Origin of the sequence: Sphingobacterium sp. 1.A.4, from assembly GCF_002734245.1 — a bacterium.
GTDB lineage: Bacteria > Bacteroidota > Bacteroidia > Sphingobacteriales > Sphingobacteriaceae > Sphingobacterium > Sphingobacterium tenebrionis.
This window is the reverse complement of sequence record NZ_PEAZ01000044.1, coordinates 1-50139: the sequence shown is the minus strand read 5'-3', so window position 1 is coordinate 50139 and position 50139 is coordinate 1. Positions and strand designations below refer to the sequence as shown.

35 protein-coding genes and 2 tRNA genes are annotated in these 50139 nt (G+C 41.9%); 16 read left to right on the top strand and 21 right to left on the bottom strand.

All coding sequences use genetic code 11. The features are described 5' to 3' along the window. Positions 1 to 335 precede the first annotated feature (335 nt). From CRJ00_RS06755 to purL, 13 genes are all read right to left on the bottom strand, one after another. Entirely contained in the window at positions 336 to 1385 is a 1050-nt protein-coding gene (locus CRJ00_RS06755) for a PKD domain-containing protein (RefSeq protein ID WP_099366109.1), read from the bottom strand. Between the two features lie 21 nt (positions 1386 to 1406). Continuing rightward, positions 1407 to 2792: a discoidin domain-containing protein gene (locus CRJ00_RS06750; RefSeq protein ID WP_144038114.1), complete on the bottom strand. Its 1386-nt coding sequence runs from the start codon at positions 2790 to 2792 to the stop codon at positions 1407 to 1409. A 10-nt stretch (positions 2793 to 2802) separates the two neighbouring features. Beyond that, on the bottom strand, positions 2803 to 4521 hold the full coding sequence (locus tag CRJ00_RS06745; RefSeq protein WP_134776911.1) for a LamG-like jellyroll fold domain-containing protein: 1719 nt from the start codon (positions 4519 to 4521) through the stop codon (positions 2803 to 2805). Positions 4522 to 4531: 10 nt separating this feature from the next. Next, on the bottom strand, positions 4532 to 6136 hold the full coding sequence (locus CRJ00_RS06740) for a DUF5008 domain-containing protein (RefSeq protein ID WP_099366106.1): 1605 nt from the start codon (positions 6134 to 6136) through the stop codon (positions 4532 to 4534). Positions 6137 to 6139: 3 nt separating this feature from the next. Further along, positions 6140 to 6880 (bottom strand): fasciclin domain-containing protein, encoded by a 741-nt coding sequence (locus tag CRJ00_RS06735; RefSeq protein WP_099366105.1) that lies wholly within the window; start codon positions 6878 to 6880, stop codon positions 6140 to 6142. Continuing rightward, a complete protein-coding gene (locus CRJ00_RS06730) occupies positions 6880 to 8418 on the bottom strand; it encodes a RagB/SusD family nutrient uptake outer membrane protein (protein WP_099366104.1) in 1539 nt (512 codons plus the stop codon). Before CRJ00_RS06730 ends, CRJ00_RS06735 begins: the two co-directional genes overlap by 1 nt. Positions 8419 to 8430: 12 nt before the next feature. Next, positions 8431 to 11562 (bottom strand): SusC/RagA family TonB-linked outer membrane protein, encoded by a 3132-nt coding sequence (locus CRJ00_RS06725; protein WP_257213702.1) that lies wholly within the window; start codon positions 11560 to 11562, stop codon positions 8431 to 8433. Positions 11563 to 11573: 11 nt separating this feature from the next. Beyond that, a complete protein-coding gene (locus CRJ00_RS06720; protein ID WP_257213701.1) occupies positions 11574 to 12665 on the bottom strand; it encodes a DUF5007 domain-containing protein in 1092 nt (363 codons plus the stop codon). A gap of 19 nt (positions 12666 to 12684) precedes the next feature. Then, complete coding sequence (locus tag CRJ00_RS06715) at positions 12685 to 13785, bottom strand: discoidin domain-containing protein (RefSeq protein ID WP_099366102.1); 1101 nt, start codon at positions 13783 to 13785, stop codon at positions 12685 to 12687. Between the two features lie 11 nt (positions 13786 to 13796). Beyond that, positions 13797 to 15302, bottom strand: a complete 1506-nt coding sequence (locus CRJ00_RS06710; RefSeq protein ID WP_180268438.1) for a RagB/SusD family nutrient uptake outer membrane protein — start codon at positions 15300 to 15302, stop codon at positions 13797 to 13799. Positions 15303 to 15308: 6 nt separating this feature from the next. Further along, the gene (locus CRJ00_RS06705) at positions 15309 to 18203 is read right to left on the bottom strand and encodes a SusC/RagA family TonB-linked outer membrane protein (RefSeq protein ID WP_180268437.1); all 2895 of its coding nucleotides are present in this window, start codon (positions 18201 to 18203) and stop codon (positions 15309 to 15311) included. A 549-nt stretch (positions 18204 to 18752) separates the two neighbouring features. Beyond that, complete coding sequence (gene rlmF / locus CRJ00_RS06700; protein ID WP_099366100.1) at positions 18753 to 19643, bottom strand: 23S rRNA (adenine(1618)-N(6))-methyltransferase RlmF; 891 nt, start codon at positions 19641 to 19643, stop codon at positions 18753 to 18755. A 187-nt stretch (positions 19644 to 19830) separates the two neighbouring features. Then, complete coding sequence (gene purL / locus CRJ00_RS06695; protein WP_099366099.1) at positions 19831 to 23511, bottom strand: phosphoribosylformylglycinamidine synthase; 3681 nt, start codon at positions 23509 to 23511, stop codon at positions 19831 to 19833. A gap of 177 nt (positions 23512 to 23688) precedes the next feature. Between purL and CRJ00_RS06690 the strand changes: the two genes are divergently transcribed. From CRJ00_RS06690 to CRJ00_RS06665, 6 genes are all read left to right on the top strand, one after another. After that, positions 23689 to 24549, top strand: a complete 861-nt coding sequence (locus CRJ00_RS06690; protein ID WP_257213700.1) for a hypothetical protein — start codon at positions 23689 to 23691, stop codon at positions 24547 to 24549. A gap of 31 nt (positions 24550 to 24580) precedes the next feature. Further along, positions 24581 to 25168, top strand: a complete 588-nt coding sequence (coaE, locus tag CRJ00_RS06685) for a dephospho-CoA kinase (RefSeq protein ID WP_099366097.1) — start codon at positions 24581 to 24583, stop codon at positions 25166 to 25168. Next, positions 25165 to 26133 (top strand): MBL fold metallo-hydrolase RNA specificity domain-containing protein, encoded by a 969-nt coding sequence (locus CRJ00_RS06680; protein WP_099366096.1) that lies wholly within the window; start codon positions 25165 to 25167, stop codon positions 26131 to 26133. Before coaE ends, CRJ00_RS06680 begins: the two co-directional genes overlap by 4 nt. A 348-nt stretch (positions 26134 to 26481) precedes the next feature. After that, complete coding sequence (locus CRJ00_RS06675) at positions 26482 to 28095, top strand: tetratricopeptide repeat protein (RefSeq protein ID WP_099366095.1); 1614 nt, start codon at positions 26482 to 26484, stop codon at positions 28093 to 28095. Positions 28096 to 28435: 340 nt separating this feature from the next. Beyond that, positions 28436 to 28789 (top strand): ISAon1 family transposase N-terminal region protein, encoded by a 354-nt coding sequence (locus CRJ00_RS06670; protein ID WP_099366094.1) that lies wholly within the window; start codon positions 28436 to 28438, stop codon positions 28787 to 28789. Beyond that, a complete protein-coding gene (locus tag CRJ00_RS06665) occupies positions 28782 to 29765 on the top strand; it encodes an ISAon1 family transposase (protein ID WP_257213699.1) in 984 nt (327 codons plus the stop codon). The genes CRJ00_RS06670 and CRJ00_RS06665 overlap by 8 nt, the downstream gene beginning before the upstream one ends. 152 nt (positions 29766 to 29917) lie before the next feature. Here CRJ00_RS06665 and CRJ00_RS06660 read toward each other — a convergent pair. Both CRJ00_RS06660 and CRJ00_RS06655 read right to left on the bottom strand, forming a co-directional pair. Next, positions 29918 to 29990: transfer RNA gene (locus CRJ00_RS06660), tRNA-Phe, on the bottom strand. 468 nt (positions 29991 to 30458) lie between these two features. Further along, positions 30459 to 30531: transfer RNA gene (locus CRJ00_RS06655), tRNA-Phe, on the bottom strand. Between the two features lie 186 nt (positions 30532 to 30717). Between CRJ00_RS06655 and mnmA the strand changes: the two genes are divergently transcribed. Next, on the top strand, positions 30718 to 31818 hold the full coding sequence (gene mnmA, locus CRJ00_RS06650; RefSeq protein WP_099366093.1) for a tRNA 2-thiouridine(34) synthase MnmA: 1101 nt from the start codon (positions 30718 to 30720) through the stop codon (positions 31816 to 31818). A 361-nt stretch (positions 31819 to 32179) separates the two neighbouring features. On the opposite strand, the gene gap is transcribed toward mnmA, so the two are convergent. Genes gap through pfkA form a run of 3 tightly spaced genes read right to left on the bottom strand, consistent with a single transcriptional unit; the run spans position 32180 to position 35020 of the window. Continuing rightward, positions 32180 to 33178: a type I glyceraldehyde-3-phosphate dehydrogenase gene (gene gap / locus CRJ00_RS06645; RefSeq protein WP_099366092.1), complete on the bottom strand. Its 999-nt coding sequence runs from the start codon at positions 33176 to 33178 to the stop codon at positions 32180 to 32182. Positions 33179 to 33184: 6 nt separating this feature from the next. After that, positions 33185 to 34033: a hypothetical protein gene (locus CRJ00_RS06640; protein WP_099366091.1), complete on the bottom strand. Its 849-nt coding sequence runs from the start codon at positions 34031 to 34033 to the stop codon at positions 33185 to 33187. 3 nt (positions 34034 to 34036) lie between these two features. Further along, positions 34037 to 35020 (bottom strand): 6-phosphofructokinase, encoded by a 984-nt coding sequence (pfkA, locus tag CRJ00_RS06635; protein WP_099366090.1) that lies wholly within the window; start codon positions 35018 to 35020, stop codon positions 34037 to 34039. Between the two features lie 139 nt (positions 35021 to 35159). Between pfkA and CRJ00_RS06630 the strand changes: the two genes are divergently transcribed. The 7 genes from CRJ00_RS06630 to CRJ00_RS06600 all read left to right on the top strand — a co-directional run bounded on the left by CRJ00_RS06630 (position 35160) and on the right by CRJ00_RS06600 (position 44146). Next, on the top strand, positions 35160 to 35822 hold the full coding sequence (locus CRJ00_RS06630; protein WP_099366089.1) for an NUDIX hydrolase: 663 nt from the start codon (positions 35160 to 35162) through the stop codon (positions 35820 to 35822). A 140-nt stretch (positions 35823 to 35962) separates the two neighbouring features. After that, a complete protein-coding gene (locus tag CRJ00_RS06625) occupies positions 35963 to 36565 on the top strand; it encodes a TetR/AcrR family transcriptional regulator (protein ID WP_099366088.1) in 603 nt (200 codons plus the stop codon). A 4-nt stretch (positions 36566 to 36569) separates the two neighbouring features. Next, positions 36570 to 37907 (top strand): TolC family protein, encoded by a 1338-nt coding sequence (locus CRJ00_RS06620; protein WP_099366087.1) that lies wholly within the window; start codon positions 36570 to 36572, stop codon positions 37905 to 37907. Between the two features lie 13 nt (positions 37908 to 37920). Continuing rightward, complete coding sequence (locus CRJ00_RS06615) at positions 37921 to 38979, top strand: efflux RND transporter periplasmic adaptor subunit (RefSeq protein ID WP_099366086.1); 1059 nt, start codon at positions 37921 to 37923, stop codon at positions 38977 to 38979. A 26-nt stretch (positions 38980 to 39005) separates the two neighbouring features. Further along, on the top strand, positions 39006 to 42176 hold the full coding sequence (locus tag CRJ00_RS06610; RefSeq protein WP_099366085.1) for an efflux RND transporter permease subunit: 3171 nt from the start codon (positions 39006 to 39008) through the stop codon (positions 42174 to 42176). Positions 42177 to 42347: 171 nt separating this feature from the next. Further along, entirely contained in the window at positions 42348 to 42944 is a 597-nt protein-coding gene (locus CRJ00_RS06605; protein WP_099366084.1) for a hypothetical protein, read from the top strand. Positions 42945 to 43156: 212 nt separating this feature from the next. Continuing rightward, complete coding sequence (locus tag CRJ00_RS06600; protein WP_099366083.1) at positions 43157 to 44146, top strand: YihY/virulence factor BrkB family protein; 990 nt, start codon at positions 43157 to 43159, stop codon at positions 44144 to 44146. Here CRJ00_RS06600 and CRJ00_RS06595 read toward each other — a convergent pair. Genes CRJ00_RS06595 through CRJ00_RS06585 form a run of 3 tightly spaced genes read right to left on the bottom strand, consistent with a single transcriptional unit; the run spans position 44118 to position 47785 of the window. Then, positions 44118 to 45149: a glutathione synthetase gene (locus tag CRJ00_RS06595; RefSeq protein ID WP_099366082.1), complete on the bottom strand. Its 1032-nt coding sequence runs from the start codon at positions 45147 to 45149 to the stop codon at positions 44118 to 44120. The genes CRJ00_RS06600 and CRJ00_RS06595 overlap by 29 nt on opposite strands. 31 nt (positions 45150 to 45180) lie before the next feature. Then, complete coding sequence (locus CRJ00_RS06590) at positions 45181 to 47010, bottom strand: flavohemoglobin expression-modulating QEGLA motif protein (protein WP_099366081.1); 1830 nt, start codon at positions 47008 to 47010, stop codon at positions 45181 to 45183. Beyond that, on the bottom strand, positions 46997 to 47785 hold the full coding sequence (locus CRJ00_RS06585) for an N-formylglutamate amidohydrolase (RefSeq protein ID WP_099366080.1): 789 nt from the start codon (positions 47783 to 47785) through the stop codon (positions 46997 to 46999). The genes CRJ00_RS06590 and CRJ00_RS06585 overlap by 14 nt, the downstream gene beginning before the upstream one ends. A 94-nt stretch (positions 47786 to 47879) precedes the next feature. Here CRJ00_RS06585 and CRJ00_RS06580 point away from each other — a divergent pair, with 94 nt between their 5' ends. Further along, positions 47880 to 49286, top strand: a complete 1407-nt coding sequence (locus CRJ00_RS06580; protein ID WP_099366079.1) for an alpha-L-fucosidase — start codon at positions 47880 to 47882, stop codon at positions 49284 to 49286. An 86-nt stretch (positions 49287 to 49372) separates the two neighbouring features. Continuing rightward, complete coding sequence (locus CRJ00_RS06575) at positions 49373 to 49819, top strand: DoxX family protein (protein WP_099366078.1); 447 nt, start codon at positions 49373 to 49375, stop codon at positions 49817 to 49819. Positions 49820 to 50139 lie beyond the last annotated feature (320 nt).

Sequence of the window (50139 nt, the reverse complement as noted above, 5' to 3'; positions counted from 1 at the left end):
AAGAGCAGATTCCTATGGCATCCAAAATATGGAAATGCAGGGTGCAATGGCCATCTTCACGGTAAACTTGAAAAGAATCCTGAAATTGATCTAAAAAGGAGGAATATTACCTCAAAATCAATGGATTTGAGATTCTGAAAGCCTAAATAGCCACTCATGGTCGATTAAACCTTCAATAAAACCATTAAAAAACAAATTTTCAGAAATCCTTAGAACAAAAATGACCGAGTAAGATAAATCTTGTACTCAGTCATTTCTTTAAATCTCATTAAAAAGTTGAGACTTTTTCAGTGCCCTCATGAATTTTACATGGCTTTTTTATTTGGATGAAATCCTTATTGAGGAATCTGTAGGAGTCTTACCTCACACATCTGGAAGTTTGTACCACTCCGTAATTGCAGTATAGAGAACTTATAGTACTTATACGCTGTGCTATTATTGAAGGTAAATGTTCTAGATAGGTATCGCGAAGGGAATTCTTCATTGCTCCGGTGATCAATCTCTGTCCAGGTAGTACCATCGTTTGATCCTTCGACTTTCCATTCTTTAGGATCCCTTTCTTGGGCATCATTACCCGAGGTCATCCGGTATCCATTAATGATCTGCGGAACATAGTACTCAAATTGCCAGGTCAGGCTGTTCCCAACCCCACCAATGAATACCTTAGTGTTGGTATTGTTGTCGATCATTTTCTTGGAACCTTCATTGGCATCCGGTCCGCCACTGTTATCATGCGAAATGGTAAAGATGTTGTCGAAATTCGTCAAGTCTTTGATCTGCCCAGTTTCCGATAAAAGAAACTCGATCGTGGCTTTGGATTTTTTCGGAGTAATAACCGTTAGGAATATCCGTTTGAATTCCCCCGGGGCAAATGATAGGGTTGCTGTTTTCTCCGTGGAGAAGATAACAAATACGGAGGAAGAAACAGCGTGTGTCCAAGAGGCGGATTCAATCTCCATCGCAGTTTCAAAAGAAAGTTCCATTTTTCGATCCGGTAGAATTTTCGTAGCTACCTGTATATAGGATGAAGGATTGATTTTAATGGTTTCCTCCCGTTGGGCCCAATAACCTTCCCCATTCAATACGACCATCTTTACCTTATAGGTTCCTGTATTCAGAAACGTATGGGTAGGAGAAAGTTCGGATGATGTGCTATCATCAGCGAAATCCCAACGGACCTCTTTAAAATTACTTGATTTATTATCAAATTTATAGGTAAAGGGATCCTTTGGATCTGCTACAGTGAAATTAAAGGCCGCTGCAGGTTTTTCCTCCAATCCATCTACTGGAGAATTGTCGATTATATCCTCTCGGGTGCAGCCCATGCTGATGGTAATAAGCATCAGCAGAAGGGCATATGTCGATTTTAATAGTTTCGTTTTCATAATATGGAATCTTTTAGGTGGCTATGGAATTCTGATCATTCTCCACTCGGAAGCTTGGAACAAACTGGAACCCACATTGGACGTAATATTCAAACGGTAATGGGTATATGCTTTTGGTAGATCAATATCAAACCTTCTTGTCAGGTTCCGTGAGGTGAATACCTCAGCGGATCTCGAATCGATGGTTGTCCAGGTAATTCCGTCATTGGAAGCTTCCAGATGCCATACATTCGGATCCCTGTCCGATGCATCATTTCCAGATGTCAAAGTATAAGAACCGATCTTTTGTGGTGTGCTAAAAACAAGTTTCGCTTGAAGATCTCCAACAAACCTACCCACAAGCCATTTGGAATTATAATTACCATCAATGAATTTTAAAGATCCTTCACCGGCATTTGGTCCACCTGAGTTGTCCTTATTCACGCTGAAAACCCCTTGGTTGGTCACATCGACCTCAATTACATTCTCCGAATCAATCAGCAAAATTGTATAGCTTTTTGCCGGATTGATCACATGAAGGGATGAACTGGTCATTTCCACCATGATCGCCAATTGTTTATTCACGTTTGCTGAGATAACAGACCAAGGAACATCTACATTAAAATTAGCGGTTCTTGCGTTACTTGCAACCTGTACCCTTGATGGCATGGTGAACTGACCAGCCTGTAGGGCAACCGTATTAGCCGGCAATACACCCGATTGTATCAATTGGGCAATGGTATCTGTGGAGGTTGCTAAGTTCACAGTAAAGGTAGGGCCAGGAAAACTAGCCAGTGTGATACCGATCGGGATGGACATCCCCGAAGAGGCACTTTCATAATTCGTTTGGTTTTTCGCAACCAGAACCTCACCAGCACCGTTGGTAAAGGAAATATAATGGATATCATCCAAAACCAACAGATCCTCTGTATTCAAAATGATCACCCCATCGGTTTTTGTAGGATCGATGTTATTACCCTTTCCAGCTTCTGTGATCTTATAGCCGATCACAATATTTTTTCCGAAATATTTTTCCACCTCTGTACGGGTAATCTTGATTTCGAATTTGCTAGAATCAGCCCCAAAGTTAACCTTGATGGCATTGGGCAACATGATCGATTCTGCCGCCACCGCCACATGGTCGGAACCAAGATTCCCATCGGCGATATGCTCAAGAGCGGCTTCCTGATTGACACCAAGGGCGACTTCGAAAGCTTTGGCGGCGGGTTTGGATAACTTTATGCTTACCGGAACAACCACCTGTTCGTTTGTTTTTATTACCTGACCGGCTATACTACCCGTTCCAACCGTTGTCGGATTATTCTGGGTAGATTCAAACTCCTTTAGGTCTTCTCGTGAACAGGCAGAAAATGCTATAGCTGCAACGAAAAGATAGGAGAGATAGAGAAGATTATTTTTCTTTTTCATACGGCATTTCTTATTTATCAATCCATACACGGCCGTCCAATTGCCAACCTGATTGTCTTGGAACTTTTAGCCAACTAATGATCTGTGTTGCTATATCGATGGTCCTTGGAACCTGTGCGCCTAAATTCTGGGAAGATGGGGCACAGAGGTAATCGTTGAAGTTCAGGATCTGATAATTGCTATTTCCAGTTTTCAGATGTAGACCAAAACTTCCTTCATCCTTAATGATACCTGCCTCAGATCGCATCATCGGATAATGAGCAACCAGATACTGCATGTAAGGATGGTTAGGATCAACACCTATCTCACAGCTATATTGTTTGATCACATCCTTCCCCAAATCTGCTTTCCAGAATTTGATATCTGCCAGATAAGCATCGGAACGCCAATTTTCACGCGTTGGGATAAAACCAATCCTAAATTTCGCATCGGAGGATATTTTTCCCCAGCCTGTTATTTCTCCTTCCTTTGATAGTTCCCCATTGGTGTATAATTTCACCATGCGTTTACCATCCACGATACTTCCGGTCACAGCAATGGAATTCCAAGTGCCACGGTTCATGTTTTTATCGGCCTTGATCTCTCCGGTCCCCTTATCACCACGAGCATTAAAAATCCAAGACTCACCAGCAAGGTGGATCACCCATCCAATCCCATCCGTTTCGCGATCCCAGGCGCCTTGCCAATGCTTTCGCTTACCAATAATGGATGGATAACTGAAACTGTAATTATTATTGGAACCTTTATTCTTCTTGATCTTCAGCTCGATGGTGAAATCGGTGGTATCCAGATCGAATAAAGGATTATCCCCTTCATCCAATTGAGCATAATTTTCTGCATTGAATCGCATGAACGATCCAATGAATTTATTTCCGATATAAGGTTTCCCAATGAACTTAGTGACAAATTTAGGGGAGTGCATGATGGTGAAGGTGTTTACCTCTGGATTACTGAAAATGGTATTGTCGTTCTGTGCTTCGGGAATTTCAAATGGTCCACCTTGGCTAGACGTAACGATCACCAGCCAGTTTTCTCTCGCATAATTAGGCCTGGCCTTCAATGCCGTCATGATCTCTGCCAATTGCCCATCAAATTTTTCGATGGATGCCTTATAGGTAGGGTAGGAATTATCATAGCCCGAAGCCTCACCAGCTTTATCAATATCACTAAAATGTCCTGTGATAAAAGATAGATCCGATTGCCCTAAGGCAGCAATCACTTTGGACTTTACATCCTCATCATTGCTGGCCAGTTGGGAAGTAATTCCTGTAGCATAATGATCGATAAAGGTCTGCTTGGTGCTGATGACATTCATCTTGATGCTATCTGCATAGTCCATTACCCGTTTGTAAACTACCGGAAAAGAAGCCAATTTATTGGTGCTGAAATCGTCAGATCTTACGCCATGCTTCACATAATTCACGCCAGTAAGGACATCCGTCCAATTGGATGCAACATCCAAAGCATTCTCCTCACTCAAGGAAACCCAGGAATGGATCGCATTGGGAAGCATGCCCATCATGGTAGGAATCTGTGCTGTTCGGACAGATTCTCCTCGTGCACCATCCACCAATAATAACAAAACCTTAGGTGTTCCGTAGATAACATCCACTTCTTCTTCCTCTTTTTCAGGAATGATCTTGCTGAATTCTTCTTGACAGGCACTCAAAAACAGTCCCATCAGGACAAAAAGCACAGCATATAATGGTTTACAAATTCTCTTTCTCATAGCGTTCAAATTATTCAAGGATTAAACGTGTTATGTTATTCGCCACAAAATCATCAATCCGAGTAAAGGAGCCCAGTAGTAAGATGGCTCGTTTTCCATCCTCCGAAGTGGTCTCTATTATCCGATTCAGACTTCCATTCATTTGACCAATATTATTATAGCCTTCAGCTAAGGATCCATCAGGTTTCAGGAACATAAACCTATTCTTGGCCACACCTCCATATTCAATGAATCCACCACTTACCACGATCAATCCATCGTTCAATTGCTTGGCATACCAAGGGTAACCATTGCCAAAGGATTTCGCTTTAAAGGTATTATCAATGCTTCCATCTTCGTTCAAGAGGACCATTCTAGCGGTTTCCACCCCATTGAAGGATTTGAACTCGCCCACGACTACATATTTTTTGGTAATAGGGTTGTAGGTTACTTTATTCACTTTGAAATTAGCTCCAGAGCCGGTGTTAAAGGAGGCGTCTACTGTTCCATCGGCGTTCAAACGAACGATATTTCCTACGGTAGTCTCATCAAAACGATTGAACCTGCCAAATACAACGATCTTCCCTTTTAAAGGTCCCTCGTCGTGGAAAAAGGTCTCGATCGATCCATTGGCGCCAGCAAATGCCTTGTCGCCCGTAAATCGATAGGTCTTATCAAGCGTTCCATCTGTATTCAATCTGGCTACATGGCGGATCTCCGTAGAATCCAAGATCACGGAGTCTTTGGTTTCCATAAAATTAGGCTCCCCATAGATCCGGTTTATATGGTATCTGAAATTTCCAGAGGCGATGATCTTTCCATTATGTTCATAGATATTTGCTACAAACTGGTCAAATCCACCATTGAAGGTAGGGTAGTACTTCGTGGTATCATTCTGCTCCGGACGTCTGAACGGTTTGATGCCCATGGTATCAATACGACCACTCAGATGAATACGGGTGATGTTCGAAATATTGTCCTTACGTTGGTCATATCCTGAAAAACCCCCAGAGATATAGTAATGGTCCTGGTATTGAAGGATGGAATTGATGTTTCCATTGGATCCATCCCCAGTTCTCCAACTGATGTCGTAAGTTCCGTTTCTAAAGGTCCGCACCAATTTGTTGATCGGTTTTACAGAACCCTTCTCTTCGTAATTGCTAAAATTCCCTACAAAGATGTACTTCTCATCAATCGTCCATAAATTGGCGTTGATCGAACCGTTGGATCCTTTCGTTGCTCCCCAGGTAGGGTCGATATTCACTTTACCTGATACGGTGAACTTTGGCCCAAAAACAATCATATCATCAATATAGATAGAGGTCACTCCTGTACTGGCAAATGTGGGCACTTTTACCACGATCTGTTCATCATTGATGCTGACGATTTCCGCCTTTTCCCCATTGAAATTGAAAATCGCTTTATCCTTATAAGCTTCAAGACCGGTTACCTTGATGGTCACTTCGGTGCCTGGTGCCCCAAATTCAGGCGAAGTTTTAAGGGTTCGATCCATTTTGACAAGTAGGTTTTCCTTGCCTTCCGGATAAGGTTCTGAGAAGAATTCCACTTCCTTATTACAGGAAGAAAGCGCCAAGGCGACAAGAATTCCTAAGGTATATATAAAATTTCTTTTCATGACTTAGCGTTTACTTTCAATAATATCGTTCATAACTTGGTTCTGGTCAAATCCAAAGGATACCCTGGTATAATCCAATACGTGGATCACCCCATTGGTAGGTTGGATATCCGAAGTAGAAACAGGCACCGGATCAAAATTGTCTGGCCTGGAAGGATCTCCGATCAGACCTACATGCAATTGGCGGTATCCCATATACTTGAGGTTACTTCCACTTCCTACAGCATCATTGAATACCACGCCGATCTTGAAGATATCTCCCGCCATGGATCGGTAGTTCTGACCTCCAAATAGCGACAATAAACCAAAATCAATCTGTGGATAATCCGCCAACTTGTTTTTACCACGGAACATGTAGCGGTAAAGATATCGTTGCCATATGGATGGATCCACATCGGTAAAAGTTTTGATGGTATCCTGTTTATTATCATACAAGCGCCTATTTAAGCCGCCTTTATCTTTTGAACCGATCAGGTCTTTGATATCCCGGTCTGAAGGAGCGAAGAAGGTGAATTCCTCCGTGTTGAAGAATTCCTCCATCTCTGCTGCTCGGATAATTGCTGCCACGGAATCAAATAGTACAGGTTTGGAATCTAAATATTCCAGTATGGTACCATCAAATTCAGCTTTTGCTAGTCCGCCATCTTTGTAGTAATCATCTTTTGCACATCCGGATATGCCCAGGAAACCCAGTATCCCCAGCATACCCCATATTGATAAATTCTTTGTTAACTTCTTCATCATTAGCGTCCAATAGTTGTCCAATAATCATTTAATCGCATATTCGGGTTATAGCGCAAAGCTTCTCGATCGATTGGCCAAGTCCATCCTCCACGGTTGAACTGGTCTAAACTCAATGGGCTCATGGTCCATGTCGGATTCAGGATACGACGGGTTCTGATCAAATCGAAATAATGATGGCTCTCGCCGAACAACTCCCGACTTCGCTCCATGAATATAAAATCCTTTAGCTCAGCACCACCAGACCCGGTATAAGGGGTAGCTTCTGCGCGGGTTCGGATCAGGTTTACTGCCCGAATCGCTTCATCATCATTCGAACCTGTTTCTGCACAAGCTTCTGCATACAATAAGATCGCATCCGCATAACGGAAGATCAAGAAGCTATTGTCCGGGTTCTTATCCTCGTTTCCGGATGCATACACATTGGTACCATATTTTCGAAGTACAAAATTCCCATTACCGGAGTAGATATCCTCAAACCACATCTCCCTGCGTTTATCCGCCACATCCTCTGGAAATAATCTCATCATATAGGAGGGTAGGTAATAACAGTGACTGATCTGGTTGGTAAAACGTGGGAACTTATATGGCCAACGTAAGAAGTGATCCCAAAATGGCGTCAATGGATTGACATTGTCACCATAGTTGATACTTTTATAGAACTCAAATAGAGATTCCTCACTACGACCTTTGGTCACGATTGCCCAGTTCTGATCCGTAAATGGGGCAATCAGTTTATGTTGGTTGCTGGCAAGCAATTCCTTTCCTAAAGCTATAGTGGCCTCATAATACTTCTGTTTATTGGTATGGTCAAAACCTGAGTTCCACATATTCATATGCATCAATAGGGCAATAATTGCTCCTTTGGCAGGTCTTGCGCCGCGAAGGGATGGGTCGTTCAATGACCAAGGCATCAGGTCCTTTTGAGGCATCAGGTCCTCGATGCATTTATTGATTACCGAGACCATGGCCTCCCGAGGTAGGGCAGCAGCTTCATAGGGTTGGGTATAATACACCACATCACCATATAACCTGCACATCCAGAAATAAGTGAAATTGCGCATGAACTTTGCTTCAGCAATATACCTGTTCTTTTCACTGTCGCTCACACCAGGGATTCCCTCTTCCAATTTCTGGATCAGGATATTCGTATTCTGGATGACCTCGTAATAGGTTTTCCAATTGGTGATCAGGTCAATATTGTACCAGTCAAATAAAGGATTGCTGATGGCCTGGTTCAGGTCGTTCTGACCCATGACCTCGATCACCTTCCGGCTATTCTCATTATTGGCCAAAGGCGAGATGAAGATCTCACCGGAACGGGCTTCACCAATGGCTCCCATTACCCAGGATTCATTGATCTTATCGAAGAAACGGCTGTAGATAAAGGCAAAATTGGCCTCTACATCTTCCGCAGATTTATAATAGTTATTTCCAGTTAAACGGTCTATAGGTTCTACATTCAGATAATTGTTACATGAACCCAATCCGAGCATTAAACCCAATCCTACGGAAGCTAATTTTAAATTAAATCTTTTCATTGTTTTCATGATTTAGAAGGATAAGTTTAAACCAAGTGCATAACCTCTAGGAACCGGGTAGCCATTGGAAAGGTCACGGCCTAAACTGGTCACACCCTCAGGGTTAGGTCCAGAATATTTTGAAAAGGTGTAAACATTGTCCATGGTGGCATAGACCCGGAAACGTTGTAACCTGTATCTTCTTAAAAATTCCCGATCAAAATTATAGGCTAGGGATACCTGATTGATTTTGAGGTAAGATCCGTTTTCTTCCCATAAAGTTTGATCATTCCGCAGTGGATTGATATTGCCCGCGCGGGAGAAATCATAAGCATTCGGATACTTGGCGATATCACCATCCTGACGCCACATATCCAGATCATCCAATGGAACTACCGATTGTAAACCGTAAGGATTTGCCAACAGCCGCATACGTTCCGCTAATGCATTATTGAAAATCGTTCTTCCGGCTGTATAAGAAGCGGCGATCGTCAAGGAGATGCCTTTGTAGGACATTTCATTCTGAATTCCGCCGATGAAATTCGGTTGAGCACTGCCTGAACGGGTGTAATCCCTATCATCGAGAATATAATCACCATTTTGATCAACCCAGATCGGATCTCCAGCTTGGAAGAAGGTACCATCCGGTGTCCTATAACGAAGGCCGGTTCTCGGATCTACCGGAACATCCGCATCTGTCGCATATACACCCCGGTTCACCAATACATAATTGGAGAAGGCATGCGTACCTACGCGGTTCAGGATGTGTTGTTTGGCCGCAGAACCATCCCAACGAATCAATTGACCATTGAAGATACTTGGCAATTGCAAAAGGACATCCCGGTTATAGGCGCCATTGACCGACAGCATCCAAAAGAACTTATCGCCTTTCAATGGTCGTAATCGCAAGGAAACCTCATGACCATAGTTTACCAAACCCCCTTCGTTTGAGGACAGCGTGGAGAAACCGGTCGTATTGTTCAAATAGGATTCCTGATACAGGTTTTCTGTACGTTTATAATAGGTATCATAGATGATATCGATCTTGTTGTTCAGAATGATCAGGTCAAAACCTAAGTTGTACTGCATGGAAGTCGTCGGTTTCAAATCAGGATTTGGAATCAGATAGGAGTCGATACCGATCCCTGTTTGCTGATTGTAGTTCCCGTAGATATTGTATTTACCATAGATCCGGTCTAAGGTTGCCGTAGGCATCACGTTTACTCCCCAGGTACCGCGAAGTGCTGCGGTATTGATCCAAGGCAATCCCTTGATCCAATCTTCCCGGTGGATGTTCCATTTTAATCCTATGGATGGATTCTTGGTATAAAGGTTTTCAAATCCATTCAAGGAAGATCCATCCAAACGATAAGTCAGGTCTAGTACATACCGGGATTTATAGCTGTAGTTTCCTGCGAAAGCAAAAGATAGTGCTTTCTCATTTTTAAAGCTCAGAATACCACCTCCACTGGAGAAGAAACCATCAAAACCCAATGGACCTTCAAACTGATCGTTCGGCGTACGACGTTGCGTAATGACCGAATTCTGGTTGGTCACGTGGATGATCTCATTGAAAATACTGAAGAATAAATCATGATCCTCATTCAATGTCTTCGAGTAGTTCAGGTTATTCCTACTATAGAATTGTGAGTAACGATTGTTGAAGGCATATACTTCAGAGAATTGGCCCGAAGAGGCTGCCGGCGAGAATTTCTCCTCTGTACCAGAAGATAGTTCATAGCTTAGTGTCGTACGGAATCGGAGGTTATCGATGATCTCCACTCCAGCTTCAATAAAGGGTTTTATTAATTTGGTTTTATTGTCGTTCCGTGTTCTGATCGCGGCAACATAGTCCGATGAAGCGGTAAAGAATCCTGGAGGTGGCAATAGGGTGGAAGACTGACCTCCACTGGCTACCCCAGTCTGTAGAATACCTGTTCCATCCCCTTTGTTCATCTTTCCCAGTTGGGCAAACACCTGACCTACAAACTCAAAGCGTCTGGAAGGACGGTAATCCATCCTTAAGTTCGACGAATAACGGGTAAATCCTGTATTCTTGATGACCCCGGTTTCATCGTAGAAATTGAGGTTGGCTTTATAGGATAATTGCTGATTTCCACCATCCATACTGAAGTTGTGGTTCTGGTTAAACGTGTTCTGATAGAATAAGCCCTGCCAGTTGGTGGAATTGTTGAAGTAGGAGTTCAAACTATCCGCAAGGGAAGGCGTCTGCATAATTTTATCCAATTCCCCTTGCGTACGAGCATTGGTATAGATCTGAAGCAATTTTAGGTTTCTTTCCATATTACCGCCCAAGGTCTCCCGTAGTTTAGGGATCGACCTCATAAAGGAGGAATGCGTATAATTGATCCTTGGCACCTCTGAATTACCTCGTTTGGTATTGATGATGATTACACCATATGCCCCTCTAGATCCGTATAAGGATGTTGCTTGGGCATCTTTAAGAATCTCGATGCTCTCTACATCTTCCGGTGGAATCAAGGAAAGTGGGCTGATACCGGGACCTTGTTGTTGAAGACCAAACTCTGAGGCTCTGTCCGCATCCATCGGGACCCCATCAATTACATACAAAGGAGAGGTCGGCATCAGGATCGATTCATTACCAGTTCCTTGTGTGGAAAGGGTGGATAGACCCCGGATCTGTGTGGATCCACGGAAACCCGGCGCACCGGTATTCACCTGAATGTTCAATCCAGGAACTTTTCCTTGCATCAAGGACTCAATATTGATGGCAGGATTATCTTTGATATCCTTCTCACCTAAGGAATAGGATGAACCGGTGGTTTTTTCCTTGGAACGGGCTACATAACCACGTACCACGACTTCTTCCACTTGGTTATCGGTTGCACTCAAGCGAACCGTCAAAGAAGTTTGGTTCACATTGATCTTGATCCTTCTTTCTGTAAATCCAATACCTCGGAAAATCAAGGTCGTATTGGCAGGAACCGTAACGGTAAATTCGCCATTATCTTTGGTAGCTGTCAAAGCGCGGTTGTTCGAGGCGTTTAATATTGTAACCCCACTTACCGGCTTGTTGGATTCATCCAATACCTTTCCTTGAATCTGCTGGTTCTGGGCCATGGCAAATGAAATGGAAAGGACAGCCATCACCATATATAAAATGATATTTTTCTGTAGTTTCATAAGGTTAATATTTATTCATCCTCAAATTTTGGACTCTCTCTACGGAACATAAACACGATCTCCCAATCACCAGGCTTGAAAATCCTGAAATCCAATCCCATCTCGCCATAGGTCAATGTTCCTCCCATTCCGGTTCGGGAATATTTGAAGACGACCCGGGCATTGCTACCGGAATTGTAATCGGTTCGGATACTGGTCAATGGAATCGGATAAGCAACATCATATTGTACATATTCACTGGTCATCTGTTTGTTGAACCCATGTACCAATAAGTCCCATTTTGTTTCATTGAACTTTGCGGGGTTGATGGCACTACTATCTGGATTCAAAAACCTAAACCGCAGGCTCTTACCGTTTCCACCTTCAAACCTTCGAATAAATACCACCAAGTCTGTCTGCTTATCATCATTCTTCAGGTTGGTATTCGAGTTAACCCCGATGATGTTGCTGAACCAAGAAGGCTTCAGGTATTCTCTTTTCGAGGGATCCTTCGGGTTTCTAGGATCTGGCGCCACTCCGCCCGTATAGGGATTCATATCATAATCTGGCGAATAATCCCGTTGCCGCCAAGGGATCAACTGTAGGTCTTTGATGATCTGAAAGCCTCCAGAATTGGATACCTTAAGGTCAAAGAACCGAACATCCTGAGTCTTCACCACCGTATCGGCAGGTCTAGGAGCGACTGTCTCGTTCGTGGAAGATCCGTACATAATGAACCTTCCATAATCGTCCACTTCGAAATATGGTTTTTCGACCAGATGTCTTTTGGCTTCGATTTCCGCTAAGGATTTCTCCTTACCATCGTATTCGGCGATCCATTCATAGGTCGGTGCCTTTTGGAAAACATCCGTATAAGGTGTTCCATCACCGTACCGCGGATTGATGATCTCAAACTTCAGGGGCAAGGTGGAGTTATCCAAGAGTAAACCTGTATGTATATTATCCCGACCTATGATAGGTTGGATAACTTTGTTCTCGTAAGTAATGTTTTCACTGATGAAGTCGCGGTCTGCAGGAAGTTCAAAGGTTTCCTTACAAGCAGCGAAAAGTGAACAACTGCCTAACAAGACGCTCATTAATCGTATGGAATTTGATAATTTCATTTTTAGCTATTCAGTTAGGTTAATCATGTTTGTTTACACTCCAATCGGCTAATTGCATGTCCACTCCAGACCGAACGCGGATCAAGCGTAGTCGGTAGAATTTATAGGCAACGGTATTATTGATAAAGAATACCCGTTGTTGGAATCGGGATGTAAATTCCTCCGAATTTCTGGAGTCCAGGGTAGTCCAATCTGTTCCGTTATGAGAAGCTTGTAATTGCCAATCTGCTGGATCCCGTGTTGGAAAGTCGTTGGCAGATGTTAGGGTATAGGCATTGGCTACCGATGGTGAATTCAGTTCTACCTGCATCCACTCTGGATTGTTCATGGCGCTTATTAAATATTTGGTCTCTGGGTTTCCATCGAATACATATTTAGAGGCTTCTACCGCATTAGGTCCACCGGAGTTTTCTCTTGATACGCTGAATTTACCACCTACGGTAACAAATAGGTTTGGTGGAGGCGGAATATAGGTCAATTTGTTCACGAAATCGTTGAAACCAAACACATGGTCAGGAGCCAAAACATGGACAATACCATTATCTGCTTGGATATTGATGGATTCCGTGGTGGCAGTGACCCAATTCCGGGTAAACTGGCTCCTTTTGGTATCACTATACTGAATGATTACCGGACCACCCTTCAAATAGCCAGAAGAATTGCCGCTGATCACCTTGGCATTCATCGGATAGCCATTTTTATAATCAAACAGATTGATACCATCTTTTAAGAGCATGGAATCTGTAGGGTAATAGCCTCTGATCAGGTATTGCGATATCATGGTATCCAGATGTAGGATATCCACATTATTGATGTATTCCAAGGGTTTATCAGCCTTTTTACGGGTATTGTTCAGGTTCTCCAACGCTATCTTGAAACTTTGGTTGGTAGGCGCGAACAAGGTAATGTTGTTGGATTCCTTCAATAGTTTTTCCATCTCCGTACGGCCCACCACTTTCACCAAGGAATCGAAAACACCGTGTTTACTTAATAGGTAATCATAAATGGTACCATTGAATTTTATTTTTTGTACCTCTTCATTATAATAGCCAGCATCTTTTGTACAGGCTGTTATAAGGATGATGAAAAGGAAATAAAGGTAATTTGAATGTTTCTTCATGATGCTTCTTATTATTTCCAGTACTCATTTTGGGTTAACTTGCTGTTCTGTGCCAGTACATCTTTCGCTATTGGCCAATAGATGGCGTTTGCTCGGATCATCTGGTTGATCGGCGAATTGTCATTCTTTAGGCGGCTATATCGAATCAAGTCATACCATCGATGGCCTTCACCCATCAATTCTCTGTTCCGTTCATGGAAGATCGCATCCACCAATTCACCATTTTTCTCAAAGGAATACTTGGCGAGGCCTCTTCTTTCCCGCAGCGTGTTCAGCAGATCGATTGCGCCATTTGTTTCGCCCAATACCGCTAATGATTCCGCACGTAATAAGTAAATATCTTCCAGGCGCGTAAAGACCGTAGCACTCGAGAACAAACGGAAAGTTGGGTCGGTTACACCACCAAGGATACACTTGATTTTGCTGAAGATGGGATAGCGACCATTGAAGTTCCTGAAATAGTTTTCAGACGTAGGATTCCCCAAAGTATCTGCACTGAATCGTTGGTCATTGGCCTCATTGAAATACTGAAGGATTTTATCCTTCGGAAGGAACATATCTGGAATGGTCTTATCCACCACCGGTGTTGCCAAGGTCAATTCTTCGATATGTCCGGTGAAAGAACCTTCCACATGGTTGTACACATGGCCGAAGCCCAGTAATTGGTTACTGTTTTTATCGTAGAAAAAGCCATTGGAAGCCGAGAGTGTTTCTGAAGGGATCAATCCCATGCCTGCTCTGCCGTAATTATCGACAACAAATTTGGAATAGGTTGCCGCATCAGGATAATTGCTCTGCCAAGCGGCCACATGCGCCAATAGAGCATAGGCCGTTAATTTTCTAGCCAATGCACCGTCCCAGCGAGACGGTGCTTCATTGTAATAATTTCCGATCTGCTGTGGGTCATTAACAGAATAACGATAAGGAAGATCTGCAGCGGCAGCTTCCAACTCCTGCTGAACCCAGGCCAAAACCTTGAATTGGTCTTCACGAGGAGCATCGGTAAACTTTCCTTCTTGAGAGGATGTGATCAATGGCACGTCGCCCCAGATCCGAACCATATAAAAATAGGCAAAGGCCCTTAGAAAGCGAGCTTGCGCTACATCCACCACCATATTGTTGTCGGTATAGCGTTTATCATTCGCCAAAACCTCCGGAACACGTTCAATAAAGATATTGGCCGCATTGATAACCGCATAGAATCTCCGCCAGCTTTTAAGGTCTTCCATCACCCCGTAAGAAGGGGATAGGTTATGGCTACTGATGGCTTTCAGATCTTGACGAATCGGAATGCTGAAATCGCCTGAACGAACTTCACCATAAAGCCAGTGGGCATTATGATCATTCAGGGCGGCTTTTGTTAATCCATAAACCCCCATCAAAGCTGCTCTGGAATCCTCTAATTTTAACCACATGTTCTCTTCAGAAACCAAGCGACTGGAGTCTATATCCAACATCTTTTTGCAGGATGATAGGGTTAAAGATGATATCAGAATAATAAATAATAATCTTTTCATAACGGGTTATAAATTAAGTTTGAAGCCTAGAGCAAAGGTTTTCGGCAAAGGAAGCGAATAACCTAAGTCATAACCTAAATAATTAACTAACTCCGGATCCCGACCTGAATAAGGCGATAAGGTCAAAAGGTTGTTGGCAGACAGATAGACATACAGATCCATTTTCTTGCTGTACTTGCTGCTCAAAACATCTTTCATGTTGTAACCAAGGGAAACAGTGCGCAACTTGACGAAGGATCCATTTTCCAAGAATAGGGATTGATTGACCTGATAAGGACTCACCGAACTCCATGGATTATAGAGCGGATATTTGCTGTAATCGCCTCTTTTCTCCCAATAAGTGATCTCTTTGATCGCATCGATCTCCCGAGCATTTTCATTTTCTATGAAATTGAAGCGGTTGGACATTTCTTGGTTCATGATACTTCTGCCCAGGTTGAAATAAAAATTAAGGTTTAGGTCGAAATTGTTATATCGTAGGCTATTGTTCCAGCTACCAGATACTTTAGGGATAATGTTTCCTTTCACGATCCGGTCTTCATCATCGATGTTGAAATCACCATTCTGGTCTTTCCAGATAGGATCTCCAGCTTTTAGATCGATAGCACGATAGGTCAGTAACTGACCCGACTGCTGCGGAACATCATTATCGGTCAGATAGATCCCTTGGTTCTCCAATAACCAGAAAGCATCCACTCGTTCACCTACTTTTAATAAGCGGTTGTCCACGGCTACCTCATCCAGTCCATTTGGCAGGGCCAAGATCTTGTTGGTATTAAAACCTAGGATAATCCCAGAATTCCAAGAAAGTTGGCTTTTGTTGATGATATCTCCACTGATCCCCAGGTCCACGCCCATATTTCGCACATCCAATCCACTTTCGTATTGGTATTTATATCCGAAATCTCTTTTGCCGGGAAGCATGACCAATTGATCTTTGGTATCCCGAACATAGGCATCCAGACTGAACTGAAGTTTGTTTTGCTGTAAACCAAGATCCATCCCAATATTGACTTCATCCATATAGCTCCAAGGGATATCGTATCCTACCCAGCCCACTTCATATGGTCTTACCAAGGCAGCGAAGGCATTGTAACTCGGAACGATCATGTTTCCGGTATAGCCGATCTGTGCAGTATAGCTTGGTCCTTGGGAATAATTATCGTACATGTTGTAGATTCCTAAACGCCCTACCGAAGCACGAAAATTAAATTGGCTGATCTGTTCGTTGTCGGCCATTAGGCTGTTCTTCGCATTCCAACCCAAGGATAAGGTAGGCGAGAAGAACCATCGTGCGGTAGGTTGGGCATTCGAAGATCCGTCATAACGAAGCATCAAGGATGCGGTATAGGTATTATCGTAGGTATAGGAACCTTTACCATACACCGAAATCATATTGTGACGGGTTCTGTCCAAGAATTTATAGATCAATTGTTTTGGAAACACACTGGAATTCTGGTCTCCTCCTAATAAATTGATCTTTATGTAATCATTTACACCTTTAAAGGCATAAGCATAATTGTATTTAAAGACATCCCAGGTAAAGGAATTGCCGGCTTCAAAATAGAAGTAGTTCGCGTCGTTTTCGAAATCATAGACCAAGGTATTATCGATAAGGATGCGTTGGTTATAACCGTAATAATTGGAAGCAAAGTTATTGGACTCCAAAATGGTACTCGGGTAGAAAAGATCGCGGTATCCCTCGTTGTAGTCGATTCCGAATTTGGTCTTGAACCGTAACCTGTCCACATTGAATTGCAAACCGAAAAATCCTCCCAATAGGTTGTTGAAGTTATTGTCGAAACTTTTATCGAATTCGTCTAGGTATTTATCATATACTTCTTTATTGGGTGATATGGGTGCCCCAAGATCTGGGAAGTACCCCATCATGGCGTAACGGTTGCGGAGATTTTTATTCCTATCCCTATTGAGTCGGTTCACATTGACCAAGGTTTCGAAAACCAACCAATTGAAAGGGCGAAGGTTGAGATAGAACCGTGCATTCAGTTTATCGAATTCAGTATCCTCAGCTGTACCGCCATTTTGGATGGTGCCCAGGTTGAATTGAAAATTGGAGCGGTTTCCTCCTCCGGCAACGGTAGCATTCGCACCATAATTATAACCATTGTGGTAATAACTATCCGACCAATTGGAGGGCCCGAAATAATTGTTGTTCAACGAATCACTTAAATAAATGGGGTAAACATCATCCTCATTATATCGGCCATTGGTAGTAAAAAGATCATAAAATTGCTTACGGAAAGCATTTTCATAGGAACCATTGATCGTGGTTACAGCAGGTCTTGCAGAAAATCCCCCATAACTGTTTACGGAGATTCTTTTTTTATCTGGTCCTAGGCTTTTTTTGGAGGTGATTTCAATTACACCATTGACACCTAAAGGGCCGTATTTCGCCAAGGTGGCCAAATCCTTGTGTACCACAATGCTTTCGATGTTATCGATGTCGAAGGTGGTCAATAGGTTGTTTTCAGGACCAATTCTTTCCACATCATAATTTTGGATATCAAAGGAAAAGGGATGTTCGCCAATTTGGGGAACTCCATCCAATACGATGAGGGGTTGGGTACTATAGATATCCCGATTGGTAAAGATGGGTTTGTTGAGGCCGCGGACAAACATCTGCTGGCTGGTTCCGGGTTCCCCATTGGATTCCGAAACATAGACACCTGGTAGTTCCCCTTTGATTAATTGCGGAAGGCTATGGGCGGTGATCAAGGAAATATTCTTGATGGAGCCTACCTTGTTGTTGGCTTGATCAAAGCGGTAAACGGCTCTCAACTCGGGTACCGTGTCGGTTTGGCTAGTGTCTTGTTTATCAACGAAAAACTCATTCAACTCATCGGCATCCGCCATTTGGGCAGATAAGAGAGTCAAAATCATTAACGATTTAAACTTCCATTTTACACTCATAATGTAGAGCTTTTTATTGGTTATTAAATAAGGTTTAATTGAAGAGCTATTAGCTAAAATTTGGTTTCCGGCTAAGTTTTCAGTTTTGGCTTGTGTCGTTGTGTAATCATATGTTGGTTTGTCTAAAGGTTAATATTTGAGGTTTAAATAGGGCAATAAGGTGCTAGTCGTCTTGTAAAAAACGATTTAGCAAGTATTTTGGAAAAGGTTTGTTAGCTTATACCTAGGTTTTGGCCAACAAATTTTCAGTAGACTTATTAAGGTCTATAGAAATTGACGATAATTTTTGGAAAAAATAGGTTCATGATGGTGACTGTTATTGTTTTAAATTATATAATGGTTATAACGAATTTAAAAATTAAAATCGTTTTAGCAAATTTTTTGTAAAAAAAATGTGAAGATTCGTAGTGCTTAAGTATCAGCGTTTAAACAGGTATTAGGGTCAATGTAACAAAAAAGGTTTATGAATTCCTTCATAAACCTTTTTTTGGCGCTCCGCTCTTTATTTTGTTCAATTTCTTATTTCGATCCGCTCAATTTCCAGGATAAGATCCTACTGATCTTATTGCCCTGTTGCATGGTCGTCACTTTGATATCCTGAATTTTATGGTATTCGAGGATAGCTCGAAGAGGTTTGATGTTTTCCTTATTAGAAACCAAGGTTGTGCAAATGCCGATTTGATCTTTCAGTTCGATACTTTCATAGATCAACTGGCTGATGAATTTTTTCTCACCTCCCGATACCCATAGTTCATTATCTAAACCTTTGAAATTGGTAGATAGGTCTTCGGATGTTTGATGCAGCTTACTGTTCTTTTTGGTAACCGTCTTTTCATAGTCCTCTCTTGATTTATAGAAAGGAGGGTTGCACATGATGGCATCAAAATATTCTCCAGCATGGATGATCCCTTTTAGGATCAAATCTGGATTCTTTTGTTCTCTTAGTTCTATGGTTTGGCGGAATTCCGGATTTTTTGCCAGGATGTTCTTGGCCTGTTGGATCGATGGTTTGTGAACTTCTGATCCTACAAAATGCCAACCATATTCCTTCGCGCCTAATAAAGGATATATTACTGATGAACCTGTACCAACATCCAATACACGAACCGGTTTTCCAAGACGAGCTTTGAATAGGTCTGCTAGGTAATGGATGTAATTCAAACGTCCAGGGATGGATGGGCAAAGGCTGTTTTCCAGGATTTCCCAACCACGTAGGTCGTAGGAGGATTCCAAAAGAGCCTTGTTCAATAGGAACACCGATCTTGGATCTCTGAAATCAAGACTAGTACGGTCATCTGGGGTTTTGATAAGCTGTTTCTTGAGTTCAGGGACACGTTTTATCAAAGGGATGAAATCGTACTCTTGATTGAATTTATTGCGTGGATGTAGATTCTTAATTTTTTTTTCCATTGTTTAATATGACAAATTTTTAGTCATTGGGTATTCGGGTAATTGCCAGGCCATCGTCATTGCGAGGAGGTACGACGAAGCAATCTTTCGATTAGCGTAAAGATTGCTTCGTTCCTCGCAATGACGATGGTCCTCGCAATGACGAGGTGGCTCGCAATGATGGCCAGTCGTGTTTCCACGCCTATCCTTAACCCTTCTTATTCTGCTCCTCGATCCATTTTCTGGCGTTCACAAAAGCTTCCAACCAAGGCGTTACCTCATCCTGTCTGCCATCTGGATAATTCGCCCAGTTCCATTGGAAAGTAGAACGTTCAATATGTGGCATAGTCACCAAATGTCTCCCAGTACTATCACACATCATCGCTGTATTATAATCAGAACCATTCGGATTATGCGGATACTCCTCATAACCATATTTTGCTACGATCTGGTACTTATCTTCCCCATAAGGCAGGTTAAACTTTCCTTCTCCGTGAGAAATCCATACCCCAAGGGTAGAACCCGCCAAGGTTGACAACATCACCGAATTATTCTCCTGTACCTTCACCGAAACAAAGTTCGACTCATGTTTCTGCGAATCATTATGCAACATCTTACCATGCACCTCATGGTTTGGATTAATCAATTCCAATTCCATGAACAACTGACATCCATTACATATCCCCACTGATAAGGTATCCGGACGGGAGAAGAATTTCTCCAATGCCGATTTTGCCTTTTCATTGTAAAGGAAAGCACCGGCCCATCCTTTTGCCGATCCCAATACATCCGAGTTGGAGAAACCACCAACTGCACCGATGAACTGAATATCCTCCAAGGTTTCGCGACCAGCGATCAAATCCGTCATATGCACGTCCTTCACATCAAATCCGGCCAAGTACATGGCATTTGCCATCTCTCTCTCCGAATTCGATCCTTTTTCCCGAATGATTGCCGCTTTTGGACGCGCCTTCCCAGCATCAATAACGGGCTTCTTACCATCAAAATGACTTGGGAAAGTATATTGTAAAGGTTGATTTTTATAATTATCAAAACGAGCTTGTGCTGTTCCATTTTTCGATTGCTTCTGATCCAATAAGAACGAAGTCTTGAACCAGGTATCCCTAGTCTCCGCCACATCAAATTGGAAAGCATCAGAATTATTCTGAATCGAAACCGAAGAACCTTCCTTAGCTGTTCCTATTTTAACAAAAGAAACGCCAGCCGTTTTTAACAAAGACTCAAAAGAAGTATCCTCTTTCGCCTGTAAAACAACCGCATTATTTTCATTGAACAAAGCTTTAACCGTATCCGACTCCTTCAATCCTGAAAGGTCATAGTCCGCTGCCAAGTTCACATCTGCAAAACACATTTCCAATAAGGTCGTGATCAAACCACCAGAACCCACATCATGACCTGCAGCAACCTGATCGGCATTGATCAGATCCTGAATCGCATTGAACGCTTTCTTGAAGAAAGCCGCATCCTTGATTGTAGGAACCTCTGCACCGATCTTATTCGAGATCTGCGCAAAAGATGATCCTCCCAATTTGAACGCATCCTGGGAAAGATTGATATAATAGATCGAACCCGCATTCTTTTTCAATACCGGCTCTACCACTTTATTGATATTGGTACAGTTTCCTGCCGCAGAAATAATCACCGTTCCTGGAGCAATAACGTTTTCCCCATTAGGATATTTCTGTTTCATCGATAAGGAATCCTTACCCGTAGGGATATTGATGCCCAATTCGATCGCAAAATCAGAACAACCTTTTACTGCTTCATATAAACGTGCATCTTCCCCTTCATTATTACATGCCCACATCCAGTTTGCCGATAAGGAAATGCCGGCCAATTTGTTGTGGATAGGAGCGAAGACGATATTGGATAAAGCTTCTGCGATGGCATTACGCGATCCAGCAACCGGATCCACTAAAGCCGTCAAAGGCGAATGTCCCACGGTAGTAGCTATACCCTCTGTTGATTTATAATCCAAGGCCATTACACCCACATTGTTCAATGGCAATTGCAATGGACCTGTACATTGCTGTTTAGCAACGCGTCCACCCACACAACGGTCTACCTTATTCGTTAACCAATCTTTGGATGCTACAGCCTCCAGTTGCAATACTTGATTCAGGTAATTTGGAACATTCTTCGCATCATACGCAAGATCAGCATAAGGACGATCGATTTTCTTATCCGACATGATGGTCTTTGGCGAAGATCCGAAGAAATCCTCCAATGCATAATCCATTGGTTTTTCGCCCGTTTTTTCCGATTGGAAAGTAAAACGGTGATCGTTCGTCACGTCCCCAACGGTATACATAGGAGCACGCTCTCTTTCCGAAACGGTCTGAAGAACTTGGATATCCTCATCGGCAATCACCAAGCCCATACGTTCCTGGGATTCATTACCAATGATTTCCTTCGCAGAAAGGGTAGGGTCACCGACAGGAAGTTTATCCATATCGATCAATCCACCGGTACTTTCCACCAATTCGGATAGACAGTTCAAGTGTCCACCGGCACCGTGATCATGGATGGAAACAATAGGGTTATGATCAGATTCCACAAATGCACGGATGGCATTTGCAGCACGTTTCTGCATTTCAGGGTTCGAACGTTGGATCGCGTTCAATTCGATACCAGATCCAAAGGCGCCAGTATCTGCGGAAGAAACCGCAGCTCCACCCATACCGATCCGGTAGTTCTCCCCACCAAGGATGACAATCTTATCGCCTGCTTGCGGTTCGTGTTTTTTGGCCTGGTCCAATTTACCATAACCAATACCTCCAGCCTGCATAATCACTTTATCATAGCCTAATTTACGGCCATCCTCTTCATGTTCGAATGTCAATACTGATCCGGTGATCAATGGCTGTCCGAATTTGTTTCCAAAATCCGATGCACCATTTGATGCCTTGATCAAGATGTCCATTGGTGTTTGGTACAACCATTTTCTTTCTTCCATGCCGTTCTCCCAAGGGCGGTCTGCCAACAAACGGGAATAAGCAGTCATGTAAATTGCTGTTCCAGCCAATGGCAAAGCTCCCTGACCACCTGCTAAACGGTCGCGGATCTCACCACCCGAACCTGTCGCTGCGCCAGAAAATGGCTCCACCGTAGTCGGGAAGTTATGGGTCTCTGCTTTTACAGAGATGACGGAATCAAATTCCTTCTCTTCGTAGAAGTCAGGTTTGTCTGCCGTTTTCGGTGCAAACTGGGTAACGCGAGGACCTTTTACAAAAGCCACGTTATCTTTATAGGCAGAAACAATCGCATTCGGGTTTGTTTCTGATGTTTTCTTGATCAATTTGAACAGCGAAGTAGGTTGCTCCACACCATCGATCACAAACGTACCATTGAAGATTTTATGTCTACAATGTTCTGAGTTCGCTTGGGAAAAGGCAAATACTTCGGAATCCGTTAATTTACGGCCGATTTTATCCGACAGCTTATCCAGGTATTCCACTTCCTCCGGACTCAAGGCAAGTCCTTCGGATTTATTGTATGCGTCGATATCGTCGATTTCGATGATCGGCTCAGGGCTGATGTTAATGCTGAACATATCCTGCGTCAATGCCGAGAATTTCTGCGAAATCATCGGGTCAAAATCGCTGAAATCTGCAGCCACCGGCTGATATTCTTCGATCCTGATGATACCTTCAATACCCATGTTCTGGGTGATTTCAACGGCATTCGTACTCCATGGGGTAACCATGGCTGCTCTTGGCCCAACAAAGGAATCGTTCAGCGATTGCTCGTCGAGTTTTTTAGCATTTCCAAAAAGCCAGTTTAATTTGGAGATATCTTCGGTTGATAAAACTTTTGGGGTTTGAACAGCATAAAATGTGTTCGATTGGTTCACAAAGAAATGAATCATTATTAAAGTGAATTTTGAATGTCCTTCAATTAAAGTACAAAGTTACGGAATATTTTATCATTCGTAACTACAAAATATTACATTTGTAACATGGCTATGAGGCGAATAAATAAGGTACAGAGGCGAAAGCTATCCATATTTTTGAGATGTGTAATCATATCTTTTTTAGCATGGACCTTGTTTGCGATTTCCAGCGATTACAATTTCAGTAAAAAGGCCAGTATTACCTATGTGAACCTGCCAGAAAACAAGGCTTTCCACCCTTTGCAGTCGGATACCGTATCGGTAAAGATCAAGATGTCGGGTTGGAAGATGCTGATGGAGAGATTATATCCGGACACCGCCAAAATCCAGGTCGACCTGAGCGGATTAAAATCCCGTAATTTCATTGTTTTTGGAAGCCAGATCGGATTTATCAATAGGCAATTCCCGGGCGATAAACAGGTGGTGGCTGTTTCTCCGGATACTTTGTATTTTGATTTTTCCAAGCAGACACAACGCAAGGTTCCTGTAAAGGCCATCCATAGCCTGACCTTCAAAAAACAATATGGTATTATTGCCGCTACACGCACCATCCCCGAATATGTCACCATTACCGGTCCATTGGAGGATGTGGCGAGCATTGAATATTTGGAGACGGATACGATCAAAGGGAAGGAGCTGAATACGGATGTTCGTACGGTGGCCTATCTGGATAGACAGAACAAGACCAACATCACGATCTACCCGACTTTTGCCGAGGTGATCATCCCGGTTGGGGAAGTAACGGAAAAGGTGATCGAATTGCCCATCAAGATAGAGAATAACAAGGGGTATACTTCCGTTAGGGTATTACCGAGCAAGGTGAAAGCAACGGTTTTATTATCAGTAAAGGATTATAACAAGTGGACCTCAAGGGATTTTGAGGCGGTGGTGGATCTGGATTCCTGGAAGGACCATCAGGTCAGCAGCCTGCCTGTCATCATCACCAAGGTACCTGAGTTCTGTCAGGTATTGAGTATCGAGCCACAGAACGTGGATTTCTTCGTCAGGAAATAACAAAGCTAATTTCAAAAAAAAACAAGCTATTATGGGATTGAAAATAGGTATTACAGGCGGAATCGGTGTAGGGAAAAGTATGGCTACCCGGATCTTCAAGGTGTTGGGTATTCCGACCTATGATGCCGATCGGGAAGCCAAGGATATCATGTTCAAGAGTGAAGCGGTACGCCAGGCTTTGCTGAAAACCTTTGGCAAGGAAGTTTACCTGGAAGATGGGCAGTTGAATAGGGCTTGGTTATCGAAACAAGTATTTTCCAATGCAGAAGAATTGGCCAAGTTGAATGCCATCGTGCATCCAGCGGTTATTCAGGATGCAGAGGATTGGGCATCCGCACAAACATCGCTTTATAGCGTAAAGGAAGCCGCCTTATTATTTGAAAGTGGCTCCTATAAGAAATTGGATTTTACGATCTTGGTGACATCACCAGAGTCGGTTCGCATCGATCGGGTCATGAAACGTGATCAGGTAACAGAAGAGGAGGTGAGGAGAAGGATGAGCAAACAGATGCCAGAATCCGAAAAGGAAAAGTTGGCAGATTTCATCATCCATAATGACGATGATCACAGTTTGATCGCCCAGGTTATGGAACTTCATAAACGGTTTTTCCATTCATGAATATTATTGAAGATTTTTTAGTGCGTAAGGAACAAGGTTTCTACTGTTCCTATGGCGATTTTTATATAGACCCCTTATATCCCGTTAAGCATGCGGTGGTTTCCCACGCGCATGGCGACCATGCAAGCCCTGGACATAAGCACATTTATTGTACCCAGGCAACGGCCGAATTCATCAAACTCCGACATTCGAAACAGCCTGATCAATCTTTTCAGCTTATTCCATTTGATACCTATTTTGAGATCAATGGGGTAGGGATCTACCTATATCCGGCTGGTCATATCTTGGGAAGTGCGCAGATATTAATGGTCTACAAAGGGGTTCGATACCTGTATACCGGCGATTATAAACTGCAGGCTGATCCAACCTGCGAACCCATTCAGTTCAAAGAGGCTGATGTGCTGATCACAGAGACCACCTTTGCCAATCCTGCGGTCAAACATCCAGATCCGGTGCAGGAGATCATGAAACTGGCGGTTCCCCATAACATCCTACTGGGCTGTTATTCCCTGGGAAAAGCGCAGCGCATTACCGCATTATTGAACGAGCATTGTCCGGATAAGGATGTTCTCGTGCACCATTCGATGTTGGGCATGCATAAGATTTATGATCGGTACCTGAAGGCTCCGATGCGCTATGAATTATACAACCGGAAGTCGATGAAAGATGGTTCGCAGAATAAGATCTATCTGGTTCCGCCATTGACCTTCAACAGTTATAGGCGAGCAAGGAATGTGCTGAAAGCTTTTGCTTCGGGTTGGGAGCGGTTGCAGGCGCAAAATGATATTAGCCTTTACCTTTCCGATCATGTGGATTGGAACGATATTTTGTACTTTATCGAGCAGGTAAAACCTAAGGCCATCTGGACGATTCATGGCGATGGAAGGGTGCTACAGCAGCATTTCCATGGGAAATTTGAAATTCGGGATATCCTCTCACAAACATTTTCTCCCGACTATTGTTAATATTTCGATATTAAACAAAAAGGAGAAAAGAATGAATAAGTTTTTTAGAGCACTGATTGCCGGATGGGGCGCCAAAAAAATGGGACTGGGATGTTTCGGTACCATTATCGTATTTATCATTATCTATTATTTGTTGGGTTATTTGTAGGCCTATAATAGGAACATAAGAAAAAAATTAGCGGCTAGGCCTATCGAGGTCCTAGCCGTTTTTTTATTGTTAATTTTTTCAATAAATAACTCGTATTCTCAAAAATAAAATTAATTTTAGTTATGGATTGATTAAAAAAAAAGCATCCATTTACCAGGTCATTAAAATACCTTTAAAACATTTAACATTTAAGCTAGATTATGTATTCTAAGAAAATCCTTTTTGCACTGTTGGGCATTTGTCTACATTTGTTTGCGTTGGGGCAACAAATCGTTAACAAAAAATCCTTAGGAGCTTTCGATACGCAAACCCATTCCAAATTGGAAGAAATAAATGCATTAGTTTTTAAACCAGAAGGGTATGAAACCGTTCCATGGCCGAAACTTCCAGATTCCATCAACTTTAGTTTGTTTGCAAGCGATCCAAAAGCGAAAAAATTGGAGGAGAATAAATTGGCCATCAATCCGCTATTGGCCTTTCGTAACCCTATTTCTTTTAAAAAAGGGGATATTTATATCGGTTATGATCAAAATTGGTTTCGTCTTTCCAATTATTACAAATATAACAATGATAAAAAATCGGTTGAAGAATCTAGGCGCTGGACAAATTCAATAAACGCAGATCCAAAAAGCATTGGCCCTTCGTATGCTGGACTGCAATATTTGGAATTTGTGAACCGTGATGCCTTAAAACTGATAAACGCAGATACAGCCTTAATTTTCACTTCCAATACTAAATTTAAATTTAAGGATACGGTGGATAATTATGAAATGATTACGGTGTACTTGTTGAAGTTTGATTTAGGAGTTGGGAAGGTTTATTACTATTATCCGATTGGAGAAAGGATGAAAGCTCTTCAAGAAATTAATCAGACCTGGGGGGTGGTTCGTTTTAAACCCGATAGTGAGTTCACCCATCCTGACCATAGCGGACATATACCTAAACCTAAAGAACCGGATTTATATTATGGAAAATTCGCCTTTTTGAATAATCCAGATCAGGTTAAAAGAGAGGAAGAGAATTATCGTAAGAAAAATCTGAACGGCCAAGCGGCGAAATTGGTGTTGGAAGGGGTTAATTTTGCACGGGTTAAAGATTGGGGAAATGCAAAGGCAAAATATGAAGAGGCTTTAAAAATCGATCCTAACCATGCTTTAGCTTATTTGCAATTAACCTGGTTAGCTTTAGAACAAAACATGGAGCAAGATGCCCGGAATTATTGGGCTTCTTTGAACAAATTGCAGCCAACAAGTCCCGAGACTTGGTTTGTAAAAGGAATGATAGAGAAAAGGTTTAATCAATTGGATAATGCTTTTATAACTTTTGATAAGGTGTTGGCAGACTTCGATTCCTTATACTATAAGGCCCATCTTGAAAAGGCTTCTATTTATGTTATGCGAAATGATCAGGTTGCTGCAGAGAAAGAATTTGATGCTGCTTTATTAATTTTCAAAAAGGAGTCAGAAAAGGCCAAAAGGGGGGAGAAGTATCGCATGATGCAGCTATATGATTTTTATTTGGCTAAAATGCAGTATGCCCGTTTTTTAGGATCAAAACAGGAATTTGAAAAAGGGAAAAATCAGTTGGAAGATTTTTTAAGGGAATACGAAGCTAATCAAAATTCTATTTCACTCGGTGTACCAAAGACCATTTATGGAAGAATATATCCGGAAAATCTTGCTGATGTTCACTTTTGGCTAGGGATTTTTTATGTTAACTTAAAGGATGAGAATAAATGTGTGGAACATTTTAAGAAGGCAAAAGAATTAGGGAAAGTATTACCGGCAGAAGTAGAAAATTTATTGAAAATCTAACATGGGGATTTAATAGGGAACAAACGTTGTTTCCTTCGGTGCAAAAGCATACTGAAAGTATGCTAAAAGTATGTAAAATGTATGTTTTATATACTCATTAGTTACCTTAACCCTGCTTTAACCCTACTTAAAGCACGATTCTGATACTAAAACAAACATATTTTGAAGTATTAGCATAGAAGACGGGTCGAGAAAATGGAAAATATAGGTTAAGGTTTTTTACTTAGTTTATAAGTCTTGAACCATGATGTATTGTATAGGTGAATAGAGAGGATCAAGCTGAATCCTTGGGGGGAATACTAAAAATTTCTTAGTTTAGCATCTTTAAAACAGTTATCCCTTGCAAGAAGCCGAACGTAAATTACTATCCTTATTGATGCCCCAAGGGCTTTTGGAATACTTCCAGATCTTAGAAGTCGATCAGGTCGACAATCAGCTCCATATTTATTTAGATGAACTTAATATTGCTCCGACAGGCTATGAGAACAGCAGGTTGGAGTCAAAGGGCTTCATGCCTTCCACCGAGATCTCGGACTTTCCCATTCGAGGTCAGAAAGTTACGCTACATATCCGTCGTCGTCGCTGGACGGTCCCGGATACAGGACAGATCATCACAAGAGATTGGAACCTGGTGCGTGAGGGTGCTCGAATGACTACGGAATTCGGGCTTTTTTTAAAGAAGATATTTGGATAACCATCCTGTAAGCGCCCAATTGGTAGGATTATTCTTCCAAATGGACGGCAAGCAACTCCAGGATCAGTACAAGAACCACCTCAGTGATTTCCATGATTGGAACCAAAAAACCCATGCCGAGAGCTGGACATTGTTTCCTGAAAACATCTCGGAACATCTGAGCATAGATGAGACCAGCTTCAGCAACGGTGAGTTATATACCATTGTTAGCAGTAAATCGGCAAAGGGGCGTAAAGGGACGATCCTGGCAACTATTAAGGGCACTAAAGCTGAGGATATCATGGCTGTTCTTGATCGGATACCCTTGCGCTCGAGGAACAGGGTAAAGGAGGTGACCATGGATATGGCTCCCAACATGGCCAAGGCTATCCGAAGGTGTTTCAGGAACGCCAGACGTGTGGTCGATCGGTTCCATGTCCAAAAACTGGCCTATGATGCAGTACAGGAACTCCGAATCAAATATCGTTGGGAAGTCCTGGATGCAGAAAGCAAGAAGATAATGGAGTCGCGAAAGCGAGGAATCCCATATGAACCCGAATTGTTGCCCAATGGTGATACGCTCAAACAGCTATTGGCCAGGTCCAGGCACCTTTTGTTCAAGCATCCAGGCAGATGGTCGGAAAGTCAGAAAAACCGAGCTGAACTGTTGTTCCTGCGGTTTCCCAAACTAAAACAGGCATATGATCTAGGGATTGCCCTGGGTGATATCTTCAACAAGTGCAGGGACAAAAAGGTAGCTTTTACAAAGTTAGGTCTATGGCACAATCAGGTTGAGAATGCTGGCATTGCTTCCTTTGAGAGCGTAGCAAGATCCATTGCAGCCCATCATCAATACATACTACATTACTTCGATAACAGGAGCACAAATGCCTCGGCAGAATCTTTCAATGCAAAACTCAAAGCTTTTAGGAGTGTCTTTCGTGGCGTAAGGGACACAACATTCTTCCTGTACAGAGTGATGAAATTATATGCTTAAAAATCTTTACCCCCAAACTTTCGGTATGATCCAATAGAGATTGCTTCGTTCCTCGCAATGACGGAGTATGTGTCTCAACCGCCATGGATCTACCAACAAATCACTTTATACTAAATACTAAAAAAGCTCGTCGGAAGATGAGCTTTTTTCTGTGGTGCCAGCTGGATTCGAACCAGCGACACAAGGATTTTCAGTCCTTTGCTCTACCAACTGAGCTATGGCACCTTTTATTCTTGTGTTAATCGAATTTGATTGACAACGCTACAAAGGTAGTAATCTTGAGCTATTATGCAAATATTCATATAAAACTATTTATTAATCATCAGAAAATGAGTAGGATAAAATCATCTTTTAAACGTTTTAAACCGCGATTTTATAAGTTAACTTAAAGTTGATGCATTGTTTTTACATATTGGTATACGAATCTTTAAAGAAGAATAGCATGGGAAGGACCAAACCTTTAAAGACAATTTTACCGAACGTAATTCAATCTTAGATGCCTATAATCTCTTTTAGTTTTTGTTCCACTAGTTTTCTGCGCAAGTTCCTGGCAATGTTCTTCCTTCAGGATTAAGAAGAACCAATTTAAAATAAACTTCAGAAAACAACAATGGGCAGGGCGCCAGGTCTATCTACTAAATACTCCCTACTAAATACCCACAAAAAAAGCTCGTCTTCCGACGAGCTTTTTTGTGGTGCCAGCTGGATTCGAACCAGCGACACAAGGATTTTCAGTCCTTTGCTCTACCAACTGAGCTATGGCACCTTTTTTTTGCTAATCCGTTACCGGACTTGCGATGCAAATGTACCGTCTTTTTTCGAATTCTAAAACTTTTCGCCCAAAAAGTTTATCCCTTTTCAGCAATGTCTTGATTTTGATTGAGATAAAATTACACGAAATAAACATTGTGAATCGTGAATTAACGGTATCTTTGCAACTCAATAAATTAATATGAGTAAAAAAGGAAGAGTATTGGTAGCAATGAGTGGGGGAGTGGATAGCTCCGTTGCTGCTGTCATGCTACACGAACAAGGGTATGAGGTCATCGGTATTACGATGAAAACATGGGATTATGCAAGTTCTGGTGGCTCTTCAAAGGAAACGGGTTGCTGCAGCTTGGATAGTATCAATGATGCTCGCATGCTGGCGGTAAACTATGGTTTCCCACACTATATTCTCGATATCCGCGATGAATTCGGAGATTTTGTGATTGATAATTTTGTGGATGAATATATTGCTGGTCGTACGCCAAATCCTTGCGTGTTATGTAACACCCACATCAAATGGGAAGCGTTAATGAAACGCGCAGATAAATTGGATTGTGAATTTATCGCAACAGGACATTATGCCAATATCAGGCAACATGATAATGGTCGCTATGTGATCTCCAAGGGAAAGGATGAACATAAAGACCAATCTTACGTACTTTGGGGGGTATCACAGGAGAACCTAGCCAGGACGCAGTTCCCATTGGGAAAATTCGCGAAATCTGAAATACGTCAGATGGCTTTGGATATGGGGCAGAAAGAGCTTGCCAATAAATCGGAGAGTTATGAGATCTGTTTCGTTCCAGATAATGATTACCGTTCGTTCTTAAGACACAAAAGACCTACGTTGGATCAAGAGATTGGGCCAGGGAACTTTTTGTTGTCGGATGGTACGGTGGTAGGGAAGCATATCGGCTATCCTTATTTCACGATCGGACAGCGTAAAGGTTTGGGAATTGCTTTGGGTAAACCGATGTTTGTGATCCAGATCCTTCCGGAAAGTAATTCGGTGGTGTTGGGTGAAGAGCATGAATTGGAAAGGACCCAAGCTTTTGTGAAGAATATTAATCTGGTGAAATATGCTTCGATTGAGGAGCCTATGGAGGCTATTACGAAGATTAGGTATAAGGATGCTGGTGCATTGTCTACCATTACCCAACAAGGGGATATTATGAAGGTGGATTTTACGCATACGGTGAAGGGTATTGCCCCAGGACAATCTGCTGTGTTTTATGAGGGGGATGATTTGTTGGGCGGCGGATTTTTGATGAAGGAAGAGTTTTAGTTAATTAGGAACTAGATAGAAATAGAAAAGGGATCCATTTGGATCCCTTTTTTTGTGTTTTCTCGTCATTAAGAGTAACTTTCTCGTCATTGCGAGGAGTTTTTTTCTAGTCATTGCGAGGAGGTACGACGAAGCAATCTTTTCTTAAGTTTATTACTAAGCATGTCATGCTGAGCATAGTCGAAGCATCTGTTCGTATATTTCCCTCCGTACAGATCCTTCGACTGCGCTCAGGATGACATGGCGAAAGATTGCTTCGTGCCTCGCAATGACGATGGTCTCGCAATGACGGCCGTGTCGGAATGACGCGGTAATGAATGCCTCGCAATGACGTGTTAATAGCCTCGCAATGGCGTTATCACTACCCTAACTTAGCTACTTCTTGCGCTAAATCAATGATCTTATTCGAGTAACCCCATTCATTATCATACCATGAAACTACTTTCACGAAGTGATCATTCAAGGAAATACCAGCCTCCGCATCAAAGATGGAAGTACGAGGATCACCTAAGAAATCAGTAGAAACCACTGCATCTTCCGTATATCCTAAAATACCTTTCAATTCGCCTTCTGAAGCATCTTTCATTGCTTTTTTGATATCCTCATAAGAAGCTGCTTTTTCCAAACGTACCGTTAAATCCACTACAGAAACATCCGCCGTAGGAACGCGTAACGACATACCTGTCAATTTACCTTTCAATTCAGGCAAAACCAATCCAACTGCTTTCGCAGCACCAGTAGAAGAAGGGATGATGTTCTGGTAAGCACCACGCCCACCTCTCCAGTCTTTCGCTGAAGGACCATCCACTGTTTTTTGTGTTGCAGTAACCGCATGTACTGTAGTCATCAATCCTTCAACAATACCAAACTTATCGTTCAACACTTTCGCAAGAGGTGCTAAACAGTTCGTTGTACAAGAAGCATTTGAAACGATTGTGTATTCTGCTTTAAGATCTTTATGGTTAACACCCATTACGAAAGTAGGGGTATCATCTTTTGCAGGAGCAGACATGATTACTTTTTTCGCACCAGCATCAATGTGTTTCTGTGCCAATTCTTTCGTCAAGAAGAAACCTGTAGATTCGATGATCACTTCAGCTCCTACTTCATCCCATTTCAGGTTTGCTGGATCTTTCTCTGCAGTAATACGGATCTCTTTTCCGTTTACTACCAAATGTCCATCTTTCACTTCTACTGTACCATCGAATTTACCGTGTGTAGAATCGTATTTCAACATATATGCTAAGTAATCAGGCTCAACTAGGTCATTGATACCTACTACTTCAATATCGCTGCGTTTAACAGCAGCTCTAAAAGCTAAGCGGCCGATACGGCCAAATCCGTTAATTCCAATTTTCATTTTTAACTAATTTTTATTTAAATAATATTTTAATAGGTTTTGAACAGGTTCCCGTATAATCGTACCTATGGCCAGATGGTGATCTTGAACGATCTCCGTCAGCCAGTCGGCATAATTATTTGCCACCGAGCCTGTGAAGTTGATTGTTGCATCCGGATACGCTTCGGAAAGCGGTACCAAATAAGTTTTTACATATAGTTCCAATCCTTTCTTGATGATGCCTTCCATGTATGGATCGTCCTTGTTCTCCAGGATAAAATCCGCAAAAGAGGTCAAAAAGATGTTCGGATTGGGGGTATTGTAGGTTTTATCCAATATTGTCTTACGGTCAATGGCATGCTTCCTTACGAACTTGTCCCGAAAACCCGCAGGCATGGCCTCTGTCAGAAAATCCTTGAGGATCTGTCTGGCCTGCCAGTTGGTCGATGCTTCATCCGCAAGAATATAGCCTAGACCATAATTGTTTTCCGTGATTTTACGCCCATTATAATAGGCTGCATTCGATCCGGAACCAATGATTCCGATAATGCCCTTCTCGTTTCCAAAAGTAGAAATGGCGGAAGCCAGTACATCATGGCTCACTTTCACTTTGGCATTCTTGAAGAACTGGCTGAACACCTTTTCGATCTTTTCCTGACGCTCGGTAGAAGAGGCGCCAGCACCGAAAAAGTAGATCTTACGGATCCGTTCGGCATTGTTGATCAATTGGGTATTCTTATTGAGTAGTTGATAAATGAACCTTTCATCCTGTATATAGGGGTTGATACCCGTCGTACGGAAGCCATGGAGAATTCTACCTTTTTCTGCTAAACGCCAATCGGCGTACCTGGAGCCACTAAAAACTACTGCAATCATATATTAAATGTTCATTACTTGGGAGATAGTGACCAACTCTTCATCCAGTTTGAATTCCTTGCCACGCAAAGCCTCTTCAAGACTGGTTGATACGATCTGGCTTCCGCGGATGCCTACTGTTGCACTTCTATTTCCTTTGATTAGTTCGTTTACCGCAAAGTATCCCATCCGGGTGGCAAGCACTCTATCGAAACTGCTTGGGGATCCTCCTCGCTGTAAATGTCCTAATATACTAACTTTTGTATCATAATAATCAAATTTTTCATTCACCCTTTTCGCCACATGGTATGCTCCACCATTTTTGTCCCCTTCGGCCACAATAACGATCATAGAGGTCTTATTACGATGTTTTGCTGTTTCCAACATGTCGATCAGTTCGTCGATCGCTGTATCCTTTTCAGGTAGCATGATGGCTTCGGCACCACCGGCAACCCCTGCGTTCAACGCAATACATCCGGAGTCCCTTCCCATTACTTCAACGAAAAATAAACGATTATGTGATGCCGCAGTATCTTTAATTTTATCGATCGCATCAATTACCGTATTATTCGCAGTATCAAAGCCTAAGGTATAGTCTGATCCATATAGATCATTGTCGATCGTACCGGGAATACACATCACCGGAATATCGTATTCCTGCGAGAAGATTTCCGCTCCGGTAAAGGTTCCATCACCTCCGATTGCGACCAATGCATCGATCTCGGCTTCCTTAATATTTTCATAGGCTTTTTTACGGCCTTCAGGCGTCCGGAATTCCGGGCATCTTGCCGACTTCAATACCGTTCCTCCCTTTTGTAGGATAGAACTCACTGAACGGCTCACCATCTCCTTGAAATCCCCCTCGATCATCCCTTCATATCCTCTGTAAATGCCTGTAACTTTTAATCCATTATAGAGTGCAGTCCGGACTACTGCGCGAATTGCAGCGTTCATCCCGGGAGCATCACCCCCAGAAGTATAAACACCAATTCTTTTGATTTGCTTCATTAGGTCTTTCTTTTTTGATTTACGAATATAATGTGTATTTCTTACACTATTAAATTTTTTTAGTAAATTGTTTGTTTAATTAGTATTATTGTTGATAAATTCATGAGACTATATTAATCAGTTAAATAAGATTTAAATTTTGCAGACGTATTTTACCATTGATTGTGTCATACTGACATTTGACGAGGGTCAACTGAAAGTGTTATTGGCGGAACGTAACGAATATCCTTACAAAGATTGGTGGGCGCTTCCCGGATATTTTGTGAACAAATACGAAGAAATGGAAGATGCGGTTGCAAGGATTCTCTTTGAAATGACGGGCTTAAAGGATATCTACATGGACCAATTGGCTGCATTTGCCGGTGTTAAGCGACATCCTGAAGGCCGTATCCTAACCGTGGCTTATATGGCACTGGTCCAGATGGAAGATGTGAAGAATAAAATCGTCGCCATTTCTGATTATATGCGCCAATTAAAGTGGTTTTCGGTGGATGAACTTCCAGACCTGGCTTTTGACCACCGCGAGATCATCGAACTGAGCTTAGATCGTTTGAAAAAAACAGTAGGTTATTCCACCACCCCTTATGAATTATTACCCTCCAAATTTACCCTTACTCAATTACAACAGGTTTATGAAGCCTTGTTGAACAAAAAATTGGATAAAAGGAACTTCCGCAAGAAAATCAATAATTTAGGTTATCTCAAAGAACTTAATGAATTTCAGAAGGGGGTTTCCTATCGTGCGGCAAAACTTTATGCCTTTGATAAGAAAAAGTTCCAAAAGCAATTCAATCAAGATTAATCTCTACACTTCATAAAATACGCTTCCTAAGTTAAGAAAATGTTAATAATCGTTTTTATGACAAAGGAATGATATTATTTATTTTCTATTCTTTACTTTTGAACAATTTTTAGAAAAAGTCAAAAATAACAAAAGTAAAAATGGAGAATCGTAAGGATCAGATCATCGAGGTGGCGCTAAAGCGCTTCTCACATTTTGGTTTCCACAAAACCACTATGAACGAGATTGCCGACGATCTACGAATTACAAAAGCAAATCTATATTATTATTATCCGGACAAACCATCCTTGATAATTGATGTTTTATGCAAGATCGCCTCTGATCTGCATGAACCGGAATTGGCCATCGTTGAAAAATACAATGGTGATATTTTGAAGGTGGTCAATGAAGTCATAGAAACGAGGTCTCGTTTCATGCGTAAATACTACCTGTTCCATATCAATGAGAATTTGGATTGGATCAAAGGTATCGATCTGACCGATACGATGGAGAAATTCTATAAAAGGGATGTGGAAGTATTGAAAAGCCTATTGAACAAAGCTGTAGAAGCCGGAGAGTTGAAAATGAATAATATAGACGAGGCAGCAGTTTGTTTAACGGAAATACAGAAAGGCATCGCCCTATTACATACCGTAGCGGATGTGATTACAGGCATTCCGAACGATAGCAATGTGGATAAAATATTAGAAAGCCAAAAAAGGTCGGCAAAATTGATCTTCGATGGTAAAATAAATCGCAATTAACACCATGAGAAATATAAAAGTAATCGCACTAATGTTGTCTGGTATTTTTACCGGCACATTCTTACATGCGCAAGAAACCTTGACGTTGCAGGAGGCAGTCAAGTATGCGTTAGAAAACAAAGCGGAGGCAAAGAAATCAAAACTGGACCTGGAGAATTCAGAATACAAGATTGCTGAAGTACGTGCAGGAGCATTGCCGCAAATCAGCGGACAAGGATCCTTGACCTATAATCCATTGATTCAGAAAAGTGCATTGGATGGTGCCTTGATGGGAAGGCCCGGAGAGACGATCATGGTAGCATTTGGACAACCTTGGCAAGCCAATGCTGTTGTGCAAGTGAGCCAGCAGATTTTTAACCAGTCCTTGTTCACCGGATTAAAGGCCGCTAAATCGACTCGCGAATTCTATCAGATCAACAATGAACTGACAGATGAGCAATTGATCGAGAAAGTAGCCAATGCGTATTACGAAGTTTACCAATCGGAAATGCAATTGCAGACGATTGAGAACAACCTACAGAATACCATCAAAACAAGAGATGTTCTAAAAGGCTTGGTGGATGCTGGTTTAGCAAAGAAAATTGACCTTGACCGTGTGGAAGTGGCGATCAATAACCTTTTGGCATCAAAACAACAGGTAATCAATGGGGCAGATCTTCGTGAAAATGCCTTGAAATTCGCTATCGGTATGCCGATTACAGAAGACATTGTCCTTCCGAAGGAAACCTTTGATATCAAAGCCGATTACCTAAGTGCAGAATTCAACTTGGATAACCGTACGGAAATCAAGTTATTGGATAAGCAGATCGAATTGTTGGAGCTGAACAAGAAAGCGATGATCTCCAACTATTACCCGAACCTATCCTTTACCGGAAACTTAGGTTACCTAGGATTTGGTCAGAAATTTCCAATCTTCAATAGCAACGCCAATTTCTCTCCTTATTCAGCCATCGGTCTGAACCTTTCCATCCCGATTTTTAGTGGTGGAAGAACTAAATCACAGATCAACCAGGCAAATGTGGAGATCCGTAAGGCACAGGTAGATAAAGAAGATGCAAAATTAGGATTGAACCTTGCAGCAGAAAACGCAAGAGCACAGATCAAGAATAGTTTGATCACGGTAGACAATAACCGCCGTAACATCGAACTTGCCAGAAATGTGTTGTCCAATACGCAGAACAACTACCACAATGGTTTGGCCACATTGACCGAACTATTGGATGCAGAGAATGCTTTGGCAGATGCAGAAAATAACTTGAACACCTCTTTATTGAACTATAAAGTTGCCGAGATCCAATTGATCAAAGCGAACGGTAACATCAAATCTTTAATTAACGAATAATATAACACTCCATATGAAACGCGCAATAATAGCTATTATAGTAATCGGGGCAGCCCTAGTAGGGATGTTCATGATTTTGAACAAGAACAAAAAGAAAGTTGAAGCAGAGACTGCCGTGGTAGCAGAGAAAAATGCTGCGGTAGCTGTACGTATTGATACAGCTCGTACAGAAGCCATGAACTTAGCTTACCAAGCCAATGGTACGTTTATGCCGAAACAAGAAGTAACCGTAGCTGCGGAAACAGGTGGCCGTGTAGTAAGAGTGTTGGTGGATGAGGGATCACGAGTTGGTGCAGGTCAAACCTTAGCGGTGGTTGAAGGTGATAAATTGAATGTWWWTKTWTYCAATGCASAAGCGGCATACGAKATTGCTCAATCCAACCTTCAACGTTATCAGAGTGCATTAACTACTGGTGGTGTAACCCAAGCACAGGTAGATCAGATGCGTCTTCAATTCGAAAACGCAAAGAACAACTTGAAAAGTGCGAAGTTAACTGCTGGTGATGTAACGATCAAAACATCTGTTTCAGGTATCGTAAATTCCCGTAAAATTGAACCAGGTGCTTATGTAAGTCCAGGTACTCCGGCATTTGATATCGTTAATGTAAGCACCTTGAAATTGAGAGTGAATGTAGATGAGAAAAATGTGGCAACACTTCGCGTCGGACAGACAGTAGAAGTATTGGCTAGTGTATATAGCGACAAGAAATTTACAGGGAGAATTACGTTCATCGCACCTAAATCTGATGGTAGCTTGAACTTCCCTGTAGAGATCGAAATTGCTAACAACCCTAACAATGACCTTCGTGCAGGTATGTACGGAACAGCGGTATTCGGTGGTTCTGGAACTGCTTCAGCGTTGGTTATCCCTCGTACAGCTTTCGTAGGTTCCATCTCTGATAACAAGGTGTTTGTATTGAGAAATGGCAAAGCCATCGAAACAAAAGTTCAATCGGGTAGAAGCTTTGGTGATTTGATCGAAATCACAAGCGGTCTTCAAGCTGGCGATCAGGTGATCACTTCTGGTCAGATCAACTTGTTGGATCAAACTGCGGTTGAAGTTATTAAATAATTTGTGCTAAGTACGACAATTCTATTATGAAGATTACTGAAATATCGATAAAACGTCCCAGCCTGATCATCGTATTATTTATAATACTGACCTTGGGGGGGATATTCTCCTATACCCAGTTGGGGTATGAGTTGGTACCTAAGTTTGAGGTAAACGTAATTACCGTGCAAACTGTATATCCAGGTGCCTCGCCTACGGAGGTGGAAAATACCGTAACCAAGAAAATTGAGGATGCCGTCTCCTCCTTGGAGAACATCAAAAAATTGGAAGCTACTTCCATGGAAAACGTGTCGGTTGTGATGATTACCTTGAACGACGGAGCTGATGTCAACTTCCTGTTGACCGATGCCCAACGTAAGATCAATGCCATCCTGAACGATTTACCAGATGATGTTGATGCACCATCTTTAAATAAATTCTCCTTGGATGATGTCGCTATCATGAGTTTAGCGGTGACTTCCAACCTATCGGAGAAACAACTTTACGACTTACTGGACAATAAGATCCAACCGATCTTTGCCCGTATCAATGGTGTTGCGAAAGTAGACCTGATCGGTGGTGAAGAAAGAGAGATCCAGATCAGTGTGGATGCACAGAAATTGGAAGGTTATGGCTTATCCATTGGTCAGATCCAACAGGTGATCGGATCATCAAACCTCGATTTCCCTACAGGTAATGTGAGTACCCGTGAAAACCGTACAACCATCCGTTTGGCCGGTAAAGTAACGTCAATTGATGAATTGAGAAACCTGCCTATTACTACTCCGACTGGAACAACGATTTTCCTTCGTGATGTGGCCGATGTACAGGATGGTATCAAAGAGATCGAAAAGATCGCTCGTTTAGACCAGAAGAACACCATCATGTTACAGGTGTTCAAGCAGTCGGATGCGAATGCGGTAGAGGTATCTAGGTTGGTAAAAGAAACTATTGCAACGGTAGAAACAGATTATTCGAAAGACAATGTGAAAGTATTGTTGGCGAATGACTCGACAGATTATACTTTGAACGCAGCAAATAACGTAATCCATGACTTATTGATCGCGATTGCCTTGGTAGGTTTCATCATGTTGTTCTTCTTGCATTCCTTGAGAAATGCGGCGATTACCATGGTGGCTATTCCATTGTCCTTGATCGCGACCTTTATCGGATTATTGTTGATGGGTTATACCCTGAACTTGATGTCCCTTTTAGGACTTTCCCTAGTAGTAGGTATCCTTGTCGATGATGCGATCGTTGTTATCGAGAATATCCACCGCCATATGGAGATGGGTAAGAACAAGGTGCGTGCGGCTTACGACGGAGCAAAAGAGATCGGATTTACCGTAACAGCGATTACTTTGGTTATCGTGGTGGTATTCTTACCGATCGCGATGTCCTCTGGTTTGGTGGCTAATATCCTTGCACAGTTCTGTGTAACGGTTATTATATCGACCTTACTATCCTTATTGGTATCTTTCTCGGTGGTGCCTTGGTTATATTCCCGTTTCGGAAAATTAGAGCATTTGAATCCAAACTCTTTCTTTGGAAAGATCATCCATGGATTTGAAGCTGGATTGACCAAATTCACACACTGGATCTCCGGTATCTTGGAATGGTCATTGAAGAACAGATGGACCAAATTGGGAACTTTATTTATCGCATTTTTCCTTTTGGTAGGATCTTGTGCCCTGGTTCCTGCAGGTTATATCGGTACTGACTTTTTCCCATCTTCGGACAAAGGGGAATACCTGATGCAGTTTGAGTTGGAGAAAGATGCTTCTCTAGAGAAGACCAACTTCCTGACCCAAAAAGCAGAGAATATCATTAAAAATAAGCCAGAAGTGGAACGTATCATTACTACAGTAGGTCAGTCCTCAGATGGTATGAACTCTACTTCAGGAACGCGTTATAAATCCGAGATCCACGTGATCATGAAGGATACCTATACCGAGAATTCAAAAGTTTATGCGGCAAGATTGCAACGTGAATTGGAAAAAGAATTGGTAGGAGCGAAGGTAAAATTCGTGAGTATGGGATTGATGGGAGCAGAACAGGCACCATTGAAATTGACCGTGATCGGTTCTGACCTGAAAGATGCGAATGAATTTGCTGAGAAAGCAGCAGACCTACTTCGTAAGGTTCCGGGAGCTACCAACGTGAAATTAACTTCTGAAGGTGGTAACCCTGAAATCAATGTGCAGGTAGACCGCGAGAAAATGACTTCATTAGGTTTGGATGTGGCTACCGTAGGTATGACCATGCAAACAGCATTCTCCGGAAATACAGACAATAAATTCCGTGCAGGTGATAATGAATATGATATCAATATCCGTTTTGATGAAGCTAGCCGTTCTAACATCGCTGATGTGAGAGGATTGAAATTCATCAACAAACAAGGTGTTCCTATTTCCTTAGAGCAATTTGCTACGGTTGGATACGGTTCAGGACCTTCCTTATTGGAGCGTCGTGATAAATCGCCAGCAGTTTCAGTTCAAGCATCTCTTGTAGGTCGTACCTTAGGGGATGTGGCTGGAGAATGGGAAGCAGAGTTCTCTAAGTTAGAGCGTAAGCCAGGGGTAGTCTATATCTGGGGTGGTAACATGGAAAACCAACAAGAAGGTTTCGGTACCTTGGGAGTGGCATTATTGGCATCTATCCTGTTGGTTTACTTGGTAATGGTTTCCCTGTACGATAGTTTCAGTACACCATTCGTCGTGATGTTCTCGATTCCACTATCCTTTATTGGAGCCTTGATCTTATTGGCATTGACTGGTCAATCCTTGAACATCTTTACCATCTTAGGTATCATCATGTTGATCGGTTTGGTGGCGAAGAATGCGATTCTATTGGTCGACTTTGCTAACCACCGTAAGGATAATGGGGATACTACGCACGATGCCTTGGTTGCTGCCAACCATGCCCGTCTTCGTCCGATCTTAATGACGACCATTGCGATGGTATTCGGTATGATCCCGATCGCGTTGGCAACAGGTGATGGTGCGGATATGAACAAAGGTTTGGCTATCGTAATTATCGGGGGTCTATTATCTTCCCTATTACTTACCTTAGTGGTAGTTCCAGTGGTTTATTCGCTATTTGATAGTATGGGCCGTCGTTGGGGAAGTAAAAAGAAAACCAACTATGTGGAACTTATTGATGCCGATTATGTTCCGAACGAACATTATGTGGATGAAATGGATGTGAAACACAACTAGAACAATTTAAAAATCACTTACTTAAAGAGGCTGATCGTAAAGATTCAGCCTCTTTTTTCGTAATTGTAGCTGAATGTTTAGAAAATTGAAATAATTAGCTGCCCTACAAAACTTTCTACCCTACAAACTTGTTCTGAAATTGATTAATTTTGCAGAAAATTCGAACGAGAAATGAAAATCTTTTTGACAACATGTTGTTTTATTGTGCTGGTAGGTTGTAGACAGCAGACCGAGAATAAGGTTGTAGAACAGCCTGTGGAGCAGCTTGTTCAGCAAGAAGAAAAGGAAGTTTCCGTTGCCCCAACATCCGAAGAAAAGGACGAAATTTTGGCTGTTATCGAAGGCCTTGATAACCGTTCATTTCCTTTGGCCGATTCGACCAACTTTGATAATGTGGATAAAAAAGGGATCCATAATCCTGATTTTTTGAAACGTATCCATTTTGAGGCCGATGAAGTGAATTTTAAAGATGTACGCTTGAGGTATAGACTCCACTATTCTCCAGCCTATTATAGTATTGTATTGACCTATCCTCTAGGAGAACATGAAATCATTACAACCTTGTTGAATATCAATAAAGAAGGAAAAATCATTGATTTCTTGGATATTGCCTATGATGAGATTGCCGAATCAGCTTTTCGGAAGGAGAGTGTGATGGAGAAGGATAGGGTAGTGCTTACCGATTGGAATTACATGTCGGAAGTGCCTACAAAAACGGTTACCAATTATTTGCTGACTTCCGAAGGTAGATTTGAGGAAGCTTCTTAGGTAGGTTCAGACCAATCCCCATATTTTACTGGTTTCAAACCATTTTTTGACTTTGGTGTTTTAAGGATAAAGCCTTGAATAGGACTGTGAACACACTTTAAGTATACTGTAATTAGGTTGTAAGTAAATTGTAAATGACTTTATACACTTACACCTCACTTACAAGTCACTTACACCTCACTTACATCTCGAAGAAAATATAAATACTACACATGGATCAACAGCGAAAAGAAGACAAAAAACAAGGTGGTTTCTTTAAAAACACCTTCACGATTTTAAAAAACAGTGCATTAGGATTTATCAATGAAGATACCATGAAGTATAGTGCTTCCTTGGCTTATTATACTATCTTTTCCATAGGCCCTATTTTAGTGCTGATGATCTCTTTGGCTGGAATTTTCTATGGTGAAGATGCCATTAAAGGTAAATTATTTTCGGAGCTCAATGAACTGATAGGAAGAAATGCAGCACGTCAGGTTCAAGAAATCATTAAAAACTTGGAGCTTTCCGGAAAATCTTCCATGGCGTTGATCATCAGTATAGTCACATTAATCATTGGTGCGACCACTGTTTTTGGGGATATTCAGAACTCCATCAACAAAATATGGCATGTGCGGGCGAAACCGAAAAAGGGCTGGTTAAAATTGATCATGGACCGTTTGTTATCCTCTTCATTGGTCATTGGTTTAGGATTTCTATTGGTGGTCACCTTAGTGGTCAACGGGATCATTATTGCCTTTACCGATAACTTATTGCGGTATTTCCCGGATATGGCCGTGCATGTTATGGATATCATCAATTTCATGCTAACCTTTGGAATTATATTTTTATTATTCTCGGTTATCTTTAAGGTTCTTCCTGATGTCAACATCCAATGGAAACCGGTTAAGGCGGGCGCCTTATTCACCGCTATACTTTTTATTTTCGGACGCTTAGGAATAGGATTTTATCTTTCCAATTCAGATACCGCTACGACTTATGGCGCTGCTGGATCGATCGTATTGATTTTATTATGGGTGTATTATACCGCGGCTATTCTATATTTTGGGGCAATTTTTACGAGGGAATATGCCACCTTCAAAAATTATCCGATAGAGCCATCGGAATATGCGGTTCATGTAGAGGTTAAAGAGATCGAGCGGAATGTCAAAGAAATTCCGCCCGCTCCACTTACTACCGACGAGACTGTGGTCGAGAAGTAGGTTTATAGAATGCTTTCACTCGTTTTTCCAGATCGATGATGATGGTTTCGGTGAAATCAATGCCAGTCAATTGATTAATATGCATCAGAGCGCCGGGAGAGAATACATTGATCTCCATAATTTTGTCGCCTACAATGTCCAATCCCACTAGGTACATATTGTCGTCCTTTAGCTTTTTGGTCACTTTTTTAACCAACTTTAGGATATCATCCGTAATTTCTGCTTCTTGAGCCGATCCTCCCTGATGGATATTGCTTCGGATTTCATCTGCAGATTGCACACGTCTAACCGCGGCGTACTTACCTTCAGCCATCAAAGGGGCACCATTCAGCAGGAAGAAACGGATATCGCCTTTAACAGCATCTGGAAGATATTCCTGAGCCATAACATAACCATCACGTGCAATGGCTTCTACGGTTTGCTTCAGATTCTGGGTCTCTCCCGATTTGATCATAAACACATTCTTTCCGCCGGAGCCTTTTAAAGGTTTAAGGATAATTTTATCCCCTTGTTCTTTCAGGAATGCGGTTACATCTTCATGGTTTCTGGTGACCAACGTTTTTGGGCGGATGGCTTTTGGGAAATTCTGCAGGTACAGCTTATTATTCGCCTCGATTAGGTTATCAGGATCATTAATAACAAATCCTCCATTGCGTTTTACAAGTTGGGAAAATTGTATCCCTGCTGCTGAAGCCCATGGCCTTCCGATCATATCTAGGGTAGGGTCGAACCTTAGCCAAAGCACCTCCACATCGGCCATATCGACCAGTTCTTTTTCTTTCGCTTTTAGGGTTTTCATGAATCTGGCTGCGGTAGGCAAGGTTTCAGGTGGTTCCATGAGCCTACAGTGTGCCATAACCCGTTGCTCATCCTTGTAAACGAAATCTGCCAAACCAATATACAATACCGTATGGCCCCTTTCCAATGCTTTGAGGGCTAATATCGTGGTCGTGAATTTCTCTTCTTCTTTATGCGTTTGATTGATCAAAAATGCAATTTTCATATTTGCGTTGAGTTTTTTCTTATGTAGTGATTTAATGTGTCAATTTAAAAACGGATGCTTTTGTCTTCACCTCTTTCCATTTATCCAAATATTCAGGAAACATGAACCTCGGTGTAATGGCTGGTGGAATAAGGATTTCTTTTTGCAGCAGGTCTTTGATGATCGGTAGGTAATCTTTTCGTATTTTCCCCATCATCAGCAGATGTACATTGTTGTTTTCCTTTAGGTATTCGATCAATTCCATGATGCCCTTGAGGTAGAGCATATCCTTGGTCAATCCACCACCACGATAAACCCGCATGACAATCTGAAAAGATGTTTCATGTTTGAACCCAAATTGGTCGACCAACAGGGCAAAGGTATCGGTGAAGGAATTACCCAAGAGCATATGTTGTACCGCGATAACCCTCGCTGCAATGATCCTTAACCGATCGTTGTTCAGACCATCAACAATATATTCCGAAAGTACCGCCAAGCCTTCCTGTAATTCTTCATAGCCGGGAACACCCAAACTAAAAAGGTTCAATGGTTGCATCCTGCCATTGAAATAGGTTACGACATGTGTTCCTATCTCATGTTGAATAAGCGCTTTAGCGCGAGATTTTGTTAGTTTATACTCCTTACTGATGTTCAATGCCCCTCTATTGACCATAACTCCCGAAATATCCTCTCGGATACGGATTGGACAATTGAATTCCTGATTTTGTTGTTGCAAAAATTTAACTTCTTCCTTGGCCATTTTGGCAAATTCACTTGGTCCGATCCATTCTTCATTTTTGGTGGAAGTCGTTTCTGGTTCGGTCATCATCAATAGGGCCAAAGCGGAGTTGTATAGTTTCTCTGAAACATTCCCGAATACCTGTAGGCTCCCATGCAGGAAGTCCTCTTTACCACGATCGGCCAGCATGGTGATCATGGAGTCCAATTCGGTTCTTTTGTCCCGAAAAATATAGGCCATGGTGGGATCGTAGATGTCTTCGATCCTCAGGTTGTACAACCTACGTTTTACCAGATCGGGATCTACGTGCATAGGTCGGTAAAGAAATTTTGGTGTTTTCCAATATTTATCCTTTTTGAACTGCAACCAAGCTTCATGGGCATTCAAAGGCGTGACCATCAGCAGGAAATCGAATTTCTTGCTTTCCTGCGCCAAGGCATCATCGATCTCATTCATCATCGGAGTAAGTTCCTGATGAACATTGATCTTTTGGGCCGTGGCATTCAAGTGGGTATAGACCCGCAGGAATTCAAAGAAAAGTCTGGAAAGTGATTTTGCCAATGTTTCTCGATAGGTACGCATCAAGAGTGGTAAAATATTCTCTTCGTAATCGATATATCGCTTTTTAATCGATATTCCCAATAATAAAATCTGCTTGTTCTGCAGGTATTTCTTCGAGAATAAAGATGGTAGACTTTCCGGTTTTGGAATCTGCAGGTCCTTAGAAATGGCTACCGATAGTTCTGCCGTTTCCATCCGGATGTTCCTTTCAAAATATTCCGCAAGTGGGAGTATATCTTTCTGACCGACATGCAAAAGGATATCATCCTTTTGGTTGGATTCCGAAATCCAGGTTTCGATCAAAAGGCAGGCACCAAATTCTTGTGCCAACGATTCAGCAATCGGTTTTATCCATTCCTCCAGCGCAAATTCATCTTCTTTACATACAATGCTTGCATTTTCGGTCTTTGCCAAATCGGCAATCATTTTATCCTTTTTACCCGTGTCTGGAACACGGTAAATAAAAATATAGGGAACTATTTTATTGAATATGAATTTACCGGCATTTGGAACTTGATAATGGATAGGAGTACGTTTATTGATCGCATTTAGAATACGTAAAAGTGCTTTATTCTTTTCCATCTTGGTGAAAATACTGGTTAAATACCGTCAATGTTTTTAAGAGTAACTGTTTGCAGGCCATGATTTTGTGGTAATCGGGGTCACCGGTCCATTCATCCATAAAATCTTTCCGGAATTCGATCGCCAGCACGAAACCATAGTCTCCATAGAGTTGGTTCATGGTCTGCGCGAAATAGCCGCCTTTGAACTTTACATTCTCCCTTACATCAATGGCCTGGCCATTCAATTCCTCCGCTGATATAAAGTTAATCAATTCATCCATTAATGGTCTCCACTTTTGGTTGAGGTGGATGGTGCCAAAGTTTATTTCAGGATCCGTATCCATATTGATCTCTTGGTCTGGACCTTCGCGTTTGGCATTATAGCTATGGATATCCAAGATAATGAAATAGCCAAATTGGGCAATGGTATCCTGGATCTTACTCTCTATGATTTCAAATATTTCACGATGATCATTACGGAGTTCACTGATCAATTCCAATGGGAAGTCCTCTTTCCATACATTTAACCCCCAAGCCTGTTCGGGTTTGAGGTAGATGGCATCTTCCAAGGTACGGTTGATGTCCAATTGAAAGCGTGAGCTTTCCATAATAAATCGATTGCAGGGAAGTTCAGCGATCAGCGCCGTAAAGGGATCTTCCTCCCGTAATCGTTCTTCCTCATTCAACAGTTGATAAGGCAGTAATTTTTCATCTATATCGTGGCCGTCGTGGATAGCAAAAGTCCAGAATGGGCTATCGGCCAATTTGATTTCATATTTTGTAAGCAAAGGCATAAAATTCTCCTTTAGGGATTATCTTATTAATAAACAATAAATTGTAGAAATAGTTTTATTTTTCCTATTTTCAGTTATTTATATTCTAACCATTATGATCAACTTATTCCAAAAACCTTTACTTAAAAAATTAGCGTTAGCCTGTTTGCTTTTTGGTTCTGTTTCCTCCCAAGCCGTTGCCCAAGGAAAAGACTGGAAAGAAAAATCCATTGATAACAAAGAAGAACGGATGGCCTGGTGGAAGAACGACCGATTCGGGATGTTCATCCATTGGGGATTGTATGCCTTGCCAGCCCGACACGAGTGGGTTCAGCAGATCGAAAGAACCGACCATGAAACCTACAAAAAGAAATACTTTGATCTTTTTAATCCTGACTTATACCATCCCGAAGAATGGGCTTTAGCGGCCAAGAATGCCGGGATGAAATATGTGGTGTTAACCGCCAAGCATCATGAGGGATTTTGTTTGTGGGATACCAAATCGAGCAATTTCAATGCGGCCAAAACACCTTATGGAAAAGACCTGTTGAAACCTTTTGTGGAGGCTTGTCGTAAGAACGGATTGAAAGTGGGATTCTATTTTTCGGTGATTGATTGGTACCATCCAGACTTTACCATTGATAATACCCATCCTTTGAGAGGAAATCAGGAAGCCATCGCCACGAATTCGGGTAAAAACATGGATAATTTCCGGAAGTATTTGAAGGAGCAGGTTCGGGAATTGCTGGGCAATTATGGAAAGATCGATTTGTTGTTCTGGGATTTTTCCTATCCGGGGCCAAATGGCAAAGGAAAGGAGGATTGGGACAGCGAGGGGTTGATCAAATTGGCGCGGGAGCTGCAGCCGAACATCATTATGAACGATCGTTTGGATATGGGTGCTGAAGCTTGGGGATGGGATTATAAAACACCGGAGCAATTCATGCCGAATGAGTGGCCGACATTTAACGGGGTGAGGGTGCCTTGGGAGACTTGCCAGACTTTTTCAGGATCTTGGGGATACCATAGGGATGAGAACACTTGGAAGTCATCCAACCAGCTTATCGCCATGCTGATTGAAGTGGTGAGTAAAGGCGGAAATCTTTTATTGAATGTGGGGCCTACAGCGAGAGGGAATTTTGATGATCGGGCAAATGATCGATTGGAAGCTATTGGGAAATGGATGAAATTCCACTCGGCATCTATTTACGGCTGTACAGAGGCGCCTGCGGATTTTCAGAAACCGGGTAATACGTTGTTGACCTATAACCCGAAGACCAAGCGTTTGTATGTTCATTTATTACAATATCCTTTTAAAACGCTTTATCTGCCAAATTTTAAAGGGAAGGTGAAATATGCGCAATTCCTGCATGATAATTCGGAAGTTAAATATACCTCCAGGACAAAATCCAACGATGGGGAGCACATGGCGATTACGGCCGGAGAGAATGATCTGATCATGGATCTGCCGGTGGTAAAACCGAATGTGGAGATCCCGGTTATTGAGTTGATATTGAACTGATCTAAAAATATTTGATAATAATCCACACAATATCAGCGGGTTATTGTTCGTTGTTTTAGTATGACCAATTAAAAAAGGAGGTTATTATGAACCTAATTCAACGAATTGAATATTGGGGAGATCATCACCATCCAAGGTGGATTGATTTCATCCGAATTGCACTCGGCATATTGATTTTTGCCAAAGGTGTAAGTTTTGTTATGGACAGGGATTCCGTAGCTGCATTAATTGAGCGAACGCATTTTCAGCTTTCTATTTGGGGGGCGGTTCATTATGTGGTCTTTGCACATTTGGTAGGTGGTATTTTTATCATGATGGGGTTTGCGACGAGGTTAGCGGCGTTGATACAGATTCCGATTTTGATAGGCGCGGTGTTTTTCGTGAATATCACGCAGGGATTTAGTTTTCTGAATTCGGAGTTCTGGTTGTCTTTGGTGGTGTTGTTGTTGCTTTGTTATTTTGTGGTAGTAGGTTCTGGTAAGATGTCTTTGGATAAGATGATGGATAAGCCAGGGTATAAAAGGGATATTTAGGAAAAATCTATTGCAAAAATAACGTCATCGTAAGTTTGTAAGTAAGTTATAGGAATTAAAGAGACAGAATATAATTTTGTATTTCATTTAGGATACAGCGAGAGAGGGAGTAAGATTTTTAATCGTCATTGGTCCTTGAGAGACCCTTCGCAATGTTAATCCCCCTCTCTTATTCCTATCATAAACTTGGACAGTTCATTAGGCCAGGAGCCTGTTTTTACGATTGATAAGTTATGATAAGAGCTGCTGTAATCCACAAATATGATATACAAATATGGTAACAGGTATTGATTGTTCAAAGGATTATTTTGACATTTCTG

What these genes read in the sequence shown, in the direction of transcription:
- CRJ00_RS06755 (WP_099366109.1), bottom strand. Translation starts at nt 1,385, where the DNA reads ATGAAAACGAAACTATTAAAATCGACATATGCCCTTCTGCTGATGCTT.
- CRJ00_RS06750 (WP_144038114.1), bottom strand. Translation starts at nt 2,792, where the DNA reads ATGAAAAAGAAAAATAATCTTCTCTATCTCTCCTATCTTTTCGTTGCA.
- CRJ00_RS06745 (WP_134776911.1), bottom strand. Translation starts at nt 4,521, where the DNA reads ATGAGAAAGAGAATTTGTAAACCATTATATGCTGTGCTTTTTGTCCTG.
- CRJ00_RS06740 (WP_099366106.1), bottom strand. Translation starts at nt 6,136, where the DNA reads ATGAAAAGAAATTTTATATATACCTTAGGAATTCTTGTCGCCTTGGCG.
- CRJ00_RS06735 (WP_099366105.1), bottom strand. Translation starts at nt 6,880, where the DNA reads ATGATGAAGAAGTTAACAAAGAATTTATCAATATGGGGTATGCTGGGG.
- CRJ00_RS06730 (WP_099366104.1), bottom strand. Translation starts at nt 8,418, where the DNA reads ATGAAAAGATTTAATTTAAAATTAGCTTCCGTAGGATTGGGTTTAATG.
- CRJ00_RS06725 (WP_257213702.1), bottom strand. Translation starts at nt 11,562, where the DNA reads ATGAAACTACAGAAAAATATCATTTTATATATGGTGATGGCTGTCCTT.
- CRJ00_RS06720 (WP_257213701.1), bottom strand. Translation starts at nt 12,665, where the DNA reads ATGAAATTATCAAATTCCATACGATTAATGAGCGTCTTGTTAGGCAGT.
- CRJ00_RS06715 (WP_099366102.1), bottom strand. Translation starts at nt 13,785, where the DNA reads ATGAAGAAACATTCAAATTACCTTTATTTCCTTTTCATCATCCTTATA.
- CRJ00_RS06710 (WP_180268438.1), bottom strand. Translation starts at nt 15,302, where the DNA reads ATGAAAAGATTATTATTTATTATTCTGATATCATCTTTAACCCTATCA.
- CRJ00_RS06705 (WP_180268437.1), bottom strand. Translation starts at nt 18,203, where the DNA reads ATGATTTTGACTCTCTTATCTGCCCAAATGGCGGATGCCGATGAGTTG.
- rlmF (WP_099366100.1), bottom strand. Translation starts at nt 19,643, where the DNA reads ATGGAAAAAAAAATTAAGAATCTACATCCACGCAATAAATTCAATCAA.
- purL (WP_099366099.1), bottom strand. Translation starts at nt 23,511, where the DNA reads ATGATTCATTTCTTTGTGAACCAATCGAACACATTTTATGCTGTTCAA.
- coaE (WP_099366097.1), top strand. Translation starts at nt 24,581, where the DNA reads ATGGGATTGAAAATAGGTATTACAGGCGGAATCGGTGTAGGGAAAAGT.
- CRJ00_RS06680 (WP_099366096.1), top strand. Translation starts at nt 25,165, where the DNA reads ATGAATATTATTGAAGATTTTTTAGTGCGTAAGGAACAAGGTTTCTAC.
- CRJ00_RS06675 (WP_099366095.1), top strand. Translation starts at nt 26,482, where the DNA reads ATGTATTCTAAGAAAATCCTTTTTGCACTGTTGGGCATTTGTCTACAT.
- mnmA (WP_099366093.1), top strand. Translation starts at nt 30,718, where the DNA reads ATGAGTAAAAAAGGAAGAGTATTGGTAGCAATGAGTGGGGGAGTGGAT.
- gap (WP_099366092.1), bottom strand. Translation starts at nt 33,178, where the DNA reads ATGAAAATTGGAATTAACGGATTTGGCCGTATCGGCCGCTTAGCTTTT.
- CRJ00_RS06640 (WP_099366091.1), bottom strand. Translation starts at nt 34,033, where the DNA reads ATGATTGCAGTAGTTTTTAGTGGCTCCAGGTACGCCGATTGGCGTTTA.
- pfkA (WP_099366090.1), bottom strand. Translation starts at nt 35,020, where the DNA reads ATGAAGCAAATCAAAAGAATTGGTGTTTATACTTCTGGGGGTGATGCT.
- CRJ00_RS06625 (WP_099366088.1), top strand. Translation starts at nt 35,963, where the DNA reads ATGGAGAATCGTAAGGATCAGATCATCGAGGTGGCGCTAAAGCGCTTC.
- CRJ00_RS06620 (WP_099366087.1), top strand. Translation starts at nt 36,570, where the DNA reads ATGAGAAATATAAAAGTAATCGCACTAATGTTGTCTGGTATTTTTACC.
- CRJ00_RS06610 (WP_099366085.1), top strand. Translation starts at nt 39,006, where the DNA reads ATGAAGATTACTGAAATATCGATAAAACGTCCCAGCCTGATCATCGTA.
- CRJ00_RS06605 (WP_099366084.1), top strand. Translation starts at nt 42,348, where the DNA reads ATGAAAATCTTTTTGACAACATGTTGTTTTATTGTGCTGGTAGGTTGT.
- CRJ00_RS06600 (WP_099366083.1), top strand. Translation starts at nt 43,157, where the DNA reads ATGGATCAACAGCGAAAAGAAGACAAAAAACAAGGTGGTTTCTTTAAA.
- CRJ00_RS06595 (WP_099366082.1), bottom strand. Translation starts at nt 45,149, where the DNA reads ATGAAAATTGCATTTTTGATCAATCAAACGCATAAAGAAGAAGAGAAA.
- CRJ00_RS06590 (WP_099366081.1), bottom strand. Translation starts at nt 47,010, where the DNA reads ATGGAAAAGAATAAAGCACTTTTACGTATTCTAAATGCGATCAATAAA.
- CRJ00_RS06585 (WP_099366080.1), bottom strand. Translation starts at nt 47,785, where the DNA reads ATGCCTTTGCTTACAAAATATGAAATCAAATTGGCCGATAGCCCATTC.
- CRJ00_RS06580 (WP_099366079.1), top strand. Translation starts at nt 47,880, where the DNA reads ATGATCAACTTATTCCAAAAACCTTTACTTAAAAAATTAGCGTTAGCC.
- CRJ00_RS06575 (WP_099366078.1), top strand. Translation starts at nt 49,373, where the DNA reads ATGAACCTAATTCAACGAATTGAATATTGGGGAGATCATCACCATCCA.